The organism is Siminovitchia sediminis (genome assembly GCF_042680885.1).
GTDB lineage: Bacteria > Bacillota > Bacilli > Bacillales > Bacillaceae_C > Siminovitchia > Siminovitchia sediminis.
In genome coordinates this window covers 1-49,485 of record NZ_JBHUEO010000048.1, presented here as the reverse complement: position 1 = coordinate 49,485, position 49,485 = coordinate 1, and the positions used below count along the sequence as shown (strand labels likewise).

The 49,485-nt window shown below is 43.0% G+C and carries 45 protein-coding genes and 1 tRNA gene; 37 read left to right on the top strand and 9 right to left on the bottom strand.

From position 1 onward, the window contains the following. Positions 1-910: 910 nt before the first annotated feature. On the top strand, positions 911-1,009 hold the full coding sequence (locus ACFSCZ_RS14415; RefSeq protein ID WP_380774782.1) for a putative holin-like toxin: 99 nt from the start codon (positions 911-913) through the stop codon (positions 1,007-1,009). Positions 1,010-1,528: 519 nt separating this feature from the next. Here ACFSCZ_RS14415 and ACFSCZ_RS14410 read toward each other — a convergent pair. Further along, positions 1,529-2,092, bottom strand: a complete 564-nt coding sequence (locus tag ACFSCZ_RS14410; protein WP_380774781.1) for a Uma2 family endonuclease — start codon at positions 2,090-2,092, stop codon at positions 1,529-1,531. A gap of 471 nt (positions 2,093-2,563) precedes the next feature. Between ACFSCZ_RS14410 and ACFSCZ_RS14405 the strand changes: the two genes are divergently transcribed. Genes ACFSCZ_RS14405 through ACFSCZ_RS14390 form a run of 4 tightly spaced genes read left to right on the top strand, consistent with a single transcriptional unit; the run spans position 2,564 to position 5,033 of the window. After that, a complete protein-coding gene (locus ACFSCZ_RS14405; RefSeq protein WP_380774780.1) occupies positions 2,564-3,178 on the top strand; it encodes a TetR/AcrR family transcriptional regulator in 615 nt (204 codons plus the stop codon). Positions 3,179-3,207: 29 nt separating this feature from the next. After that, positions 3,208-4,071, top strand: a complete 864-nt coding sequence (locus ACFSCZ_RS14400) for a CPBP family intramembrane glutamic endopeptidase (protein WP_380774779.1) — start codon at positions 3,208-3,210, stop codon at positions 4,069-4,071. Beyond that, positions 4,071-4,400 (top strand): alpha/beta fold hydrolase, encoded by a 330-nt coding sequence (locus ACFSCZ_RS14395; RefSeq protein WP_380774778.1) that lies wholly within the window; start codon positions 4,071-4,073, stop codon positions 4,398-4,400. Before ACFSCZ_RS14400 ends, ACFSCZ_RS14395 begins: the two co-directional genes overlap by 1 nt. A 36-nt stretch (positions 4,401-4,436) precedes the next feature. Then, positions 4,437-5,033 carry an alpha/beta fold hydrolase gene (locus ACFSCZ_RS14390; RefSeq protein ID WP_380774786.1) on the top strand — a complete coding sequence of 199 codons (597 nt, stop codon included), beginning with the start codon at positions 4,437-4,439 and terminating at the stop codon, positions 5,031-5,033. 473 nt (positions 5,034-5,506) lie between these two features. On the opposite strand, the gene ACFSCZ_RS14385 is transcribed toward ACFSCZ_RS14390, so the two are convergent. From ACFSCZ_RS14385 to ACFSCZ_RS14375, 3 genes are all read right to left on the bottom strand, one after another. Then, positions 5,507-6,130 (bottom strand): hypothetical protein, encoded by a 624-nt coding sequence (locus ACFSCZ_RS14385; RefSeq protein WP_380774777.1) that lies wholly within the window; start codon positions 6,128-6,130, stop codon positions 5,507-5,509. Positions 6,131-6,219: 89 nt separating this feature from the next. Further along, positions 6,220-6,621 (bottom strand): hypothetical protein, encoded by a 402-nt coding sequence (locus ACFSCZ_RS14380; protein WP_380774776.1) that lies wholly within the window; start codon positions 6,619-6,621, stop codon positions 6,220-6,222. Between the two features lie 264 nt (positions 6,622-6,885). Next, complete coding sequence (locus tag ACFSCZ_RS14375) at positions 6,886-7,578, bottom strand: hypothetical protein (RefSeq protein WP_380774774.1); 693 nt, start codon at positions 7,576-7,578, stop codon at positions 6,886-6,888. Between the two features lie 907 nt (positions 7,579-8,485). On the opposite strand from ACFSCZ_RS14375, the gene ACFSCZ_RS14370 reads away from it, so the two are divergent. The 17 genes from ACFSCZ_RS14370 (at position 8,486) to ACFSCZ_RS14290 (ending at position 29,789) form a co-directional block, all read left to right on the top strand. Next, complete coding sequence (locus ACFSCZ_RS14370) at positions 8,486-9,337, top strand: transketolase (protein ID WP_380774773.1); 852 nt, start codon at positions 8,486-8,488, stop codon at positions 9,335-9,337. Beyond that, the gene (locus tag ACFSCZ_RS14365) at positions 9,321-10,331 is read left to right on the top strand and encodes a transketolase family protein (protein WP_380774772.1); all 1,011 of its coding nucleotides are present in this window, start codon (positions 9,321-9,323) and stop codon (positions 10,329-10,331) included. Before ACFSCZ_RS14370 ends, ACFSCZ_RS14365 begins: the two co-directional genes overlap by 17 nt. A gap of 225 nt (positions 10,332-10,556) precedes the next feature. Then, on the top strand, positions 10,557-11,513 hold the full coding sequence (locus ACFSCZ_RS14360) for a cyclase family protein (protein WP_380774771.1): 957 nt from the start codon (positions 10,557-10,559) through the stop codon (positions 11,511-11,513). Positions 11,514-11,599: 86 nt separating this feature from the next. Next, positions 11,600-13,081 (top strand): NCS1 family transporter, encoded by a 1,482-nt coding sequence (locus tag ACFSCZ_RS14355; RefSeq protein ID WP_380774770.1) that lies wholly within the window; start codon positions 11,600-11,602, stop codon positions 13,079-13,081. Between the two features lie 199 nt (positions 13,082-13,280). After that, positions 13,281-14,030: an SDR family NAD(P)-dependent oxidoreductase gene (locus tag ACFSCZ_RS14350; RefSeq protein ID WP_380774769.1), complete on the top strand. Its 750-nt coding sequence runs from the start codon at positions 13,281-13,283 to the stop codon at positions 14,028-14,030. A gap of 37 nt (positions 14,031-14,067) precedes the next feature. Further along, complete coding sequence (locus ACFSCZ_RS14345; RefSeq protein ID WP_380774768.1) at positions 14,068-14,772, top strand: FadR/GntR family transcriptional regulator; 705 nt, start codon at positions 14,068-14,070, stop codon at positions 14,770-14,772. A 44-nt stretch (positions 14,773-14,816) separates the two neighbouring features. Then, on the top strand, positions 14,817-15,590 hold the full coding sequence (locus ACFSCZ_RS14340; RefSeq protein ID WP_380774767.1) for an SDR family NAD(P)-dependent oxidoreductase: 774 nt from the start codon (positions 14,817-14,819) through the stop codon (positions 15,588-15,590). Positions 15,591-15,631: 41 nt separating this feature from the next. After that, positions 15,632-17,032, top strand: coding sequence for an amidase (locus ACFSCZ_RS14335; RefSeq protein WP_380774766.1), 1,401 nt, complete (start codon positions 15,632-15,634; stop codon positions 17,030-17,032). Positions 17,033-17,435: 403 nt separating this feature from the next. Beyond that, the gene (locus tag ACFSCZ_RS14330) at positions 17,436-18,770 is read left to right on the top strand and encodes an aminotransferase family protein (RefSeq protein WP_380774784.1); all 1,335 of its coding nucleotides are present in this window, start codon (positions 17,436-17,438) and stop codon (positions 18,768-18,770) included. Positions 18,771-18,848: 78 nt separating this feature from the next. After that, a complete protein-coding gene (gucD, locus tag ACFSCZ_RS14325; RefSeq protein ID WP_380774765.1) occupies positions 18,849-20,318 on the top strand; it encodes an alpha-ketoglutaric semialdehyde dehydrogenase GucD in 1,470 nt (489 codons plus the stop codon). Between the two features lie 161 nt (positions 20,319-20,479). Continuing rightward, positions 20,480-21,961, top strand: a complete 1,482-nt coding sequence (locus ACFSCZ_RS14320; protein ID WP_380774763.1) for an NCS1 family transporter — start codon at positions 20,480-20,482, stop codon at positions 21,959-21,961. 78 nt (positions 21,962-22,039) lie between these two features. Next, positions 22,040-23,833 (top strand): hydantoinase B/oxoprolinase family protein, encoded by a 1,794-nt coding sequence (locus tag ACFSCZ_RS14315; RefSeq protein WP_380774762.1) that lies wholly within the window; start codon positions 22,040-22,042, stop codon positions 23,831-23,833. Further along, the gene (locus tag ACFSCZ_RS14310) at positions 23,830-25,953 is read left to right on the top strand and encodes a hydantoinase/oxoprolinase family protein (RefSeq protein ID WP_380774760.1); all 2,124 of its coding nucleotides are present in this window, start codon (positions 23,830-23,832) and stop codon (positions 25,951-25,953) included. The genes ACFSCZ_RS14315 and ACFSCZ_RS14310 overlap by 4 nt, the downstream gene beginning before the upstream one ends. A 606-nt stretch (positions 25,954-26,559) precedes the next feature. After that, positions 26,560-27,630, top strand: coding sequence for an ISLre2 family transposase (locus ACFSCZ_RS14305; RefSeq protein WP_380774758.1), 1,071 nt, complete (start codon positions 26,560-26,562; stop codon positions 27,628-27,630). Then, positions 27,627-27,890, top strand: coding sequence for a hypothetical protein (locus tag ACFSCZ_RS14300; RefSeq protein ID WP_380774757.1), 264 nt, complete (start codon positions 27,627-27,629; stop codon positions 27,888-27,890). Before ACFSCZ_RS14305 ends, ACFSCZ_RS14300 begins: the two co-directional genes overlap by 4 nt. Before the next feature lie 657 nt (positions 27,891-28,547). After that, on the top strand, positions 28,548-29,072 hold the full coding sequence (locus ACFSCZ_RS14295) for a DUF6141 family protein (RefSeq protein ID WP_380774755.1): 525 nt from the start codon (positions 28,548-28,550) through the stop codon (positions 29,070-29,072). 249 nt (positions 29,073-29,321) lie between these two features. Further along, positions 29,322-29,789, top strand: coding sequence for a hypothetical protein (locus ACFSCZ_RS14290; RefSeq protein WP_380774753.1), 468 nt, complete (start codon positions 29,322-29,324; stop codon positions 29,787-29,789). Between the two features lie 974 nt (positions 29,790-30,763). On the opposite strand, the gene ACFSCZ_RS14285 is transcribed toward ACFSCZ_RS14290, so the two are convergent. Then, positions 30,764-30,958: a hypothetical protein gene (locus tag ACFSCZ_RS14285; protein ID WP_380774751.1), complete on the bottom strand. Its 195-nt coding sequence runs from the start codon at positions 30,956-30,958 to the stop codon at positions 30,764-30,766. 89 nt (positions 30,959-31,047) lie between these two features. On the opposite strand from ACFSCZ_RS14285, the gene ACFSCZ_RS14280 reads away from it, so the two are divergent. Continuing rightward, positions 31,048-31,118 (top strand) — tRNA-Gln (locus ACFSCZ_RS14280). 198 nt (positions 31,119-31,316) lie between these two features. Next, complete coding sequence (locus tag ACFSCZ_RS14275; protein WP_380774748.1) at positions 31,317-32,789, top strand: MFS transporter; 1,473 nt, start codon at positions 31,317-31,319, stop codon at positions 32,787-32,789. Positions 32,790-32,945: 156 nt separating this feature from the next. On the opposite strand, the gene ACFSCZ_RS14270 is transcribed toward ACFSCZ_RS14275, so the two are convergent. The 3 genes from ACFSCZ_RS14270 to ACFSCZ_RS14260 form a co-directional block, all read right to left on the bottom strand. Then, entirely contained in the window at positions 32,946-34,220 is a 1,275-nt protein-coding gene (locus ACFSCZ_RS14270; RefSeq protein ID WP_380774744.1) for a TRAP transporter large permease, read from the bottom strand. 30 nt (positions 34,221-34,250) lie between these two features. Beyond that, positions 34,251-34,730: a TRAP transporter small permease gene (locus ACFSCZ_RS14265; RefSeq protein WP_380774740.1), complete on the bottom strand. Its 480-nt coding sequence runs from the start codon at positions 34,728-34,730 to the stop codon at positions 34,251-34,253. Positions 34,731-34,798: 68 nt separating this feature from the next. Further along, complete coding sequence (locus tag ACFSCZ_RS14260; RefSeq protein WP_380774737.1) at positions 34,799-35,845, bottom strand: TRAP transporter substrate-binding protein; 1,047 nt, start codon at positions 35,843-35,845, stop codon at positions 34,799-34,801. A gap of 493 nt (positions 35,846-36,338) precedes the next feature. Here ACFSCZ_RS14260 and ACFSCZ_RS14255 point away from each other — a divergent pair, with 493 nt between their 5' ends. From ACFSCZ_RS14255 to ACFSCZ_RS14225, 7 genes are all read left to right on the top strand, one after another. Further along, on the top strand, positions 36,339-37,067 hold the full coding sequence (locus tag ACFSCZ_RS14255; protein ID WP_380774735.1) for a FadR/GntR family transcriptional regulator: 729 nt from the start codon (positions 36,339-36,341) through the stop codon (positions 37,065-37,067). A 162-nt stretch (positions 37,068-37,229) separates the two neighbouring features. Then, positions 37,230-37,568 (top strand): hypothetical protein, encoded by a 339-nt coding sequence (locus ACFSCZ_RS14250; RefSeq protein WP_380774734.1) that lies wholly within the window; start codon positions 37,230-37,232, stop codon positions 37,566-37,568. Continuing rightward, the gene (locus ACFSCZ_RS14245) at positions 37,549-38,553 is read left to right on the top strand and encodes a hypothetical protein (RefSeq protein WP_380774733.1); all 1,005 of its coding nucleotides are present in this window, start codon (positions 37,549-37,551) and stop codon (positions 38,551-38,553) included. Before ACFSCZ_RS14250 ends, ACFSCZ_RS14245 begins: the two co-directional genes overlap by 20 nt. A gap of 24 nt (positions 38,554-38,577) precedes the next feature. After that, entirely contained in the window at positions 38,578-38,817 is a 240-nt protein-coding gene (locus ACFSCZ_RS14240) for a hypothetical protein (protein WP_380774731.1), read from the top strand. Between the two features lie 41 nt (positions 38,818-38,858). Next, complete coding sequence (locus ACFSCZ_RS14235) at positions 38,859-40,892, top strand: hydantoinase/oxoprolinase family protein (protein ID WP_380774729.1); 2,034 nt, start codon at positions 38,859-38,861, stop codon at positions 40,890-40,892. A gap of 12 nt (positions 40,893-40,904) precedes the next feature. After that, a complete protein-coding gene (locus ACFSCZ_RS14230) occupies positions 40,905-42,584 on the top strand; it encodes a hydantoinase B/oxoprolinase family protein (RefSeq protein ID WP_380774727.1) in 1,680 nt (559 codons plus the stop codon). A 20-nt stretch (positions 42,585-42,604) separates the two neighbouring features. Further along, positions 42,605-42,793 (top strand): hypothetical protein, encoded by a 189-nt coding sequence (locus tag ACFSCZ_RS14225; protein ID WP_380774725.1) that lies wholly within the window; start codon positions 42,605-42,607, stop codon positions 42,791-42,793. A gap of 91 nt (positions 42,794-42,884) precedes the next feature. Here ACFSCZ_RS14225 and ACFSCZ_RS14220 read toward each other — a convergent pair whose 3' ends face one another. After that, entirely contained in the window at positions 42,885-43,787 is a 903-nt protein-coding gene (locus ACFSCZ_RS14220) for a LysR family transcriptional regulator (RefSeq protein WP_380774723.1), read from the bottom strand. A gap of 277 nt (positions 43,788-44,064) precedes the next feature. On the opposite strand from ACFSCZ_RS14220, the gene ACFSCZ_RS14215 reads away from it, so the two are divergent. From ACFSCZ_RS14215 to ACFSCZ_RS14190, 6 genes are all read left to right on the top strand, one after another. Beyond that, on the top strand, positions 44,065-44,397 hold the full coding sequence (locus tag ACFSCZ_RS14215; protein ID WP_380774722.1) for a hypothetical protein: 333 nt from the start codon (positions 44,065-44,067) through the stop codon (positions 44,395-44,397). Between the two features lie 46 nt (positions 44,398-44,443). Next, positions 44,444-44,947 carry a flavin reductase family protein gene (locus ACFSCZ_RS14210; protein WP_380774720.1) on the top strand — a complete coding sequence of 168 codons (504 nt, stop codon included), beginning with the start codon at positions 44,444-44,446 and terminating at the stop codon, positions 44,945-44,947. Positions 44,948-44,994: 47 nt separating this feature from the next. Further along, entirely contained in the window at positions 44,995-45,477 is a 483-nt protein-coding gene (locus tag ACFSCZ_RS14205) for an NAD(P)H-dependent oxidoreductase (RefSeq protein ID WP_380774719.1), read from the top strand. Between the two features lie 314 nt (positions 45,478-45,791). Next, positions 45,792-46,889, top strand: coding sequence for an LLM class flavin-dependent oxidoreductase (locus ACFSCZ_RS14200; RefSeq protein ID WP_380774717.1), 1,098 nt, complete (start codon positions 45,792-45,794; stop codon positions 46,887-46,889). A gap of 116 nt (positions 46,890-47,005) precedes the next feature. Continuing rightward, complete coding sequence (locus tag ACFSCZ_RS14195; RefSeq protein ID WP_380774716.1) at positions 47,006-48,607, top strand: amidohydrolase; 1,602 nt, start codon at positions 47,006-47,008, stop codon at positions 48,605-48,607. Positions 48,608-48,883: 276 nt separating this feature from the next. After that, positions 48,884-49,396: a TRAP transporter small permease gene (locus ACFSCZ_RS14190; RefSeq protein WP_380774715.1), complete on the top strand. Its 513-nt coding sequence runs from the start codon at positions 48,884-48,886 to the stop codon at positions 49,394-49,396. Positions 49,397-49,485 lie beyond the last annotated feature (89 nt).

Sequence of the window (49,485 nt, the reverse complement as noted above, 5' to 3'; positions counted from 1 at the left end):
TGTTCCCTTCGCCCTTGTTATTCACAACCTAAACCATTGGCGTGTTTGTCAAGGGCGATTGCGTGAGTTAACCACCCAACCACTGATAGAAATCTAGTGAGTTTTCATAGAACTTTTGACATTACCAATAAAATTCCACCTCCACATTTTAACAGAATTTGTAACAGGGTACGATAGGGGGTCAAAAAAAATTTATGATGTATTTAATAGTTTTTTGAGACCGGCTTTTCCATATCCTCCATGTTGATGTGGGATACACTTCGCGTTACTTGTTCAGGGATGCCAATAAGTATTCGGTATCTCTTTTTGAACTTATATAACCTCCTCTTTAAATGAACTGGCTAAAGTGCAAAGTGATCTCTTATGATCGTGTGGGCAATGGTTGGAGTATATATACATTATCTACAAAGAGAAAAGAAAATAGTTGAGGGCTCTCGTCATTATAATTATATTCATCATGATCAGCCGAAGGTTGTGATTGGCAGTATGATGGAGATCATAAAAAACAGCATAAGATTTCCCGGAATTTCTCCTTCTATTGAATGAACCCAATAATTCTATTTTGGTATGACCGTACGTATATGAGCGGGCCAGCCGGATCCTGGAAGAATCAAGTGTTGCACGGGGAGGAGGTACGTCAGAGATTGTCGTTGGAGTTGTTAGAGAAACAGCCGAGTCGAGTGTTTAAGGTGATTCGTTGGGGAATTTTTAGGTGAAGGAATAAGGAAATAAACATATAGCATTCCCTTAAGGTTTTTAGCCATCTAACGGAAATGGTGATGCGAAGGAGCTACCGCTAATTGATTTTCGAATATCCTAATTTTCTGATATCCATGTTAAAATAAAAGGGTATACAACTGCATAAGCAGGGTGGGCAGCGGCTACTTCCTCGTGAGGGGAGGTGACGCTGATGGTAACTGTATACGAAGCAATAGTCTTGATGATCATGTTCTCAAGCCTAATCGTATCAGTGTTAGCCATAGTTATTTCACTAAACAAAAAGAAATAACTCTCCCTTGCTTTTGCCCGAGCGAGAAGAGTTATTTCTTGTGAATTGGGCCGCTGCACTTCATGCAGGGCAGTTTGTATACTCGGGATGCCAGTGAGCGCTGGTATCCCTTTTTTATTATATGCTTATAACCTCATTATATTCATACCCGCTTTTCATGTAAAGTAACAATAGCAATTATTCATTAGATTTGGAATTTGAGGGCTGGAACATTATATTTATTCAGCCTCATCTCTCTTTATGAGCGACAAATACGAATGTTTGTACACAGTAGCATCCGAAAGAAAATAAAGAAGATGTTTTAATGTAAAAAGTCCGGGTAATACAACAACCAAGAGTCAAAAGCTATTCTCCCTATCTAAAGGGCGGCCGCTTGTAAGAAAAAGGTGGCCGTCTTTTTTTATGTAAATGTTTGCACAAGTCTTTACCGGGTAAAATAAACCAAGGCTATTTGGACTCCACCATAGCCTGTGCAAAGAGTGGCCCGCGTATTGGTACTACGTGAGCCACTCGTTTTGTCTAATCGAACATTTTTTCGACATCTACTTCAAATCCCTCTATAATGTTTGACCTCACCATTCCTTGTTTTTCATTAGCGGCCAAACGATATTGATTGCTGTCATCCAAGGTATAAACCATAATATGATGTAAAATCGGATTGACAATCCAATATTCTTTTACACCGTTTGCCTGATAAAGGTTGGTCTTAAATATTAAGTCGTGCGCTTGATGAGAAGGGCTGAGTATTTCGATGATGAGATCGGGGACTCCCACGTATTTTTGCTTGGTGAACCCTTTCTTGTCGCAGATCACAGATAAATCCGGTATGACAACTATTTTGACATCATCAGATTCATTCCCGCTTAGCTCTATGTCATAAGGTGCTGCAATGACTACACAATCAGTTCCTTCCAATAGACTAAACAGTTTTGCTGATAATTTCATGGAGATCCGCTGGTGTTGCGTGCTGGGGGATGGCGTTATATAGACCACACCATTGACATACTCCAATCTGTCCTCGGATTGATTTCTAAGTTCTTCAAACTCCTCAAATGTAAGGTGCCGATCTTGTGGATTTTTCACTCAAACCACCGCCCTTTAATTCGTAATTTCATTATATGGCAATTCAGACCGCTTTAAAAGAGGAGGTGTGCCAACATCAAGCGTCCGTTTTTATAATCATCGGTATAAGGAGAGAGAAGCCCCCATCGTATAGATGATGGAGTCTTTCACGTCATATATTGGGAAAAACGCAGGATACGACTATCCGGCCTACTGTATCTCATGTTTGTAAGGGTCATAAGTCACTTCCCGATCCAAAGCATCCGGCTTATATCCTCCATATTGATGCAGGATATACTTCGCAATAATTCGTTCAGTCCAACAGGATACCAATCAAATGTGGTATCCCTTTTTAATTTGATACATCCTCCTCTTTAAAGTTCAATTTGACATTAAAAAAATTTTTAAAAAAGTATTGTAAAACGAGACTCATCTCGTTATTATAAAAATAAGCGAGATAATTCTCGTTTTATTAAATAAAGGAGTATGATCATGGCACCAAAAGTATCCGATGAATACAAAGAGCGAAAGAAAAAAGAAATCATCCTGCATGCTAAGAAAGTTTTCCGGCGTAAAGGGTTTGAGCCCACGACCATGAAAGACATTAAGGAAGAAGCAGGAATCAGTTTCGGTGGATTGTATATGTACTTTTCCAATACGGAAGAAATTTTTCTTCAATTATTGGAGTTGGAGTACGAAGCCAATGACGAACAAATAAATATATGTCATTCAGATTCGTTTTGGGATCAACTCGTTCACTTTTTTGATCATCAAAAACAAGAGCTTCAACACATTCGCGAATCACTGATCCCCGTCTCCTATGAATATTTTGTTACTGCCTGGAGAGAAAAACACCGCATTCCATTCTTAGAAAACCGATATAAAGCTGCAGCGGCAAAATTTGCTGGACTTTTGCAGGCAGGGATTGAAAACGGAGAATTTGATCCGGCGATCCCTGTTCATGAGATAAGCAAAATGATCGTCTCCACATTAGAAGGGTTAAATGTCAGTTCCTTATTTCTCGAGGAAGAGGCTGTTGATGTTGAAGGACAGCTGGATGCATTACAAAGATTATTGGAGTCCGCTTTAAAAGTGAAGGCTGAATAGACCAAAATTTAACTTTAAGGAGAACAGGAATGACATTAAAAAATCACCTTTCCACAACTGCTGGTGTCTTTTATGTACTGCTGATCTGTTTGTTTTTTCGTATATTAGATATATTTGTTTTAAAGATGGATGAAAAGATTGGTGAAATCATTTTTTCGAAGTCCGCCGGTTTTTTACTCATTGTCTTATTCCTGGCTTACACAGGAAGAGGATTACGCGATATCCACCTGAACAAAATAAATCTCAAAGCGGGTCTGAAGTTGGCCGTTTTGCAGGCTCTGTTGGCTTTGGTCTTGTGTTACGGTGTAAAATTCTATTTTCTCTTATCCAATCACGCGGAACCTGCCTTCGCTTTTAATCATGAATATACGTTGATCACCATTGTTCTTTTCGTATTTACAGGGAACTTGATCAATACGTTAATGGAAGAAGGATTATTCAGGGGATTAATGTTACAAACATTGAATAGAAAAATGCCTTTTTTCGCGGCAAACTTCATTCAAGCTTTCATATTTGGACTCTGGCATATCCCCTGGACCATAAAAGATTACGTAACAGGCAGAATTGAATTCGGGGCCATGGTTTCAAACAGCCTCCTCTATATCATCTTGTCAGGAGTCATGGGGTTCATCATGGGATACATGTACTATCGTACAAAAAACCTTTGGACACCGATTGTTTGGCATTTTATTTGGAACTGTACAATGAATCTTTTCGTCATAAAAACGATGAATATTTCTGAATCCCTAAATCAACATGCAGATGTATTTTTTTGGCTAACTTTCTTGGCGTATAGTGTGATATCCATGTTGATCACTTATTACTTTACAAAAAAGCCGGGAAGTCCAATGCAGGTATCAAAGCCTAAAGTACTGAACGGGGGTGGTTTGTGATGGAGTTAGAGTTTAAGTCAAAACGAAAAAAGAGCCTTCAAGCGCTATCAGCAGCGGCCATTCTTTTTTTACTGGTTTTTGCAGGCATATTTATATATCACGCTATTTTATCCAGCTCCAGTTCTACATATGGGCCTGTTGGAAAATTGGTGGATGTCGGAGATTACCAACTCCATATGTATGCGACGGGAAAACAAACAGATCTCCCCACGATTCTATTAGAATCCGGATCCGGCACGCCTTCCTCTGTCTCGGATTGGAGATATGTCCAGCCTGAACTGGCTAAAGTGACAAGGGTGATTTCCTATGATCGGGCGGGCTATGGTTAGAGTGAGGAAGCCAATAATCACCGTACCAGCGAGCAAATCGTAAAGGACCTCCATACCCTATTGGAAGCTTCTGGTGAAAAAGGACCGTTTATCCTTGTTGGCCATTCTTTTGGAGGATTCAACATGCAATTATTTGCCCACCAGTACCCTGATCAAGTGGCAGGAGTGGTCTTGCTAGACTCCTCTCTTATCGGTAAAAGTCCTGAAGTAACAGAATCCACTCTATGGATCCAGGAGTTGTTAAGGAAATGGGGTGTGATGAGGGTGATGGAGGATCTCGGCATGCTGCCTGTTCCAGATGCAGTGATGTCAGATGATCGATCAAAGGAGTTTTTATATCGTCATTTTTATAATCAGGACCAGCAAAGCGAAATCAAATTCATGGCTTCCACCGATGAAAAGCAGCTGGAGATTGTTCAGCAAGAAGGCTTAGGGGATATTCCAATGATGATTCTCTCCTCTCGGGCTGAAGAAAAAGAACACAAGGACTGGCAGGAAGCACAAAATGATTTACTTACCTTATCCACAAACAGCCAAAGAAAAATCGTTGAAGACTCTGGCCATTACATCCATCATGATCAGCCGAAGGTTGTGATTGACAGTATTATGGAGATCATAAAAAAAGCCGAATAGGATTTCTGGAGCTTCGTCTTTCTATAGAAGGAACCCTTGAGCCTGTTCTGGTATATCGTACGTTTATGGGCAGGCCGGCCGGATGCTGGAGAAATCCAAGTGCTGTATGGGAAAAAAATATTATCCATGGAGGCAGCCGAGTAGAATGTTTAAGATGATTCGTGGGTTTAGTTAAATGATAGTAAAGGGTGGTTTTTTCAGCACAAAAAAAGGAAATAATTCTCCCTGATTTTGGTCGAGCAGGGGAATTATTTCTTGCTCAGGCCCTGTACTTCATGCAGTCCAGTTGTATACTCGGAATGCCAGTGGGCTATGGTATCCTTTTTTTCATTGCATACTCATAATCTTTTATATTCATCCCTGCTTTTCATTTAAAGGTACCTGTTGATTGGATGGGGAAGCTGAGTACTTCCAGGTTCCCTTTGAATAAACAACATTGGGTGGAAGGCCATTCGAAAGCCAGCCCTTCCATTTCATTTTTCCTCATCATCCTCCCACACGATCGCTGTCCAGGTGGCATCCCGAATAACTACTGTGAGTAATTCCGGAGGTTGATCCAATGAATCTACTTGAAGGCGATAGGTCGTTTTAGGATCACATGACCGCGGTAGATCACAGCATTTAATGCAAAAAGGAAGATTTATAAATAGTGGGTCTGTACCATTTGCATCTCTTGGGGGTGTAATATCAAAAGCAAAACTGATATGGCGCTGACAAACTTCCCTGCCAAATTCATCAATGATACGAAATTGCAGATTTACCGCTGGTGTTACAGGTTCCGGAGTATCTACCGGTAATATAAGTGAGTGTAAAACCCCACATATATCATGAAGAACAGGTGAACAGCCTTCGTTGCAAACTTCCAATTCAGCAAGTGTGAGTCGCAATTGGAACTGGGTTTCAGACTCTATAACAACTTTCTCGTTACTTGTGGTACAAAATAATCGTGACTTTTTATAATTACATTTATCCCTATCTTTTTTCCTTACATCGCACCTGCACGTATCTCTGTTTCTTGATCCGCAGGTACACTTATTTGCATTTGAATCGTACGTGTCTTCATGTTCGTAAAAAATAAAATTCTTTGGTTCCCCCATTGAATTTCACCCTTTCATATCATGGTTATATCCAACATAATTGAAAAGTAGTTAGCGGATATCCTTCATCCGTCATTCATGTCAATATCTTAACCATTCTCCCACGTGATCGCTGTCCAAGTAACATCCCGAATAACCCGGAAAGGGGAAGTAGACGCCTCCAATCCATCTACCAAAAGACGGTAGATCAATGTACGATCACATTGATGATTTCGATCACAGCATTTAATGCAAAATGGAAGATTTATAACGGATGGTATGTCTGTTACAGCTATATCGGGTGGTGTAATAGTAAAAGCATAACTGACTTGCTGTTGACAAACTTCTCTTCCAAATTCATCAACAATCCGGAAATCTACATTAAATGTTTGTGTACGAGGCTGAGGGGCGGGCACCGGTTCTATTAGCGTGTGTATGACCCCGCATATCTTATGAAGAACAGGTGAACAATCATCGTGGCATACTTCTAATGCAGCAACTTGCCTTCGCAATTGCAGCTGAGTATCTCCTTCCAAAACAAATCATCATTATCAGAGGTACAAAATAATTGCGATTTCTTGAAATCACATTTATCTCTGTCTTTTCTCCTTAAATCGCAGCTGCATGAATCGGCATTGTTGATATGACATCTGCAATGGCCATCGTACGGGTCGCGATGCTCGTAAAATATATATCTATTTTGTTTACTCATTTCACTCTCACCCTTCCACAAAGTAAATGAATCCAAGATAGGCCCTGTTTTGCTGGTTTTTGACTTATTTTCTTGACCCTTTCCGGCCATCCTCCCACACTATGGCTGACCAAGCCACATCCCTAATGACCGGTATTCTTAAATTCGCTCCAGGAGCTAGATCTAATGAATCGACCTGAAGTCGATAGGTCACTTTAGAGTCACATGCTCGAGGTCGATCGCAACAAGAAATACAAAATGGAAGATTCAAAATGTAAGGTTTGTCTGTTACTGCATCATTTGGTGGTGTAACATCAAAGTTAAAACTGACTTGATGCTGGCAAACTTCCCTTCCGAATTCATCAATAATCCGGAACTGTAAATTTGTTGCTGCTGTTATAGGCTGAGGGTTGTTAGCAGCTGCTACAAGTGAGTGCAATACCCCACATATATCATGTTCGACAGTTGAGCAATTTTCTTGGCATATATCCAGGGTGGCTACAGTGACTTTAAATTGAAAATCAGTTAAATCTTCTAAAACCACATCATGGTTATTTGAAGTGCAAAATAATCGGGACTTCTTAAAGTCACATTTCCCTTTATCTCTTTTCTTTTTATTGCATGAACATCTGTCTCTTTCCCATTTATCACATTTACATTTATCTCCAGCCATTAAATCGCAGTCACACAGATCTGCCCTTTCCAGAAAGCATGAACAATCCCCGATGTCTGCATCGTACGGGTCGTCATAAAATATAAATTGTTTTTCTTTTCCCATTTCACTCTCCCCTTCCGTGTCTTTGTCATACTATAATTAATTCAAGGCAAATATAATTTGATTGGACAATTGACCTTTGTGTAAATGCCTTTCCTAAAATGAGCTGATTGCCCTTGGTGTGACAGATCACATTTTACGTGTGTTGCTGGAACATTCAAGGGTTGCTTTGCCGCTGCCTTCGCACCCTAATGAACCATATTGGAAAATCAAGCCCGTGAAACATATCTTTTACCAAATAATGAAGATGCTAAGGATAGAGCAACCGTATAAAGGAGTTTGCTTTAAATTAACTTTTTTAAATCAAGAAAAAGCCACAGAGAAACCCCTGCCAAAATCTGTGATTTGGCAGGGGGCTGTCAGCAAGATCCCGATATTATATTTTTCAATTGTCCACATTGATCAACATTTTGGGGATGTTAAGAGGAACCTCTAAATCAATTTTGTTAGGTTATAATTTTCTAGCTTTAATGTAAAAAATGAAGAGGATACAGTTGCGTAGCGGGTGGGAAGCCGCTACTTCCTCTCTATTCATACTCCTTTTCACGTAAAGGTACAGCTGTAATTAACAATTAGATTGGAATATGAACTATGCTTAGGAGTTCTTTAGATCGAAAAAGAGGCAAAATGATGGCGGGATTATCCTTGTCCTGCCATTTTGTTTTTATTATTCATTTTTTTGCGATTATTGGGCTGTAAATATTTATAAATTAACTCTATTATCGTGCTTTTTACATTGCTAAGTATTTAACAGCTTAAGTATTTGCTGCCGTCCTCCTAATCTATATATATTTAGTCTATTTTTAATTTAATAAATATTATTGAAATATTATTCCAAATCAATTAGTATAAAGGCTAAGTTCACAAGGAGTTCATATGTGAGCTAATTTATTTGTATGTGGAGGTTGTGATGAAAACTGAAATCATTGAAAAGGACACGTTGGATTTCCTGTATGACAGAGCAAAGTTTATTAGACTTGAGACAGTACGTTTAGTGGATATTGCAAAAAGCGGCCATTACACAAGTGTTTTTTCTTGTGCGGAAGTTTTTTCTGCATTATATTATCGGATACTGAACATAGATCCAAATAATCCGGATTGGACAGACCGGGACAGGTTTGTTCTTAGTAAAGGCCATGCTGCAATAGGACTTTATCCAGTGCTCGCAGAATTAGGATATTTTCCAAAAGAGTGGCTGGATTCCTATACACGTGTGGGAAGTCCACTCGGTGACCATCCTGACATGAGAAAGGTGCCTGGAATTGATTTCAGTTCAGGTTCCCTTGGACACGGGCTTTCAGTTTCAGTCGGAATGGCTTTGGGCGGAAGGATAGATGACCGTGACTTTAAGGTGTACTGTATGCTCGGTGATGGGGAACTGAACGAAGGACAGATCTGGGAGGCCGCCATGTCTGCAGGAAATTTCAAATTATCCAACCTGATTGCTATTGTGGACCGTAATCAGATGTCATTGGATGGCTTTACTGAAGACATTATGCCTGTTAATCCTATTGATGAAAAGTTCAAGGCATTCGGCTGGAATACGTATGAAGTGGACGGGCATGATATCAAATCTCTATTGGAGACGTTCCAACACGTAGAAGAACATAAAAATGAAAAGCCAACCGTAATAATTGCCCATACACTTAAAGGAAAAGGTGTGAAAGGTATGGAGTTAAATAATGACTGGCATTTGGGATACTTATCCGAAGCAGATCGGAAACGGGTAGAGGAGGAGATATTACATGCAAGTAATAAATAAAGAGGCACACGAAGCATTTGACAACAACCTTCACCCTGGCTCGTGGAATATCAGTATTAATGCGCGATTAGGAGAGGAAGCCGTAAGCGGTGAAGTATTGGCTGACATTGCTCAGGATAGAGACGACGTCATTGTGTTAACAGCAGACCTAATGTTTTCCAACCGAATGTCAGATTTTGCTAAAGTTCATCCGAATAAGTTTTTCAACTTTGGAATCTCTGAACAGAATATGGTGGCTGCTGCAGCCGGATTGGCAACTACCGGCAAAAAGCCATACGTTGCTTCCTTTGCTTCATTTTTGGCATTGTTATGCTGTGAACAAATCCGGACTTCAGTTGCTTACCCGAAATTGCCTGTACGGATTCTGGCCCACCATGCCGGGATGACCATGGGATTCTATGGAACCTCCCACCATGCTTTGGAGGATTTATCCATTTTGAGGTCTATGGCTGATATGACAATTATCTGTCCAAGTGATAGAACGCAAATTCGGGCTGCACTGGAATCAACAGTCGATTACGATGGTCCGATCTACTTTAGATTAGGGCGTGGAAGAGAACCGCTTGTATATGAAGATGGTATTCCGGAATTTAAAGTAGGAAAAGCCATAAAAGTAAGAGAAGGAAACGATATGACAATCATAACGAATGGATTGACATTGGCTGCATCAGTTGACGCCGCTGACCAATTGAAAGAAGAAGGGATCAGTGTGCAAGTGTTGGATATGCACACGATTAAGCCTTTTGATGAGGATGCTGTGAAACAGGCGGTGAAAGAAACAGGGAGGATTATGACCGTTGAGGAACACTCTGTGATCGGCGGGATTGGCAGTTGTGTTGCAGAAATACTTGCGGATAACGGACTGACATGTAAATTCGGCCGCCATGGCGTGTATGATGAATATGCTCTCATTGGCCCGCCAAAAGATTTATATAAACACTATCAGTTAGATGCAAAAGGAGTAGCTAATAAAGTTAAGGAATTCTTCAAATAATATAAAAATAAATAAATACTATATTGTCAGAATAGATATTAACTAGTAGAATGGTAGATATTATTTGAAAATTAAATTTCAAGGGGGTTAAAAAGATGCTCCTATGCATTTGGATATGTGGTCAGACCACCATGCCATCATAGGGTATAGAGTCCAGTTGGTTGAAAGCGTTTGCTGTTTTGTGGAAGCTTTTATGAAAATATATAAATTATTGGGGGAATGAAAATGTGTGAATTTGTTTTAACACCAGAAATTGCTTCAAGGCGCCGTCAGTTGAAAGTGGGAGAAAGCCCTTGGGGACCGGAGGATGAAATTGGCAGATTAAACTTAATAACGGATGAATCCCGGGCAAAAGTGATGAATTCAATTGATCACACGAGGTCATTTGATTTGACTGTTGATTATTTCATCGGGATGCCTTCCTGGACTGCTGCTGGAGACCCACCCTACCAGATTTGGATGACGCATACCCCTACAGGGAACGAGAATGATGACCTAATGGCCGCAACGCAGGAAGGAAAAGAGCTGATCAGTTACTCCGGTGATGCTATTTCCATGTATACGCATTGTGGTACACATATTGATACGTTCAATCACTTCGGATACAGAGGGGAAATTTGGAACGGGTTTAATGAGAAAGAACATCTCGGAAGCAGACATTGGAATAAATGTGGTCCAGAGAAGTTCCCGCATATCGTTGCGCGGGCGGTAATGTTGGACGTGGCAGCTGCCAAGGGAGTGGATATGCTTCCTGATTCCTATGCAATTGGAGCAGCGGATTTGCAGGAAACTATGGCCAGACAAGGAGTTCTTATTGAGCAGGGAGACATTGTAATGATCAGAACGGGTCGGATGACTGTATGGCCGGATAGGGATAAATATACAAACAATTCTCCTGGACTAAATGTGGAAGGGGCAGAATTTCTTGCAAGTATGGGAGCAATGATCATCGGGGCAGATAATATTGCACTGGAACATGCGCCATCAGCGGAAGAGCACAACTATTTCCCTGTACATACGTATCTGTTCTCGGAAGTGGGGATTCCTATTCTGGAATTGTTGTGGCTGGAAGACCTGGCTCGGGAAGAAATATATGAAATGGGCTTTATCGGCCGGGCGATGCCTCTCAAAGGTGCAACCGGAGCGCCGATCCAGCCAATTGTATTTCCAATGAAGAAATAAAAGATCTGCCTTTTTAAAAGATAATAATTCACGAGTTTTTTAAAAAGCCGCAATTTTAAATAATGGAGATCCGAGGTGAGAACAGGATGAACACAAATAACCAATTATTGTCAAAAAACAACCTTCCAATCCCTTTTGCCAAGCGGAACGTCGGTCCCTTGGGCTACTTCTTTGTCTGGGTGGGTCTGGCTGTCATCATTGCAACATTCGCACTTGGCGGCGACGGGGTTCAAACAATGAACCTCGGCTGGGTACTTCTGGCCTGTTTTCTGGCCAACCTGGCTCTGGGATTCTTTATCTCTGCCACGGGCGACATCGGGATTGAGCACGGGCTGACGTTCCCGGTGTACATGCGTGCCCCATTTGGAGTATTCGGGACCCATCTCCCGACGCTGATCCGCGCGGTGCTGGGATCCTTTTGGTTTGGTATACAAACGTACTTTGGAGCGCTGGCAATCAACTACATCTTTATGTACTTCACAGGCTTTGACAGCTGGCTGTTCTGGTACGTGGTCTTTGCGGCGGTGCAGGTAATCAATACAGCCTTTGGGTTTAAAGCGGTGGAAAGGTTTGCGAACATTGCAGCGCCTTCCATTATTATCATTTCTATTTACTTGTACATCCGCCTGGAAGGAATCGCAACAGCAGATGGGATCAATGTCTGGAATACCGTCCTTGGTTCAGAAGGAACAACTGGATTTGTCTGGAATACCTTTATTGTACTGTTCTTCATTAACATGGCGTTCTGGTCCACTGCCGCCTCGGACTCCCAAAATCTGACCAGGCACGTGAGAACAACACGGTTTGAAAAGAGATGGTGGAAGCGAAATCAAAATGCGCTAATGGGGCACATGGTGGCCTTGCCACTGACTCAGTCAGCGATGATCATCATCGGCGGTGTATCGATGATTGCAGTGAATAACTGGAACCCGGTAGAAGCCATCCAAAGCATTTCGACTGGGATGGTGCTCTTGGTTATGCTGGTGCTCGTAGTGTTTGCCCAGTGGTCCACGAACGCTGCATCCAACCTGCTGACACCAGCGATTGTCTTCTCGGACATCTTCCCAAAGGTCAGCTATGCCGGAGGGGTGGTTATCACCGGGATCCTCGGCTCTGTCATCCAGCCATGGGCATTGATGGAGGCCCTTACGGAATTCCTGAATGTCATGAGCTCCGTGTATTCAGCGATTGTTGGCGTGGTAGTAGCGGATTACTATATTCTGCGCAAACGCCGGATAAATGTCACGGACCTATATAAAAAGGACGGGCAGTTCTCTTATGCGAAAGGCTGGAACCTTGCTGGACTCTTTGCCCTGGTGGCTGGCGTGGGGATGGCCGCCATCTTCAGCTCCTATGCCTTCTTGGTTGGGTTTGCGGCAAGTCTAGTTGTCTACTACTTTCTGGCCAAATATTGGTGGTTCAAAAAGTATAAACAGGCAGAAATTGAGGAGCAGCATCCGGACAAATATCTGGGTACAACAGACGGCAGGGACTGGGTGCTGGATGAGCAGTCCAATGAAGTGGTTTCCGTCAAAACTGCCGGTGCATCGATGGATAAAGTAATATAGGAGAGTGTAGAAAGGTACACAGAGTTATGATTTCGTGCTGACTGATCTATCGACATATAAATAAATTTTACGGGTGTCGCTGTTCTTGAGTGAATAGTAATAAATCAAAGGTGCTTTTTGGTTGCCTGATAAGCGGCATATCCAACAAAGCACCTTTTAATGTAAACGATGGTTCTGAGAAACTGAGGAGTGATTCAAAGTGAAACTTAAAGGAAAAACAGCAGTTGTCTCCGGTGCGGGGCAAGGTATAGGAAGAGCAGTAGCTCTTGCATTTGCTAAAGAGGGTGCAAACATTTCTTTTAATTATTATGGAGAAGATGCAAAAGCTAGTGAGCTTGCCTCTGAGCTTGAAGCATCTGGAGCAAAGGTTTTCTTTTCCGAAGGTGACTTGACTAATGGAAATTATGTTAAACAATTTATTGAACAAACAATCGGTGCCCTGGATCGCATTGATATCCTGGTAAATGTGGCTGGTATAAGCCAACAGGGGCTTGTTCAGGATCTTGAGGAAAGTGACTGGGATAGGATGCTGGACATAAATCTGAAGAGTGTATTCTTGACCACGAAATATACGGTGCCGCATATGATTTCCCGAAAATCTGGTAGAATCATAAACTTTGCTTCGCAACTAGGACAAAAGGGAGGTATTGGGGTTAGTCATTATACGGCTTCAAAAGCTGGAGTTATAGCTTTTACAAAATCAATAGCGCTTGAACTTGGACAATACGGAATAACAGCAAACAGTGTTGCTCCTGGACCAATTGAAACAGCCATGCTTGCAGGATACGACGAGGAATGGAAGCAGAAGAAGTTGGCTGAATTGCCCCTGCAGCGTTTTGGGCAGATAGAGGAAGTTGTTCCGACTGTCATGCTTCTGGCATCTGACCCTGACGGAAATATTTATACGGGGCAGACACTCGGTCCAAATTCAGGAGATGTGATGCTATAAGCAGAATGCAGTTGAAACTGATAGCAGGAGGGAATGCATGATGAAGCTTCGTCCTATCAAAAAAACTCATGCCTATGAATTGGTGATTGAACAAATTATTGATTCCATAGAATCGGGACTTATTAGGCCCGGAGACCGGCTTCCGCCTGAAAGGGAATTATCAGAACAGCTTTCTACTTCAAGAAGCGTGATTCGTGAAGCCATGAGAATTTTGCAAACGACAAACGTGATTGAAGTGAAACCAGGGATCGGTACATTTTTGAAGAAAGATCATAAAGAAAAACTGCTTGAAAATATGAAAAGGATTTTAATAAGGAGTGACGCTGGTTTTATTCAATTATCCGAAGTCCGGCAGGGATTGGAAGGCCAAGCGGCATATTTAGCCGCCAAAAAAGCAAGTGAGCAGGATCTGGTTGAGATGCATACAGCACTGGTCAGGTTAGAAACTGCTGTTGGCAATGGGGAACTTGGAGCTGATGAAGATTTAGAATTTCATCTTACAATTGCCCGGTCAAGCCAAAATAAAATGCTGGTAGATTTACTCCACCTTATTTCGGATAAGTATCTTGAGACACTTGAAGAAACAAGGAGAAGGCTCATACAGTTCAACAAAGTAGAAAGATTTATAAAAGAACACCGAGATATCTATAATTCGATTGCTGACCGAAATTCAGAGCTTGCAAGAGAATTGTTAAATGAACATGTGGAAAATACAATCAAGTTTTACCGGCAGTATCCCTAATATCTTATTCATTATGTCAGAACCATTCGATGGGAGGACTTCACATGGACTACAAAAAGAAATTTGATTTATCGAATAAAACTTCTATTGTCACAGGAGGGGGCAGTGGGTTAGGTAAAGAAATTGCCAGGGCATTGGCGCAATTTGGTTCCAATGTGGTGATTGCGGATATTCGGGAAGATCAGGCATTGGAAGCTGCTGAGGAAATAAATCTAAATGGTGCAAAGGTATTGGCTGTTCCCGTAGATGTTTCCGATGAAGAACAAGTGATACAACTGGTGAACAAAACAATGGAGCAGTTTGGCAAGATTGATGTGTTAGTCAATAATGCAGGAATCATGCAGAAAAAGGGAAAGTTTGAGGAAATGTCTTTACATGAGTGGGAGTCCGTGATGAAGGTGAATTTGAACAGCGTGTTCCTCATGTCCAAATATGTAGGAAAAGAGATGATTAAGCGGGAGAAAGGTTCCATAATCAATACAGCTTCTATCTCAAGTTTTATAGCAAATAAAGAACCTCATTGTGCGTACAATACCTCAAAAGCCGGAATACATATGATGACAAAATCATTGGCATCAGAATGGGCAGAGCATAACATTCGGGTGAATTCCATAGCCCCTGGATATATGAAAACTAATATGACGAAAGAGCTTATGGAAGACAAAATTGCCGTAGAACAGATAGAGAATTTGATTCCTCTAAAAAAAATAGGAGATCCTTCTGAAATTGCTGGTCTGGCTGTATTATTGGCATCTGACGCATCTGGCTACACGACTGGATCGGTCATTCCTGCCGATGGCGGATACATGACCTGGTAATGTAGTGCTCGTAATTGGTTGTATACAAATGGGGGGATATAGTGAACAAAATATTGGAGAAGGATTTTCTGAATGGGGATATTTCCGCATTAGGAAACGCTTATCAAACAAAGGAAATAACACCTACTGAAGTGACGCGCATGATCCTAGAAAGGATCTCAATGGATGATACAAATTCGTACATTACAGTTACAGCCGATGAAGCCATGGCACAGGCAGAACAGGCGGAAATAGAAATGAAACAAGGAAACAATAAAGGACCTTTGCATGGTGTGCCTATGGCAATAAAGGATAATATAGATACTCAAGGAATCCCTACAACAAAGGGATCAGCCATATATAAGGACTATCTTCCCGACCGTGACGCTACTGTGGCGAGAAAATTAAAAGAGGCTGGTGCCGTTATACTTGGAAAATTAAATATGCATGAATTTGCCTATGGGACAACGGGAGACCGTTCATTTGCAGGTCCTGTTAAAAATCCTCACAATTTAAACAAGATTTCCGGCGGCTCTAGCAGCGGATCCGGAGCAGCAGTGGCGGCCTCCTTATGCTATGCTGCCCTTGGCACCGACACAGGCGGATCTATTCGGATTCCATCATCCTATAACGGGCTGGTTGGAATGAAGCCGACATTTGGAAGGGTAAGTAATTTTGGGGTATTCCCTCTGTGTTGGACCTTGGATCATGTAGGGCCTATGACAAGGTCTGTTCGTGACAACGCTTTATTAATGAACGTATTGGCTGGCTTTGATGACCAAGATCCATATTCGGCCAAGGAGCCTCTGGATGATTATACATCGCTTATAGAGGCGGGAGTGGAAGGAAATATAATTGGCATTCCTTCGGGAGACTTCTTCAGTGGAGGAGACCCGCAGGTGGAAAGAAATTATCAGCAAGCCATAGATATATATAAAGAAGAAAAAGCTGTTATAAAAACAGTAGACCTGCCAGATATGGAAGAAGTCTTAGCAGCTTTCAGAACAATATTGTCAAGCGAGGCTTATACTCTCCATGAACATCGTCTGAACGGGAATGCTGGCTTATGGGATGAAGAGGTAAGAACACGCTTATTGAAGGCAAAGGAAATGTATGCAAAGGATTATATTCTGGCTCAACTAATAAAAAGAAAAGCGATTAGAGCCTTTGAAAAGCTCTTTAAAGAAGTGGAAGTTCTATTAATACCAACAGTTCCAATTCTGCCTGTTAATATAGGCCAAAGGGAAACTAAGTTAAAAGGTTCCTCTATTCATATTAGTTTTATGTTAAACAGGTATACTGGACCTTTTAACTTGACCGGGCTTCCCAGTATAACTGTCCCGAGCGGGAAATCCATAGAAGGCCTCCCTCTCGGTATCCAACTAGTCGGAAAACCTTTTGATGAAGCCAATATGTACCGATTTGCCGCTGTATTGGAACAGGAAATAAATTTACAGAGATAATTACAAGGCACATTTACCATTTGAATGGGGATGTGCATTTTTCTTTTTAAGAATGATTTGCTAGCTTTAGGCTCCATCTGCAAAAGAATTAATCCAGAATGTGCTCAAGGCAACGATATTAGCTGTCGCAATGCTGCATGAGGTTATCAGGTATGCCTTACATAATGCGATAAATGTCCGTTGCTTTTCTGTGGTGTCTAAAATGCTGCCGCCTCTCTTACCTAGTCGCGGGAATGGGAAAATGCCTTAGAATAATGCAAAAAAGCATTATCTGTTATCAGTAAATACAGACGAGACAGCAAATTATGTGTATTTAAACTTTGGCATGATTATTGCAATACTTAATAGTGAAATAATTTGGAGATTTCATTTGGCTAAAAAGGGAGGAATAGGGTTGACTGAAATAATTACAGAAGAAATAAAGGGATTACAGGTTGATGATCACAAATTAGCGGAATGGGATAAAAAACATTTCTTGCATCCCACTTCGTCAATCAAGCAACAGCAGGAAGAAGGACCCGCTCTGATTTTTACAGAGGGTGAAGGTATATATTTAAAGGATATCCATGGAAAGAAATTTATTGATGGCCTATCTTCATTGTGGAATGTAAATGTGGGCCACGGTAGAAAAGAATTAGGAGAAGTGGCAGCAGAACAAATGTCCAAGCTTGCTTTCAGCTCTGCTTTCGCTACATTTAGCCATGAACCAGCTATACAATTGGCAAAGAAAATAGCTGACATTACTCCAGAAGGATTAAACACGGTCTTTTTTACATCTGGAGGATCGGAGTCAAATGATACCGCATTCAAGCTTGTTCGCCATTATTGGAAATTAAAGGGGCAGCCTGATAAGAAAAAAGTTGTTTCCCGCAAGAAATCTTATCACGGAGTTGCCATGGGAGCTACCAGTGCAACGGGGCTGAAGCCATTTAGAGATTTCACTACTTCTCTTGCTCCGGATTTCTATTATGTGGAAAGTTCCCCGGAAGCTTTTCGAGCTTTTATTGAGACGGAGGGTGCAGATACCATCGCAGCATTTATTTCTGAGCCGGTCCAAGGAACAGGAGGCGTACATTTTCCTCCAAAAGATTATTTCAAAGAAATAAAAAGTATTTGTGAGGAGAATGACATTTTATTTATCGCCGATGAAGTAATTACTGGTTTTGGAAGAACTGGAACTTTCTTCGGTGTCGAGCAGTTCGGAATTATTCCTGATATTATGTCTGTGGCAAAAGGGATTACCAGTGGGTATGCGGCGCTTGGCGGCGTAATTATATCAGAGAAAATTCATCAAGATCTGATCGATTTGTCTGATGGGTTATTTATGCACGGGTATACGTACAGTGGTCATCCGACAGCCTGCGCTGTAGCCTTGAAGAATATTGAGATCATAGAACGGGAAGACCTGGTCGCAAACTCAAAAGCCATGGGAGAAGAAATGCTGGCTGGTTTTAAGTGGCTTCAACAAGAGCATGACATTGTTGGAGAAGTTAGAGCTTTAGGTTTGATGGGAGCAATTGAAATTTTCAGGGAAGGAAATGAAAGATTTGCGGAACCGTTGTCTCCTAAGATTGTAGCGGAGTCATTGGAACGTGGACTTATCCACCGTGGTGTAATATATGAAGGTGCGGATACCCTGATCTTTGCACCGCCTATAAATATTAATAAATATGAAATTAATAAAATGATTAACATACTTCATGATGTACTCTCAGTTGTGGAAAAAAACATTGATTAAATTTAACAGATTGCATCTTGGCAAGTAAGTGAAGCCTTCCCAAGATATCCATTCTCATAACGAAGGAGTGAAGAGCTAATGCAAACTTTAATGGAAGCAGTTACATATAAGAATTTTATTAATAACAAGTGGGTGGAATCTTCGACTGGGAACTTAATAAAGACGGTAAGTCCGGCTAATACGGAAGATATTGTAGGCTATGTGCAAAGTTCTTCTGAAGAAGATTTAAACAACGCTGTTGAAGCAGCAGATAAAGCGAAAAAAGCATGGCGAAGAATGGGCCAGGTAGCGCGAGGTAAACTTCTTTTTAAGGTCGCTGATCTATTAGAAGCAAAAGTTGATGACATTGGAAAAACGATGACCCGCGAAATGGGCAAAACATTGCCGGAGGCCAAAGGAGAGGTCATGCGTGGTGTGGATGTCCTTAGATTCTATGCAAATGAAGGCTTACGGAAAGAAGGAGATGTAATTCCGTCATCAGATACGGATGCTCTTTTGATTACAAGGCGAACTCCTCTCGGAGTAGTTGGGGTCATTACTCCATGGAACTTCCCGGTAGCAATTCCAGTATGGAAAATCGCTCCTGCATTGGTTTATGGAAATACAATCGTCTTAAAACCGGCTACGGAGACAGCTGTAACTACTGCAAAGGTTTTTCAATGTTTTGTAGAAGCAGGATTTCCTGAGGGAGTCATTAACTTTGTTACTGGATCAGGGTCTGTTATTGGACAGAAGTTAATTGATCATCCTCTTTTAAATGGAATTACCTTTACTGGTTCTGAAAACGTCGGAAAAATTGTAGCCAAGTCAGCAGCGGAACGTGGAGTCAAATTCCAGCTGGAATTAGGGGGGAAAAATCCGGTCATCATTGCAAAAGATGCCAACTTGGATCTTGCTCTAGAAGCTGTTATAAATGGAGCTTTCCGTTCTACGGGTCAAAAATGTACGGCCACAAGCCGAGTGATTGTAGAAGAGGGAATTTACGAAGATTTCAAAAAGAAGCTGATGGAGGCAACGAAGAAAATAACAGTTGGCAACGGATTGAATGAGGGCATTTGGATGGGGCCTTGTGCAAGTGAAAGCCAATTTAATACAGTCAATGAATACATTCAAATAGGAAAAGAAGAAGGAGCTACCCTCTTAATGGGCGGAGAGGTATTACAAGGCGGCGAATATGATAACGGCTTTTATATTACGCCGGGAATCTTTGAAAACGTTACTCTGGATATGAGGATTGCCCAAGAAGAAATTTTCGGACCAGTGATTGCGTTGATCAAAGCTTCTGGCTTGGAAGAAGCCATCGAAATGGCCAACAACACAAAATATGGATTAAGCGCATCCATTTTCACTTCCGACCTGAACACGATAATGGATTTTATGGAGGAAATAGAGACTGGCCTTGTAAGGATAAACGCTGAAAGTGCCGGGGTTGAATACCAATCTCCATTTGGAGGAATGAAGGCCTCCAGTTCAGGGGCCAGAGAACAAGGGGAAGCAGCAAAAGAATTCTTTACAGCCATCAAAACAGTATTCATTAAAAGAACCTAAAAACAGAGTATGTAAAAAAGTGAAAGAATGATCATAGCAGCTCTGAGATTGGAAAGTTGTATACCTATTTGAAAATTTCAATGGCTGGTATGACGCTCTTTCTTTCTATAAAACAAATTAGCAAAAGAATATTATTCTACTTTTATGGTGAGGTGAAGTACATGAACAATCAGAATCGACTATTGTCAAAAGACAACCTGCCGATCCCTTATGCCAGCCGAAATGTCGGCCCGCTGGGCTATTTCTTTGTTTGGGTAGGTATGGCGGTAATCATTGCCACGTTCGCCCTTGGGGGCGACGGGGTTCAGACGATGCATCTGGGCTGGGTGCTTCTGGCCTGTTTTCTGGCTAATCTGGCTTTGGGATTCTTTATCTCTGTCACAGGAGACATCGGGATTGAGCACGGGCTGACGTTCCCGGTGTACATGCGCGCCCCGTTCGGTGTATTCGGGACCCATCTCCCGACTCTGATCCGCGCGGTGCTGGGATCCTTCTGGTTTGGGATCCAAACGTACTTTGGAGCGCTGGCAATCAACTACATCTTTATGTATTTTACAGGCTTTGACAGCTGGCTGTTCTGGTACGTAGTTTTTGCGGCCGTGCAAGTTCTCAATACAGCCTTCGGCTTTAAGGCGGTGGAAAGGTTCGCGAACATTGCAGCTCCTTCCATTATTATCATTTCCATATACTTATATATCCGCCTGGAAGGGATTGCAAGTGCAGACGGGATCAATGTCTGGAATACCGTCCTTGGTTCAGAAGGTACAACTGGCTTTGTTTGGAATACCTTCATTGTCCTGTTCTTCGTCAATATGGCGTTTTGGTCTACCGCCGCCTCGGATTCCCAGAACCTGACGAGGCATGTGCGGACAGCGCAATTTGAGAAGAGATGGTGGAAGCGTAACCAAAATACGCTGATGGGGCATATGGTAGCCCTGCCGCTTACGCAGTCAGCCATGATCGTAATTGGCGGTGTATCGATGATTGCGTTGAACAACTGGAACCCGGTCGAAGCGATCCAAAGCATTTCCACAGGAATGGTGCTTTTGGTAATGCTCGTGCTGGTAGTATTTGCCCAGTGGTCCACAAATGCGGCATCCAACCTGCTAACACCGGCGGTTGTCTTCTCTGACATATTCCCGAAGGTCAGCTATGCGGGCGGCGTGGTCATCACGGGAATTATCGGTTCTGTCATCCAGCCGTGGGCATTGATGGAAGCCCTTACGGATTTTCTGAATGTGATGAGCTCGGTCTACTCAGCAATTGTCGGGGTAGTGGTGGCGGATTACTATATTCTTCGCAAGCGCCGCATGAATGTCACGGACCTATATAAAAAGGACGGGCAGTTCTCTTATGCGAAAGGCTGGAACCTTGCGGGACTCTTCGCACTGGTAGCCGGGGTGGGGATGGCCACCATCTTCAGCTCCTATGCCTTCCTGGTTGGGTTTGCGGCAAGTCTCGTTGTCTACTACATTCTGGCTAAATACTGGTGGTTCAAGAAGTACAGGCAGGCTGAAATTGAAGAGCAGTACCCTGACAAATATCTGGGTACAACAGACGGCAGGGACTGGGTATTGGATGAGCAGTCCAATGAAGTGGTTTCCGTCAAGACTGCGGAGGCATCCCTGGATAAAGTGATGTAGGCAACAGAACTGTAACATTGGCAAGTGTTAAAAAGATTGACTCTAGCTGTTATGCATGCATAAAAAGGAGGAACTGGAATGACAGAAAAACGACTTTCACCCGACTTGCTTGCAATTATTTCAAGCAAGGTAAACAACATTTCCAAACAAATGACCTATACGCTACAGCGCAGCGCCCGTTCAAGCATCATGAGCAGTGCGCGCGACTTCTCCACTGCTATCTGTGACGGTTCGGGGGACGTAATTGCGTTGCCTAACGGCTTTCCTGTCCATGTGGCAAACATGAGTCTGACAGCCAAGTCAGTCTTTGATTTTCACGGGGACCGTTTAAAGCCGGGGGATGCGTACCTGAACAACTCGCCTTATCATGGCAACACCCACATGGCAGACCATACCATTATTGTCCCGGTATTCTATGAGGATGAGCTAATGTTTCTGTGCACTGTCAGAGGTCACCAAGCGGACATCGGCAATAGTGTGCCCACGACCTACCATGCCCCGGCAAAGGATATCTACGAAGAGGGTGCTCTATGTTTTCCATGCGTCAAAATCCAGGATGAGTATCAGGATGTCGAAGACATCGTGAGAATGGCAAAAATGAGGATCCGTGTGCCAGATGTCTGGTACGGCGACTATCTTGGAATGATCGGGGCGGCCCGGATCGGGGAACGTGAGCTTGCAAAGTTGATTGACAAATACGGAAAGGAAACCATCAAAGCATTCTGCCGTGAATGGCATGAGTACGGAGAAAAAAGAATGATTGAAGAAATAAAAAAGCTGCCGGCTGGCACCTGGACGAACTATTCCACCCATGATCCACTGCCTGGCATTGTTCCTGATGGCATACGTGTCAATGTCACTGTAACCATAGATCCTGAAGAGGGGCAGGTCATCGTGGATTATACAGACAATGATGATCCGGTGGCATGCGGGCTGAATCTGTGCGAAGCCACGGTCTTATCTTCCGGGCGTACTGGGGTGCTGAACTATCTGGGGGCAGATGTTCCATTGTGTGAAGGTGCTCTGAAACGGATTGTTGTAAAGATGAGGGAAACCGGAGTAGTCGGAAAGGCCAGCTTGCCATATTCCTCGTCGGTGGCGACGACCAATGTGGCGGACCGTGCGATCTTGGCGGTGCAGACAATCTTTAACGGTCTTAAGGAAGGTCTGGGCATGGCGGAAGGATCATTGAACCAGCCGCCGTCCATGTCGGTCATCTCCGGGTATGACTCCCGGTATGACCGCCCATATGTCACACAATTGTTCACAGGGGTCACTGGCGGGATGGGAGTTCATGGGCACGACGGTTATCTGATGTATGCAATCGCTAATGCCGGCTTGATGGAATGGAACTCCATTGAAATGCTGGAGCAGAAATACCCGATCCGCTATCTGGAGCAGGAAATCATCCAGGATTCAGGCGGTGCTGGAAAATGGGATGGCGCCCCGGCGACAAGGGTGGTCATGACGCCTACGGAGGACGAGGTTACGTTCATTTATGTGTGTGATGGCAAGGACAATCCGCCTCGCGGCGCCTTGAAGGGGCATAGCGGTTCACCGGCAAACGCAGCTTTGTTTAAGCTGGAAGAGGGACCTGCGGCGGAAAAGGAGCTGCCGACTTTTAATCAGCTTGATTTGAAGCCGGGTGAGGCACTGGTATCGGAGATCAGTTCGGGGGCGGGATATGGCGACCCGCTGGAAAGAGACCCTGAGATGGTCCGCCACCGCGTGAGGGAAGGCTGGATATCCGCTAAAAAGGCACGCGATATTTATGGAGTTGTCATCCGTACGGATTCTGAACATTATAGTGTCGATTATCCATCCACTGAAGCGCTTCGAGAAAAACTAAAAGAAAGTGGTGTTGTGCAATGACATACAGGATTTCTACAGATATCGGGGGTACATTTACAGACGTTGCAGTTGTTGACGGAACAGGAGAAACCAACATCTTTAAATCACCAACAACACCGAAAAAGCTGGTGTCAGGAGTCATCGAAGGCCTGAAACTTGCCGCAGAATATTACGGCGAACCCCTGCATGAGTTTATGGGGAAATGCGAGTTTTTCGGGCACGGATCAACGGTGTCGACCAACGCTCTGATCGAAGGGAAAACAGCCAAGGTAGGCCTGCTCTGTACCCAAGGTCACCGGGATGTCCTGTTGTTCCGTGAAGGCGGGAAGGAGAATCCGTTTGAATGGTACTTGGATTATCCTGAGCCATATGTTCCACGGTACTTGACTTTGCCGGTCACGGAAAGGATGAGTGCAGAAGGTGAGATCATCACCCCTCTGAATGAAGATGAGGTGCGGAAAGCAGTCCGGCAATTCAAAGAATATGGTGTGGAAGTAATCGCCGTTTCATTGCTTTGGTCGTTCGTCAACCCAGCACATGAGCTACGGGTGAAGGAAATCATTGAAGAGGAATGGCCTGAACTGGAAAGTTGCACGCTGAGCCATGTGGTGAACCCGAGAATCCGGGAGTACCGCAGGACGGTGAGTACGGTTATCGATGCCTCTTTAAAACCTCTGAACACCCGCTATGTGGGAATGTTTCAGGAGAGCTTGGGGGAAATTGGATATAAGAAGGAACCATACCTCTTTACTACATCCGGTGGCTTGATCCTTCCCGAAGATATGGTAGAGCAGCCGATCTACAGCATCGACTCCGGGCCTGCATTGGCACCGATTTCCGGGAAGTTCTATGCCATGCAGGAACTGGGCAAGGATAATGTCATTACTTGTGACATGGGAGGAACGAGTTTTGATATTGGTCGGATTACCGACGGTGAAATCATTGTGACAAACAATGCAAAAATTGGTCATGAGAAGTTGAGTATACCTAAGGTGGACGTTAAGACAATTGGCGCCGGCGGCGGAAGCATTACTTGGGTAGATGGGGGCGGCCTGATCCGCATCGGTCCGGAAGGTGCCGGGTCCGAACCTGGTCCCGCCTGCTATATGCGTGGAGGCGAGCGCGCGACAGTGACAGACGCAGCCCTGGTACTAGGATATCTGGATGAAAACTACTTCCTGGGCGGACGCATGAAGCTCAACCGGGAATTGGCAGAAAAAGCTATTAAAAATGACATTGCCGATCCGCTTGGAGTGGGTGTGATGGAAGCAGCTCATACGGTTTGGAACACGGCGACAGCCAAGATGGCAGAAGCAATCCGCGATGTAACGGTATGGGAAGGGATCGACCCGAAAGAGTATGTGTTTGTGGCAGGCGGAGGAGCCGTCGGTATTCACATTTTGCCAATTGTTTCTCAGTTGGGGGCTCGAGAGATTATTATCCCAAAAACAGCCGCAACATTGAGCGCATTCGGCGGAGCGGTGGCAGATGTAGTTCGAGAGTTCCAAAGGAGCTACTTGACTGCGACAAATGATTTTGACTATGACGGCGTAAACGCTGTGCTGGCAGAATTGAAAAAAGAAGCAGATGAGTTTTTAGATAAGGTAGGTATCCCTGAAGAACAGCGGGAGTTTGAATATTTGGCGGAAGCCAGGTATCCATTTCAGGAACAGGAGCTCTCGTTCTCTTTACAGAGTTCGTCCTTTGACAACAGGGATAGCGTAAATGCCCTAGTAGAAGATTTCCACGAAATGCATGACCAGGTATTGGGTTCGAAGGAGCCGGGGCAGTATGTGGAGTGCGTAGTCTGGAAATTGAGGGTTAAGGGAGTTACATCCTCCATCAGCCTTAAAGCTCAGGAGCTTGCCGGGCCAGAGCCGGCTGCAGGAAGCTTAAAAGGTACCCGCCAAGCTTATTTCAAGGAACAGGGCGGCCTGGTAGAGACAAAGGTGTATGATGGTGAGCGCTTGAAGGCAGGAAACAAAGTCGATGGTCCTGCTATTATTGAAGAACCGACTACCAACCTTGTCGTATTCCCGGGCGAAGCGGCCATGGTGTCCAAATACGGAAACTATATTGTTGACCTGAGACAAGCTGAGGATGCAATCGATGTGAAAGAGGAAGAATTTATCAGCAATTAAATATGATGTTGATGAAGCCAACGAAACATAGCAGGTACAATTGAAATAATTTCTAGTGCCTGCTATGTTCTTTTATAAACAACAGTGTGGCTAAGTACTATGTCTCAGTTGTAGGTGTTCTTCTATAAAACTCTTAGCTTACACCAGTTGTTTTGGATACGGAGCCGTCCTGTTTTGTTACCATTTTAATTATAAAAGTTTTACACCAAATTCTCGCTTGGAATGTTTTTTGTTTGGAACTCGATTCTGCCTCAAAAAAACTCGTAAATAGGGGTATGAGTAAAATGTTTGTGGGCGAACAAAATGGGAACACTCCTATTTTGTTCAAGTAAATGGATAGGCTTATTGCGGCAGGAGGTTACTCTTTCAAAATGATATCCACGGCTTTATATGGGGTGGTGGGCATGATAGCCTTGATCGGCTGAGCCAGCCTGTGCAGCTGGTTCCCTGGCAGGGACTCTTGCCCGCAGGGACCCCCATGTCAAGCCACCAAAGGGTTTTCTCCTCAACCAGGTGAGAAGTTAACAAGCAGATTCCATGAAAAAAGGGCCACTCCTTAGTAGAATCAAAGTCGACCAAAACCAGATTCGAAAAGGAGAGACCACTATGGAAGATCATATCACAGCTATTCCTTCATTAAAAGAGATTGAACAACTGGTCTGGAGGAATCTGCAGGAGACCTACTCAGATGTCATGAAAGGGATCTTGGAAGAGATGGACCAGCAGATTGCAGAGCAGCGGGACAAAAGACGTTTTAGAATGCTAGACAAACGAGGCACGACCATCGACAGCCTGTTTGGGCCCATTGAGATTTCGCGCAACTATTACCGGGACCGTACGGCAAACCGATGTATCTTTCTGTTGGATCAATATTTATCGTTTGACGGAGAAAAGGAAGTCACCCCCCTGCTGGCGGAAACCGCGATGGAGCTCGCTGTCACAGGCACTTCCTACCGTCAGGCAGCCAATACCCTGGAGACCCTTGTGGGTTATCCGGTCCTAAGCCATGAGGGGATCAGACAGCAGATGCTTGGTGTGGAGCTGATTCCTAAAAAGACGGAACTGGCCCAGCGTGTCCTGTTTGTCGAAGTGGACGGGTTGTACATGAAACGCCAGGAAAAGAACAAAAAAGGCAAAGAGGAAAAGATTGCGGCTGTCCACCAAGGCTGGGAAGTGAACGGAAAAAGGACAAGCTTGAAGGAAAAGCGCCACTTCCATCACCAAGGGACAAGCCATTTCTGGGAGGATTTTGAGACCTTCCTGGTAGAGACATTCGATTACGACCCTCTGACACACCTACTCGTCATCAATGGGGACGGAGCGAAATGGATCACGTCCTGCCGGGAGTACTTTCCATCCAACGCCTTCTTCACCATTGACCGCTTCCATGTAGCGCGTGACATCCAGAGGATCTTTCGGAACCATCCACGTTACAGAGCCATCAGGAAAGCCCTCGCTACCTATGACGGAGAAAAGCTGCTCCTTGAATTAAACAGCGCAGTCGGCACTCTCGAAAAAGAAAGTAGAGAAGAAAGGCTGGAAGAGCTGATTAAACAGCTGGAACAATATCCGGAAGCTTTGGGCGATTACAGGAAGTGGCTGGAGGAAATCGACACGCAGGGTTTCCGGGCGATGGGAAGTGCCGAAGCGACCATGAGAGGTTCGCCAAGCGGATGAAAAATGGCCGGAGCTGGGTGGAAGAAGGGATAAAGGCAATGATGACCGGCCTCATCGGGCACTTGGATAAACTGTCCCTCCGCACACTAATTGGGCGGGCAGAAACATGGACAGAAGCCAAAAAGGAAAAGCCGCCAAAGTATTATCGAGAGAAGCTGACAAGCGCGGTTGGTGAAGCCGCAAGAGGCAATGTCCCTTATCTCAGCCAGAAAGCTAACATCCCCGTATACCAGGCGTTAAAAGGATTGTCAGGTTTTTAAAAATACAAAAATAGTCGACTTTGAAGGAACTAAAGGTTTGAAAATGCTTACAAAGCAAAAGGACAAAAATACTTGCCCACAAATGGTTGACTCAAACTAAATAGGGAGCCTTTTTGCACTTTTAATTAGTTTTGTTTACTCTCCATTTATACTACCTAAAAATATTGCGGTTTTCCTTTGATAGGTCAATCCCCATTCTGCAACTTTGTATAAGCTAGGATGAATGTAATATACACTGCAGATCAACTGCCTCGCCATCTCTACTTTTTTTGCTTGAGTTGAGATTTTTTTCTCCAACAACTATTTCTTTGATAAATAGAATTTTTCTAGTAAGTCATTAAAGTTATATAATAGGATATTCAACAGTTACACTAGACTTTCAACTATTTAATTATTTTACTGAAATAATCATGGTGGTCGGGGAATTTTTTACTTTCATTGATAGTTTTGTGGCAAAATTAAGGAGAGAGCTCTCAAAGTAAAGAAGATCCATACGTGAATGGTAATGCAATTTTCACCAAAATTTTTTGCAGGACAAAATTTATGGCTCTGTCTCCGTCAGCATTGAGATGAATCCACATGAGTGCAATCCGACGACAAGGAATCAAATTGAACGACAGGTCCACTAGGGGAAGTTGGTTCTGAAGGGAGGGAATGATGCTGAATAAAAATCAAGAACCCGTGATCTATCGTGAGGTGCAGCGCCCGCGCCAAGTGTGGTTGTGGGTGTTCATATGGGGCTTTACGGTATTCATGTGGTATAGCTTCATCCAGCAGATTATATTCGGCGTGCCTATAGGGAATCAGCCGGCACCTGATGCTGTGATGGTCATCCTTTGGCTTGTGTTCGGGATCGTATTCCCGGTGGGTATGCTGGGATTTGTCAAGCTGATCACAGAGGTGCGCAGGGATGGCCTATATATCCGCTTTGTACCGTTTCATGTTCATTATCGATCTTTCATGTTGAAGGATCTTATTAGCTATAAGAGTATTACGTACAGTCCGCTTAAACGGTTTGGCGGCTGGGGACTGCGTTTTAATTTGGAAGGGGAAACGGCTTATAATATGGATGGAAACCAGGGGATAGAGCTGAAGCTGAGAAAAAATCAAACCGTTGTGATCGGCTCCCGGCATCCGGAAGAATTGGTAAAAGCTTTGGATAAGGTAAAAGCGGTAAAATAACTATTAGCGCAAGGCTCTGTTAAATATATGACTCCGTATTTGTTTTATGGACAACATCAGATCCCTGTTACCATAGTTAAACCCGATAAATTACTGGAAATTGAGAAATGAAGATGGGACTTTACCTAAAATTGATATATGATGGAAGGGAAATAGACTTGTAGAAACGTGTATGGGCTGACAATTAAATAGTCAGTTTTTGTATCATATAGTGATGGGTACTATACTTAAAGAAAGGAGGGTGAAATCATGGGTAAAGACATTACCTTGGAGGCGATCTATCAAGCGGTCATAGAGTTATCTGAACAAATGACGCAAACAGAACATAGACTGACTGGCCGTATAGACAAGCTTGAAGACCGTTTTGAGGAACTCGAAGGTCGTATGGACAAACTCGAAGGCCGAATGGGAAAACTCGAAGGCCGAATGGGAAAACTCGAAGGCCGAATGGGAAAACTCGAAGGCCGAATGGGAAAACTCGAAGGCCGAATGGACAAACTCGAAGGCCGAATGGACAAACTCGAAGGCCAAATGGGAAAACTTGAAGGCCGCATGGAAAAAGTAGAACACCGTTTGGATAACCTGGAAAATCGTATGGACAAGCTGGAACAAAATTTAAGCGACCAGATTCGGCAGCTTGATACAAAGTTCAGTATTGTATTGGATGAACTATATGAAACCAAAGCAGATGTAAGAAATATACAAAGAGCACGATAGCGGGATGAGTGATATGCTCCTTTTTAAGTAGACAGGTAAAAAAATAAAACCTGAATACTTAAAGGTGGCATTTTTTTGTCTAAACGAAGTTATACAGTTGAATATAAAATGGATGTATTACGGCTTATCAAAGCCGGGAAATTTCTTTGAATCATGAAAGTCGTTGGAATCAAGTCTGTCATCCGAAGGAAAAGGAAGAGCTATAAAAAGGCTTCTCCTCAACATGTGGCTGAGAACATCCTTAACCGTAAATTTACCTCAGGTGGCCCTAATCAAAAAAATTGCTTGGCGATACGAAACCCAGGGCTAAAGCCGCTTAGCTACATTTTTCTTTTTTTCCACTGTCTACTTGATAGGGCAGTTCACTTTTTGTTATGAACCTGGGTTTGGGACAAGTTAGTATTGCTAAAAATCTAATAAGCTAATTCAAAACACGGCTCATGATCTTCGCTGCCATAGTCGACAGCGGCGGGGCTGATTTTGGCATAGAATGATGTTTAATATTCTAAGTTTGTTGGATAACTCTTCCTATTGTGATTTGAATCTCTCGTCTATTGCTCACCAGTTTTGCACTCCTTCAAACATTCTATATATTAAATCCGTCATAGCCTTAGAAGGTTAGTCTAATTGACTTATATCCATTTTAGCAAATTTTTTTAAAAAATAGAGCCTAAGATTATCATAATAGCTGCTTTGTCAACAGTCGTTCACGGGAAAGGTAAAAAAATGACTGGTTGTTCTTACTCTTACCAAATAAAATCTTAACATTGTGTAAAACTTAGTGGAAGGAATAGGAAAGGAAAAAAAGCGGTATTTTTAATGGTTTTAAATAAAAACCATTTTGATTAAAAGTGAATAGTTGGATAAAAAAGGTGCATATTTTATTACTAAAGGCAGAAGTTATTATTAATAGTTAGACAACCATACCAGCCATCAAGCTGCAACAAGCCCGACAGCCCGTACAAACAGCTCTCTCATGCAAATTCACAACAGCCTGCTGCAGGCACAACAGCAGATGTATCAAGCACAGCAGCTGTTGTATCAAGCCCAACACCAGCTGAAGTGGGTTCAAAATTAAGCGGGTGATTAACCAGCTGCATTGTAACTACAAGCATTTTCAGCAAGCCCAACAGCAAATCAACAGGCTGTGAAACAGGTGCAGCAAGCACAAGCAGCCCAAGTAAAACAACCCTCGGCTCTACAATAGTAATAAAAAAACCCGTATCAGTTAAGGGTATCCCCTGAAAAGGGATTTCGGTGGACTATAGCCAAGCGGTAAGGCATCGGACTTTGACTCCGTGATCGTTGGTTCGAATCCAGCTAGTCCAGTTTTTAAACTTTGTCCAGGTTCCACACAGTAAAATTTGTTCCCGTTATCAGCCGGCTACAGAAAAGCCGGTTTTTTTGTCAATCCTATAGACTTCATTTTCCTAAACTTCCAGTTAACAACCGGTAGGATGCTTAAAGAAGATTTCACGGGGAATTACTAAGAAAAGATGTATTGTGGCAAGGAGGTTTTTTTTCTATATGGATCGTAAAAAAGGCAAACGAAGAAAATACAAATTTAGTAAGGACGATGTGACGGTTGTCGACACGGATGTTGCGAAGAAGACTGTAGTGGCTACCGCATTGGGTAATGCCATGGAGTGGTTTGATTTTGGGATTTATTCTTATTTGGTTGTCATTATTGGGAGTGTGTTTTACTCGGGTATCAGTGAATCGGCCCAGCTGGTATTTAGTTTCGGCACATTTGCGGTTGCCTTTCTTGTCCGGCCAATTGGCGGGATGTTCTTCGGAATGCTCGGTGACCGATTGGGACGAAAAAGGATATTGGCTGTCACCTTAATTATGATGGCCGTGGCAACATTCAGTATCGGACTGATTCCCAGTTATGAGTCGATTGGAATCACAGCGCCGATTCTGCTGCTGTGTGCAAGGCTGGTTCAAGGGTTTTCTACGGGAGGAGAATATGCAGGGGCCATGACTTTTATTGCCGAATCTACGCCGGATAAAAAACGCGGATTTATGGCGAGCGGATTGGAAGTAGGGACACTTGCCGGTTATATTGCCGGGGCAGGACTGGTCACTGCTCTCACCTATGCCTTGGGAACTGAAACCATGTATGATTGGGGCTGGAGAGTGCCCTTTCTGATTGCCGGTCCCATTGGCATCATTGGGCTGTATCTTCGAAACCATCTTGAGGAATCACCTGCTTTTGCAGCGATGGAAGAGAAGAGTGATGAGATGGGAAGAAAGCCGCATGTCTCCATGAAAGAACTGTTTCTGTTTCATCGAAAATCCCTGTTATTATGTTTAGTTTTAGTATTCTTTTATAATGTGATTGATTATACCGTCTTGACGTATATGCCTTCCCATTTAACGGCGGTTTTAGGATATGGAGAAACCAAAGGGCTCCTGTTAATTTTGATTGTCATGTTTATTATGATTCCGATTGTCCTGGCGATGGGGTATTTTGCTGATAGAGTGGGAAATAAACAAATTATTCAAGGAAGTCTGATCGGAGTTATTTTCTTGTCCATTCCTTCCTTTTTACTCATTGGAAGTGGTAATAATTGGCTCGTCTTCTTTGGACTGATGATTTTAGGCGCGCTCCTGGCATCTATCAAAGGGACCATGACTTCCCTGTTGCCTGCTCTGTTTTTTACAGAAGTCCGGTACGGAGGCTTGGCCATTGCGTACAATATTTCCGCGTCGATATTTGGAGGTACAGCTCCTTTACTGATCTCCTGGCTGATCAGCATGACCGCCAACCACCTCATACCCGCCTATTACCTTATTTTTGCTTCTGTGATTGGTATTGTGGTGGTGACGTTATTTCTGAAAAATACCTCCGGTAAACCTCTGCGGGGATCCCCGCCGGCTGTTGCTGAAAAGCATGAAATCAAAGAAGTCATAGAGGAAACTGACCGCGAGCTTTGGTGGAGCGAAGAAAAACATAAGATTGAAGAGAAAATTGAAGAGGCGGATAAGGAATCATAGGATTATCCAGTGCTCCGTTCATTGAACTGAGGAGGTTCCCCTTTGGAAGTATCGGTGTTTTGCCGGGACGATGGGATGTTGAGTAAATACCCCTGAACAGGTCAAGAAAAAATGTGGATACCTTAATTTTTCAGATATCCACATAAATGAATGGATCTATTTTAAAATAGCAGGAAGGAATAGAGAAATTTCTTCAATATACGTAATGATCATCAATGTAATCAAGCTGATGAATAAAAACGGGATCACGCCCGGGATGATTTTAGAAACAGGCACTTTGGAAACCCCGGAGGCAACAAATAGATTCAGCCCAAACGGAGGCGTATACATGCCGATCGCTCCATTTAAAATCATGATGATCCCCAAGTGGACCGGGTCTACGCCATACATGGTCGCAATGGGCAAAAATAGCGGTGCCAGGATAATGGTAAAAGAAGCGGAGTCGATAAACATGCCTGCCAATAGCATGATGATGTTCATCATCAGTAAAATGGCAATTTTTGAATCACTGATGGAGACCATCATCTCAGCCAACCCTTGGGGAACCTGAAATTTGGTCAGGACCCACGCGAAGATCGAAGCGGCTGAGAGCAAAATCATAATTTGAGCGGTTCCTATACCTGTCTCGATGGATGTGCGAATCAGGCCTTTTAAGTCCAGATCTTTATAAATGAACAAAGCGATGAAAATGGCATAGACGGAAGCGACGGCTGCCGATTCAGTGGGTGTAAAGACTCCTCCATAAATACCGGCCACGATGATAAACGGAATACCCAGTGCCCAGATGGAGGATCGGAAGGCACTCCACAATTCTTTTTTGTTGGCCCGTTGTTTGATAGGGATGTGATGTTTTCTTGCAATGTAGTAACTGTAGATCATAAAGGCGGCACCGTATACAATGCCGGGCAAAAATCCGGCCATAAACAGGTCTCCGACCGACACTCCTGTTACGGATCCATAGACAATCAGCCCGATGCTGGGAGGAATGATCACAGCTACAGCCGATGAAGAAGCAATCAAGCCATTGGAAAAACCGCTGGAATATCCGCCTTTTTGCAGAGCTGGCAGCATTAAAGCCCCGATGGCTATGACCGTGGCGGGGCTGGAGCCGGAAATCGCTCCAAAGAAAATACTGGCGATGACCACAGTCATTGCCAGGCCGCCGCGCAAATGCCCCACCATCGCGTTGGCCAAGTGTAGAATCCGTGAAGACAGCCCGCCGCCTTGCATGACATTAGCAGCCAAGATAAAAAAAGGGATAGCCATTAAAGAAAATTTGTCAATGCCGGCATGCATCCGCTGCGCAACCACTTCCATAGGAAGGGTGGTGAAGGTAAAAAGGGCAATAATTGATGAAAGGGCGAGCGCAATAAATACAGGGATTCCGCTTAAAAGCAAGACAAAGAGCGCGATAAAAAGGATCGCTACCATCATAAGTCCCCCTATTTTTCAAATAACTCCTTAGGCTTCCTTCCTTTTGGAGAAGCCCTCCAACAACTGCTGGATGAATCTTATGGACATTAAGGCTCCGCCAACCGGCATGGCCGCATAGACATAGACCATCGGTATTCCAAGATTGGGACTGATTTGTCCGGACTCGTAGACTTGCATGGTGATGTTGAATGAAAAAAACAAGAATAATAAGGAAAAGATCAGGGCGACTGCATGGATGATGATAGTATGAAAGGTGTATCCTTTTTTCTCCAAATACGTGGTGAGGGAGTCAATTCCCAGGTGGGCCCCTTTGTAAATGCAAACACTCGAACCAACAAATGTAATCCACACGACGCCATATCTGGTAAATTCCTCTGCCCACTCTATCGAAGAGTTAAAAACATATCTTAAGACAACATTCAAAAACAAAATTAGCGTGATGATCAGTATGCCGATTCCGATAAAATATTCTTCGATCTTGTTCAGCACATGTAAATGGGGTTTCATTGGGTCACCTCCAAAATAGAAGGGCATAACAAAGAACTTTCATTATGCCCGACCGGTTATCGTTCATTTTATTCCTTCTCGAGGAGGTCGATGTCCTCATAGGCTTTTTTCAATAGATCTTCATTGACATTGCTGCTATACTCCTCATGAACAGACCTCGTTACATCCCGTAATTCATTTCTTTCTTCCTCTGTCAGCTCAATAACTTTGGTGCCGGAGGCTTTGATTTCCTCTAAATACTCGGTTTCCTCTTTTTGAATTTCAGCCCGCTGCCATGACGCTAATTCTTTGCCTGTTTCTACAAGAATTTCCTGCAGATCCTCCGGTAAGGATTGGAGCCACTGTTCGCTGAACATCAGTACATGGGCGAGATATCCATGTTCACTTAACGTCAGCACATCCTGCACTTCATAGAATTTCATATTTTTTATGGTCACCAGGGGATTTTCCTGGCCATCTACAACACCCTGCTGCAGAGAGTTATATAACTCGCCAAAGTCAATGGTCGTCGGATTGGCGCCCAGCTTTCTAAATTGTTCCATAATAATCTCGCTCTCCATGGCCCTAAACTTCAGTCCCTTAAAATCCTCCGGAGTTCTCAGTTCCGTATTGGACGTAAAGTGCTTAAAGCCATCTTCGTAAAAAGCAACCCCTTTGATTTGCTGTGCCGACAGCAAACCAAGCAGTTCATTTCCTAGCTCACCGTCCATCAGCTGGTAACCGATTTCCCTGTCGGGAAACAAAAAGGGCAAATCAAAAATTTGCAGTTCCGGGATAAACCCGCTAATTCTGGCTGTGGGCAATAAGGCGATTTCCTGTGTACCTATTTGCAGACCTTCAAATTGCTCTCGGGCACTGCCTAATTGGTCCGAAGGGTAAACTGTTACCTGGAGCCTGCCGTCCGATTTTTCTTCGACGGTCTCTTTAAATTTCAAAGCGGCCTGATGGTGTGGCGTTTCGGGCATAAACCCGTGTCCATAACTGATTTCATACACCTCACCTCCCGCGGCCCCGTCTCCTTCTGTGGATTGTCTGGCCCCGCACCCGGCGATCAACAAGGCTGAAAGTGTCGTGAACATTAAAACTTGGAAAAGATATTTTTTTGGTTTCAACATTTCAGGAACCCCCTTTTTTAAAAACCCCTTATAAGCACGTGAGGAAAGGATCTGCGCTTGTCCGTTTTAACGATTCACCCCTTAACTATTTTTTGGAAAGGTCGTATGCATGGGAAAGGTTGTTTAGTATTTTTATATATTCAAAGGGGCGGTGGAATATGATGGAATGCATGTGGTTTCTTAGCTATTTATTAGAAATTGTTTGAAGGTGAAAGGGGATATAAAACAATCCAAAGATACCTGCAACTCTACTAAGGATTCGTTCCATTTCCTATTAACAATTCAGTTAGCAGAAATGTACTATTCTGAATAGAGAAATATATAAAAATTGTTGATATTGTAGTAATTATGTAGTATATTAGAAAACAAAGTTAATGGTTTAACCAGTTCCACTGGTTAAACTGGTTCCACCACTTCCACCACAAGAATTTTTTTTAGCCAGTTTTGCAAGCGCTATCAAATATTAACAACCAAATCGTAAACAGGTGATCATATGGCAAGCAATAGTTTGTTTCACATCATTGTTGATGACATTGAAGAAAAGATAAATAACGAGATTTTAAAAGAAGGTGATAAATTACCGTCAGAGAGGGAGCTGACCAATACCTATCAAATTAGTCGTCATGGTGTTAGGCAAGCGCTCACTGTTCTGAAAGAAAAAGGACTTATCCAGATTACTCCTGGAAAAGGGGCCTTTGTTACCTCTTACAATGAGGATATTTTAACAGAGTCTCTTAAAAGGGTGGCACACAAGTATGATGCCTCTATGGAAGAAATATGGGAAGTTCGGAAGGAATTGGAGTTATCAGTTATTTCTAAAGCTGTAGGAAGAGCGACAAACAAGAACATAGAAAAGCTTACTTCTATTTGTAAAAAGATGGATAACGCAATAGATGTAAGTGCATTCTTGAGTTTGGATTTAAAGTTCCACAAAACGTTGGCTGATTCCACTCAAAACCACATACTCGCTGCATTGGTACATGCTTTTTTTGAAATGACAGAGGATTCTCCTTTTGTACTAACAAAGTACACCAGCAGTTATCTGGACATTATTAATAAAGCCCTTAAGCAGCATTGGGTCATGATTGAGGCTTTAGAAACACAAAATCACGAGCTGGCGGTAAACATCATGAATGAACATATGGAACTTTTTAAAGAGGAAGTAGATTTTGTGAAAAATAACAACCTTAACTTTAAGGAGGTGAGTAAGATTAAAAGTTAACTTTTAATTTATTGAAAGGAGGAATGTATGGTGGAGAAAAAACTTCCGAAGTTTCACCCTGGTATTCCTGCAATTATCAGTATTATTTTTGCTTTAATCACAGGCATGGTTTGTGCCAAATGGCTCGATATGATTATGAATCTTTAATTTGGAGGGGAAACAATGAAACCACCACTTAAATTTGCTTTGTATGCGGTCCTTTATAATTCTGGGGACGGAATATGGGAGTATGAGATTTATCAAAAGTTAAAGAATCATTATCACCCGAGAGCATTAAGTAAATTGAGATCAATCCTCCTTGAATTACATAATAAAAGCTGGACAGATGAAGTCGATGCAGAGGTATACGGAGAAACGATTTTTCGAAAATATAAGCTTCAGGAACGGCATCGGGAATTTGTAGAATATCAGCTTTCTCCTCTCAACATCATAGAAGAATTAGGGTTGGATCAATCGATGGTTGAGAAAGGAAAGGTGAGAAATGAATCAATCGCTGAATGATATGAAGCTTCTCCAAGAATCAAGGAAAGTTCGTATAGGAATGGTGTATGCCGCATTGGGGGCACCTATGCTTGGTCTGGCTTTTGGTTTTGCCGGAATGGCAGGTTCCCTGCATCCTTTTAATATGGCCTATCCGACTGGCCCTTTAACTTTCCAATTCTTTGAATATATGTTTGGAGTTCTAACGATATTTATCTATTCATTTATCGTGGGGACAGCTAAAGATAATTTCAGGATTTTTAGATCGAAAATATCCTGGTATGGCGTGTTCATGGCGATGACGGGTATGATTGGAGATTTCCTGTTCTTCTCTTCCTCGGCTATTGTTGGCGGAGCGATTGCAGGTCCGTTAGCGGGATTATTTGGTTTTTGGGGGGCGGTTGTCACCTCCATTGTTTATAGAGAGAAGATCATGCAAAAATGGACAATTATTGGCATCGCTTTCATTGTCATAGGGATTTGGGTTGCTTCCGGAGGCATGTCGCTGGCAGCTCCTCCAGGTGTTTCATCTACAGCTATTTTGATTGGGGCCGGAATGGGATTGCTTGCTGCCATTGTCTATGGGATTGAAAGTTTTGCCATTGCTGCAGGCTCCGACATGATGCCAGAAGAGAGTTCGCTTTTCTGGCGGGCAGGTTGGGCATTGGTTGGTGCCATAATCATCAATTTTACTATTATGCCGCAGTTTACAGATATTGCGGGGGTCATGTTGCAAGATCCAAAATGGTGGGCATATGCCGCTGTAACAGGAGGCGCATGGGGAACCTATATGATTGTCTCACTGTATATCGGAATTAATACAGCTGGAACTGTCGGTGGAGGGTTGTTGGCAAGCACCGGATTTGTTTGGACTACTTTTCTCTCGATGACAATTTACGGAGGCAATTGGAGTACCTCTTTAATGTTAGGATGCCTTATCTTATTTGCGGGGATAGGCGTCATGTTGTTAAGGCCGGCGAAATTGATTGCGAAACTCCGGAGTTAATTTTCCTGGAAAGGTGTGAAATGAATGGACCAACTGAAAGATGAGTATATTCAGCTTACAAAAAATGAGCATAAATACTTGGCTCTAGGCGTAGTCTTGGCTTCCATGGTTTTTGTCATTCCGTTTCTGATCATCATTGCCAATGGGTGGTGGGAGCCTTTGGGTACTGTTTCGGATGGCTGGCGCTGGGTAGTTACATCTGTAATTTTGCTGTCACTTATTTATATATCATTGATTTTCGATAAAGTTTATCGAAAGCATTAATGACTTAAATATACATCAGTTTCAATAAGGGAGGAACATCAATGAGCAAATATATTAGCGGAATCGACGTTGGAGGCACCTTTACCGACTTCGTTTCATTTGACCAGGAAACAAAAGAAGTCAAAGTGTGGAAGAACTTAACGACTCCTGGTGAGCCGATCAATGGTGTATTAACCGGATTGCAGGAGTTTGAAAATTTGGAGGAGATTGATCAAATCCGTCATGGGACGACGATCGCAACCAATGCGATTTTAGAAAGAAAAGGGGCAGAAATTGCGTACATCACAACGAAAGGTTTCAGGGACGTCCCATTTATTCAAAGGGCGAACAGAAAATCACATTATGACTTGAGCTGGATTAAGCCGAAACCGCTTGTCAAGCGCCGGAATTGCTTTGAAATTACTGAACGTTTGACGCATAAAGGAGAAACACTGGCTGAGATTGACGAAAATGAAGTCAAGCAAGTGGCCGAGGAGATCAGGGAAAGAGGAGATATCGAAGCTGTGGCAATTTGCACCCTCTACTCCTATGTAGATCCGAAACACGAGGAAAAATTAAGGAGTCTGTTGGAAAAATATTTGCCGGGGATGCCGATTTCGATTTCTTACGATGTTTTACCCAAGTGGAAAGAGTATGAAAGAGCAAGCACGGTCATTGCGGATGCCTATATTAAGCCAATCGTTTCTTCTTACTTAAGGCAATTGCAAGAGCGCTTTGAAGAGAAGGGCATTACAAGAAATGTCGGTATTATGAAATCCAACGGTGGGATTATGACGCTGGCAGCTACGGACAGGGCCCCCATCAATACGGCTGTATCCGGACCTACAGGCGGGGTTGTCGGAGCAAAGAAAATTGCAGAACAATGCGGCATCGACCATCTGGTCACTCTTGACATGGGCGGTACCAGCACGGATGTGGCTATCATTGAAAACGGAAAAGAAGAATTGACAACCAACTTTGAAATCGAATGGGGAGTTCCGATCCAGGTGCCGATGATTGATATCCGAACGATCGGTGCCGGCGGGGGCAGTATGGCCTGGATTGACAAAGGCGGCATGTTGAACGTTGGACCGGAAAGTGCAGGTGCTGATCCAGGACCTGTATGTTACGGACGAGGCGGCGAAAATCCAACCGTAACCGACGCCAATCTCATTTTGGGAAGACTGAGCCCTGATAATTTCCTCGGAGGCTCTATGGCAATTGATTACGATGCGGCTTACAAGGCTTTGGAGGAGCTCGGCAGAAAATTGAACATGTCTGCTGAAGAGACAGCCAATGCCATTATTAAAATTGCCAACAACAACATGGTCGGTGCACTGAGAATGGTGCTGGTTGAAGAAGGACATGACCCAAGAGATTTTACATTGATGAACTTTGGAGGAGCAGGACCTCTGCATGCAAGTGATTTAATGGAAATTGCAGAAATTCCAAGGGCAGTGATCCCGATGCACCCGGGACAATTCTCCGCAGTCGGATTCATGTATTCAGATGCCCGCGTGGACCTGCAGCGTACAGTTCAGATGACTTCGAAGAAATTTGATATCGCCCGGGCAAATGAAGTTTTTCAGCAGCTGAGGGACGCTGGTATCGAAGATCTGTCTTCGCAAGGATATACGGATCACTACAACATCGTGACATCTATCGAAATGCGCTACCATGGCCAAAATTATGAGCTTGATGTTCCATTCCATGAAGAAGAAATCAATGAAGAGAATGTGCAGGAAATTTGGAAGACCTTCCACAACATGCACGAAGAGAGGTTCGGCTTCAAAATACCTGGGGAAGCCATGGAAGTCGTTACTTTCAAAGTCACCATCATCAGTGAAACGGACAAGCCTGCTGTCAGGAAAATTGATAAAGCTCATGGAAGCCAGGCTGTGCCGAAAGATGAGCGTCCGGTTCGCTTTGACGAAGAAGTTCTCATGACGGCAATCTATGACCGCGAGACGCTTTTAGACGGCCATAAAATTGACGGGCCGGCAATCGTTGAGGAAAATGCTTCATCGACTATTGTAGGTCCAAAGCATAAGCTGACCGTCGATTCTTTCGGAAATATGCACATCGAAAAAAGATAGGAGTGGCTAAACATGGATGTTGTATCTATTAATATCATCAATTCATCAATGGTATCGATCTGTCGTGAAATGGGTATTACGCTGATGAAAACCTCTTATTCTACGATCTTTAATGAGGCGCTGGACTTCACATGCGGACTGGCCAATGCGAAAGGGGAATTGATCGCTGTTGCGGACTATTGCCCGGCGATGATCGGCGGTATGCCGACGTTAATCGAAAACTGTATTAAAGAGATTCCTGTGGAAGATATGAAGCCCGGAGATGTGATTCTCCACAACGACCCTTATCGTGGCGGGCTGCACTTGCCGGAGCATACAGTTTTTAAACCAATCTTTATTGATGGGGAAGTCGTTGCTTATGCCGTGGCAATTGGACATTTGGCTGAAATCGGCGGCATGACACCTGGCGGATTCGCCGGAGAAGCGACTGAAATTTTTCAGGAAGGGCTCAGACTTCCGCCAGTCAAGATCGTCAAAGAGGGTAAAGATAACGAAGAAGTTTGGAAGATTATGCTGGCCAACGTAAGAACGCCCAGATATAACTATGGTGACTTGCGGGCGCTGATCAGTGCTGCGGATCTTGGAGAGCAAAGATTGGAAGGCCTAATTAAAAAGTATGGAAAAGACTTCTTCATGAAAACCGTTGACGACCTGATGGATTATTCTGAGCGCCGCATGCGTGCAGAAATCAGAGAAATTCCCAATGGTTTATATCAATTTGAAGATTACGTGGAAAATGACGGGATCGAGGATAAAGTCTTTACGATCAAAGCGAATGTTTATGTAGAAAATGAAGAAGTGGTCATCGATTACGAAGGAACTTCACCTCAGGCAAGAGGTCCAATCAACGCAACGTATGGAGTGGCCAAGTCCGCTGCTTATAATGCGATGCTGAACTTAACGGATGCTTCCATTCCAAAAAACTCCGGATGTTTCCGGCCGATTCATGTCGTGGCGCCGCCGGGCACTGTGGTTAATGTTGATTACCCTGCACCAGAAGTAGGCGGAAATACAGAAACGCATCCGAGAATTGCCTTCGCTGTACTGGGGGCATTTTCAAAAGCTGTTCCGGAAAAAGTCATTGCCTGTGAAGGCGGAACTCACCTCAACTTTGTTTTTGGCGGGTATCATGAAGACTATGAAGAGTATTATGTATGTTACGACCTGGAAGCAGTTGGCTGGGGAGCACGCCCATATGCCGACGGAAATGATATGGTTGACTCAATCAACGGAAACTGCCGTACAACGCCGGTAGAGGTTTTTGAAACCAGATTCCCCTGGTTAATCGAATCCTTCCACTTGAATCAGGATTCCGGTGGCGCAGGAGAATTCCGCGGCGGCTTAGGTGCGGAAAAAGTACTCAAATGTAATGCTGATCTCATCACCATCAGCCAAATGACAGACCGCCATCATATTGCCCCTTACGGATTGTTTGAAGGGAAAGAAGGCGGACTTGGTGCGACGCTGATTAAAAAAGCCGGCGAAGACGAGTGGAAAGATGTGGTGGAAGGCTACGGGAAAGTGTCGTCCAGTAAGTTCTCCAATATTCCGATCCGGCGCGGGGACAAAGTCAAAATCGTCACACCCGGCGGCGGCGGATACGGATCTCCGAAAGAAAGGGACCGCGACATGATCCAGGAAGACGTGCTGGACGGATTTATTTCCAAGGAAGCAGCGGAAACTATCTATTAAAATAGGAAGGGACTGTTCTCATGAAATTTTCAAGTAACGGTTATTATGTAGAAAAATATGAGAAATGTTCGGTCTGTGGAAAGCTCGTCTATGAGGAGCGTATCGAACAGTTGAACATCAAGAATGAGCCGGCGCTGTATTGTTCGGACTGGTGCATCGAGTGGGAGAAGAAGAGGGAAAGGATTAAGCAGGAGGCATTGGTGAAATAAGAAGGCCAAAGAAAAGCAAGAGCTGAGGGGCTCTTGCTTTTTTGTATGGGGAGAGTCAATGGAATAACACAAGGATATAGCTTTGAAGAAACTACTGCGACAATTCCTCTTTTATAAAATCCCAGACCTTTTTAATATTGGGAGAATTAAATGGACTATTTTGTCTTATTAATCCGACAGAAACATTGGCCGGATCGTAATTGATAAAATCTATAACCGCAATGTCATCATTTAAAAGTGATCGATGATTGTTAATGACAAAATCTGGTGCAAGAGTAATTCCTAACCCTTTTTCAACAGAGTAAAAAATTCCTTCTACATTGTTTGAGGTCAATAGCACGTCCATTGGACCATAGGAACGAAAGATTTGATTGGCAAACCACTTCACATAATTTCCATTGTACAAGATCAGCGGCTCATTTAAGATGTCTTCAGGTGAAACAGCCTTGCTCATAGCTAAAATTGAATTTCTGTTCGTCATAATTTTCATTCGCCCGTCTAATAACGACTCAAAGGTCAGGTCATTTTCACTTTGCAATAAATCTCCGTAAGAAAGGATTAAGCCAATATCCGCATGATTATTTTTCACATCGTAAATGCTTTCTTCTGTCATTTTCTTTTCGTCGACTTCAATATGTAAATACGGATATTTAGTTTTGAAAGACAATAGAGCTTTTATTAAGGGGATATTATTATAGCTGGGTAAGATCGAGACCCTCACTTTTCCTTTTAATACGTGACGGGATAAAGCTTCTTCTTCAAGCTCTTGTATCTTTAAAAGGATTTCATAAGCTTTTTTTATAATCTCTTTCCCTTCTTCTGTCGGGACCGCACCGTACCTCGACCGTTTAAATATTTTGACTTTTAATTCCTCTTCTAAGCTAGTAATGGATTGACTAATCCCGGATTGAGAGACGTGCAGATTCTCCGAAGCGGTGGAAATAAAACCTGTCTTTGCAACTTCAACAATATATTCTAACTGCTGTATGTTCATCCCTCATCACTTTCCTTCAGTTTTATTTAACATTACATCAAAAATGTTAAATTTACTTCATTATAAATTAACCATATAATTATTTCAAACATTCAAAACGAACGGTAAATTCCGTCAATAATTAAAAGGTTATCTTTTGCCGCTTTTAATTTTGTGATCATGAAGTCATGTGGTAACCGTCAACTGTGAATGGGTGCAAAATTGTTACCGTTTATACTTTTATAAACTCCAAGTTGTTAAGCCCCTGATTAGTACAGTTAATAGGGAGGGATTATAAGTGAATCAGGACGATTTTGTGACTCATTATACGGATTTTTCCTTTCAAAAATTTTGTGATCAGACCTTTGGGGTTAATCGGGGCGTTTACAATACTATTGATCGCTGCTTTTATGAGAGAGGTATTAAGGACATTACAACAAGAAGAAAGGAAATATTATCCTTCCTCCAATTTGTGACTGGTGAAGCAGACGACAAGCCATCTTCTAGAGTGAGATTTGGTAAAGGGGGACTAGTGATGAAATTAAATGAATATTGGGAGAGGCGGTCACTGGAATCTATTCAATCAAACAAAAAAAGCATAAAACCGGATGTCTTATTGGTAAGTGAGTAAAAACAAGTTCAGGAGCTCTAAAAAAACTTTAAGGGAGGACTTAACAATGATTGTAAAAAGTCAACAGGCTGACTTATATAAAGAAATTATGGGCGGTTACCCAACAGGTGTAACGATCATTACAACAAAGGATAAAAATAATCATCCGGTGGGTCTCACGGCAAATTCTTTTGCATCTGTTTCTATAGATCCACTATTAATTTTATGGTGCATTGATAAAGGATCCGGAAGCTATGAAACATTTAATAGCGTTGATGCCTTTGCAGTGAATATTCTTTCGGGCGAACAAAAAGACGCCTGTTTTACATTTGCCAGCAGAAAAGAAAAGGATCGTTTTTCTAAAGTGGAGTGGGAACTCTCTTCCAATGATCTTCCAATCTTAAAAAATATATACGCGGTCTTAGAGTGTAAGAAGGTGCAGCAAGTAGATGCCGGGGATCATCTCATCCTGATTGGAGAAGTGGTTGATTTGCAGAAGAACGATATAGACCCGATGTTATATTATCGCAGAAATGTGGGCTTCATACCCGATAATTGGGGTGACTCCTGATTCAGACGGATGTATAAAGCAAGACTTCTTTTAAGGAGGTGAATGATTTGAAGAAAATCGTATCCATTGTGGGTAACCCTAAACTGCAATCGAAAACTTCTCTTGTAGCAAAAGAAATTTCACGGCAGTTTAAGGAAAAGAATGATTTAGTTGACATGGGCCTGCTTGAACTGGCCCCGATTGGAGCCTGCCTTTTTGAATGGGGAAATCAGGAGGTTCAAATATATGTCGAAAAAATAATACAGTCGGATGTTATCATTGTTGCAAGCCCTACCTATAAAGCTGCATACACAGGTCTGCTAAAGGCATTTCTCGATCAAATTCCTCAAGAAGGGCTAAAAGGAAAGACGGTCCTTCCCGTCATGATGGGAGCTGCTCCTCATCATAAAATGGCGGTTGATGTATTCCTTACTCCCCTTTTATTAGAACTGGGGGCGAATTGCCCACTAAGGGGGCTATATGTGATGGAATCGGATATGGAAAATGTACCCGCCATAATCAGTGCATGGCTAGATCATGCTGCTATTTAGGATTGGAGATACATCGAGGAGCCAAGAATTCTATTTTATAAATATTAAATATTGACTCGTATACTTCTTTACGCTTGAAGGGTACTTAGTAACCTCTTTTTTAAAAAAGTTGAATTTTTTTGAAGCTGAAGCTCTTTTATTCTATTTGCTTGGAAAGTATCTTCAAAACTTGATTATGGTAGAATCTTATTCTTTTCGTAGAAGTTTTACATCATTTTATTTTTATCAAAGAAAAATCAACAATCAATATCTATATACAGTCAAATGTAGCTTTATATGTTAAAATATTAAATATTTTCAGAGGAGTGTTACAAGTGGAAGGGGTAAAAAAACTGGAACTTGGTGTATTTATACCATCGACGAACAACGGCTGGATCATGTCAAAAAACTCTCCTAAATTCATGCCGACGTTTGAACTGAACAAAAGTATTGCTTTACTTGCTGAAGAGATTGGCTTCGATCATGTGTTTTCTGCGGTTAAATGGAGAGGGTTTGGAGGGGAAACGGAGCATTCCGATTATGCAGTGGAGCCCATGACTCTCATGGCAGGGATCGCTGCTATTACAAAACGGGTCAAAATTATTGCATCCATTCAACCGTTAACATTTAATCCGGTAGTAGCCGCTAAAATGATGGTTACTCTCGATGAAATAAGCAAGGGGCGCTTTGGCCTAAACCTTGTTAGCGGCCAATACTTTGATGAGTACAAGCAGATGGGAGTGATGCCGGAGGGTTATCCTTCTTATCGCTATGAATTCGCCCAAGAGTGGCTGGACATTGTCAAGAAGCTCTGGACAGAAGACCATGTAACTTACAAAGGAAAGTTCCATACTATTGAAGATGTCTCAAGCAAACCTAAGCCGATTCAAAAACCGTTTCCTTCTATTGTATGTGCGGGTATGTCGGAAACCGGGTTAAATTTTACAGCGAAAAACGGGTCTCACTCTTTCGTAAGTGGCAGAAATTTCGCTGAAATGAAGGCCATGGGTTTAAAAGCAAAAGAAACGGCAAAAAAATACGGGCGTACGATTAAAACAAATACCGTTTTCATCATTATCCAGGCGGATACGGATAAAGAAGCAAAAGAGTTGGAGCAGTACTACCGTGATGGAGCCGACGTTGAACTACTGAGTAATATTATGAATATTTATTCCAAGGATGCCTCTGGCAGTGCCTCTCAAATGCTTGCTGAAAATGCAAAGAAACATGTTTTCTATGGATTCCCGCCCATTTCTGGCAGTCCGGAGACGATTGCATCGATTTTGGAAGAGGTTCACAGGGAGGGAGAGTTTGACGGTATTTTATTTACGTTCCCGGAGTATCTGGAAGGTATGCGGAATTTCAATGAAAAGGTTCGCCCGCTTTTGCTTGAAAAAGGAGTAAAGTTAACTGAAGAGCATCTGCTCGTTTAAAGTCGATACATCAAAAAAGTTCTTGAGGTTATTTTTAAAGAGAAAGGATGTTTACAATTACTACGTCAAACGGTATGCCAGCTGATACCATACTCTGTAATGGAAAAATTTATACAATGGATAAGAATCGTACGATAGCTGAGGCTGTTGCAATGAAAGACGGAAAAATAATTGCGGTGGGTTCCGATCAGGAAATCAAGAATCATGCAGGTGCACATACGCAATTGATAGATCTCCTGGGGAAATTGGTCATTCCGGGACTCAATGATTCACATATTCATTTGTCTACAGAAGCCAGTCAAGTGTATGATGTCAGCCTGGGTGATGCGCGTTCCATCGCTGATGTTGTTCAATCCATCGCCAAACGGGTCAATGAGACTTCCCGGGGGGAATGGGTTTTCGGTAAATGTGATTGGCATGAGGGGGCGTTGAAAGAGGGAAGGCTCCCTAACAGGTTCGATTTAGATCCCGTTTCACCTGATCATCCCGTCTTGATTCGAAGAGGAGGGCATGTAGCTACTGTCAACTCGGCTGCATTAGAACGAGCGGGAATCACCAATGAAACACCAGATCCTCTCGGTGGTGTGATTGTGAAAGATGCATCCGGTCACCCTATAGGTATTTTGTTTGGACAGCCAGCCGTTCAGTTGGTTGCAAAAAAAATACCCGGCAAATCTTTAGTTGAAAAGGCCGGTGATTTGCGGGCGATTATGCACAAGCTGAACCAGTACGGTATTACTTCGGTGACGGACCCAAGAGTAAATGATGAGGAAATTGAGGTTTATAGAGAAGTTTGGAAAAACGAAGAGATGACGGTCAGAGCAACCGTGCTGCGATTGGTGGAAGATATAGAAGACGTAAAGGCTGCCACTTCTAACTACTCTCAAGGTGAAGGTGACGATTTTTTTACTATAGGTGGTTTAAAATACTTTAGCGATGGCGGGATAGAAAATGCTTATATGAAAGATCCTTATGAAATTGTCCCTAGAGAACAGGAAGATCCTGAGTTTCGCGGTGAGTTGCGAGTTCCTTCCGGAGGGATGAAGGAACTGGAGGACATGTTTACGCTTATTGCTGAGAATGGATGGAGTGTCGGTGTACACGCAGTAGGAGATGCAGCTAATGAAGTAATGGTCAATCTATACGCCAAAGTAAACGAGAAAATACCGATTAAAGACCTGCGCTGGGTAATTATGCACTTGTTTCTGCCTAAAGATGAGCATTTACAAATGATGAAACAGATAGGGATCATGGGAACCATTCAAGATCAGCCGTTGCTTTTAGGACATAATCAAAGGAGATTCCATGGAGAAAAGAGAGCGCATGATAGTATTCCCCTGCGCAAACTTGTTGACAGCGGGATTGCTTTCGGAGGAGGAACTGATGCTCCGATTCTCCCGGCTAACCCATTTCTAAGTCTGTGGTGGATGGTTACCAGAAATACATTAACAGCAGGAGTGTTGGGCAAAGAGCATGCCATTACCAGAGAAGAAGCGCTCTATTTATACACGATGGGGAGTGCCGTCACACAGTTTAAGGAAGACAAGGTGGGTTCGATTGAACCAGGAAAGCTGGCTGACTTGGCCGTTCTCTCTCAAGATTACTTTGAGGTAGAGGAAGATGCCATTAAAGATCTAAAAACGGTACTTACCATCGTTGATGGAAAAATTGTTTACCGGGACCCTGCATTTCAGCTGGACCCTGTTGGACTGTCTTAATGTCAGACGAAAGATCAAATATTTATCGGATCCTGACATGCCGGAAAGAAGCTCAAAACCATAGAGCTTTTTGAAAGCGCAATCAAACAGTCGTATGTTGAACCATACGCATGGCCTGAGGGTAATTTCCTCCTGCCCATTCCATGTAACAAAATACCAATCAATTGGGGGAAGACTAAAAAACTTTATGGTATTAAACAGCCGTATATAAATCTGTATGTACGGCTTGTTTAGTCAACTGCCCGGTCATCGATTTAGAAAAGAGGGTGATAATGAATGATTTGGACGCGGCTGCTTGGATTCTTGAACCGTATTACAGAATATATAACAATGTCATTTTTGGTTTTAGCAACCATTCTAATTCTTCTTCAGATTATTTCCCGATCGCTGCTTGGATCCTCTTTTTCATGGACAGAAGAATTAACACGATTTCTTTTTATCTGGATTGTCTTTTTGGGTGCAGGTATTGCCTTTAAGCATGGATCACACATAAGTATCGAAGTATTTTTTAATAAGTTACCTCCAAAAGTAAAAATGATCGTGCAATCCTTGGTTGCTGTTCTCTGTGTGATATTTTTTGTTGTGTTATTCATCAAGGGAGTGGAAATTACTGCAAATTCGATGGGTCAAGTATCTCCTGGTCTAGGAATTCCAATGGGGTATGTTTATCTTGTGATTCCAATAAGCGGGGTTTTACAAATGTTAAATCTCATTGATGTCTCAATTCTGTTTGCTAAAACAGGAAAATTTCCAGGAGGTAATGTCAAAAGTTCTATGAAAACTCACTAGATTTCTATCAGTGGTTGGGTGGTTAACTCACGCAATCGCCCTTGACAAACACGCCAATGGTTTAGGTTGTGAATAACAAGGGCGAAGGG

What these genes read in the sequence shown, in the direction of transcription:
- ACFSCZ_RS14415 (WP_380774782.1), top strand. Translation starts at nt 911, where the DNA reads ATGGTAACTGTATACGAAGCAATAGTCTTGATGATCATGTTCTCAAGC.
- ACFSCZ_RS14405 (WP_380774780.1), top strand. Translation starts at nt 2,564, where the DNA reads ATGGCACCAAAAGTATCCGATGAATACAAAGAGCGAAAGAAAAAAGAA.
- ACFSCZ_RS14400 (WP_380774779.1), top strand. Translation starts at nt 3,208, where the DNA reads ATGACATTAAAAAATCACCTTTCCACAACTGCTGGTGTCTTTTATGTA.
- ACFSCZ_RS14395 (WP_380774778.1), top strand. Translation starts at nt 4,071, where the DNA reads ATGGAGTTAGAGTTTAAGTCAAAACGAAAAAAGAGCCTTCAAGCGCTA.
- ACFSCZ_RS14385 (WP_380774777.1), bottom strand. Translation starts at nt 6,130, where the DNA reads ATGGGGGAACCAAAGAATTTTATTTTTTACGAACATGAAGACACGTAC.
- ACFSCZ_RS14375 (WP_380774774.1), bottom strand. Translation starts at nt 7,578, where the DNA reads ATGGGAAAAGAAAAACAATTTATATTTTATGACGACCCGTACGATGCA.
- ACFSCZ_RS14370 (WP_380774773.1), top strand. Translation starts at nt 8,486, where the DNA reads ATGAAAACTGAAATCATTGAAAAGGACACGTTGGATTTCCTGTATGAC.
- ACFSCZ_RS14365 (WP_380774772.1), top strand. Translation starts at nt 9,321, where the DNA reads ATGCAAGTAATAAATAAAGAGGCACACGAAGCATTTGACAACAACCTT.
- ACFSCZ_RS14360 (WP_380774771.1), top strand. Translation starts at nt 10,557, where the DNA reads ATGTGTGAATTTGTTTTAACACCAGAAATTGCTTCAAGGCGCCGTCAG.
- ACFSCZ_RS14355 (WP_380774770.1), top strand. Translation starts at nt 11,600, where the DNA reads ATGAACACAAATAACCAATTATTGTCAAAAAACAACCTTCCAATCCCT.
- ACFSCZ_RS14345 (WP_380774768.1), top strand. Translation starts at nt 14,068, where the DNA reads ATGATGAAGCTTCGTCCTATCAAAAAAACTCATGCCTATGAATTGGTG.
- ACFSCZ_RS14340 (WP_380774767.1), top strand. Translation starts at nt 14,817, where the DNA reads ATGGACTACAAAAAGAAATTTGATTTATCGAATAAAACTTCTATTGTC.
- gucD (WP_380774765.1), top strand. Translation starts at nt 18,849, where the DNA reads ATGCAAACTTTAATGGAAGCAGTTACATATAAGAATTTTATTAATAAC.
- ACFSCZ_RS14320 (WP_380774763.1), top strand. Translation starts at nt 20,480, where the DNA reads ATGAACAATCAGAATCGACTATTGTCAAAAGACAACCTGCCGATCCCT.
- ACFSCZ_RS14315 (WP_380774762.1), top strand. Translation starts at nt 22,040, where the DNA reads ATGACAGAAAAACGACTTTCACCCGACTTGCTTGCAATTATTTCAAGC.
- ACFSCZ_RS14310 (WP_380774760.1), top strand. Translation starts at nt 23,830, where the DNA reads ATGACATACAGGATTTCTACAGATATCGGGGGTACATTTACAGACGTT.
- ACFSCZ_RS14305 (WP_380774758.1), top strand. Translation starts at nt 26,560, where the DNA reads ATGGAAGATCATATCACAGCTATTCCTTCATTAAAAGAGATTGAACAA.
- ACFSCZ_RS14300 (WP_380774757.1), top strand. Translation starts at nt 27,627, where the DNA reads ATGAAAAATGGCCGGAGCTGGGTGGAAGAAGGGATAAAGGCAATGATG.
- ACFSCZ_RS14295 (WP_380774755.1), top strand. Translation starts at nt 28,548, where the DNA reads ATGCTGAATAAAAATCAAGAACCCGTGATCTATCGTGAGGTGCAGCGC.
- ACFSCZ_RS14290 (WP_380774753.1), top strand. Translation starts at nt 29,322, where the DNA reads ATGGGTAAAGACATTACCTTGGAGGCGATCTATCAAGCGGTCATAGAG.
- ACFSCZ_RS14275 (WP_380774748.1), top strand. Translation starts at nt 31,317, where the DNA reads ATGGATCGTAAAAAAGGCAAACGAAGAAAATACAAATTTAGTAAGGAC.
- ACFSCZ_RS14270 (WP_380774744.1), bottom strand. Translation starts at nt 34,220, where the DNA reads ATGGTAGCGATCCTTTTTATCGCGCTCTTTGTCTTGCTTTTAAGCGGA.
- ACFSCZ_RS14265 (WP_380774740.1), bottom strand. Translation starts at nt 34,730, where the DNA reads ATGAAACCCCATTTACATGTGCTGAACAAGATCGAAGAATATTTTATC.
- ACFSCZ_RS14260 (WP_380774737.1), bottom strand. Translation starts at nt 35,845, where the DNA reads ATGTTGAAACCAAAAAAATATCTTTTCCAAGTTTTAATGTTCACGACA.
- ACFSCZ_RS14255 (WP_380774735.1), top strand. Translation starts at nt 36,339, where the DNA reads ATGGCAAGCAATAGTTTGTTTCACATCATTGTTGATGACATTGAAGAA.
- ACFSCZ_RS14250 (WP_380774734.1), top strand. Translation starts at nt 37,230, where the DNA reads ATGAAACCACCACTTAAATTTGCTTTGTATGCGGTCCTTTATAATTCT.
- ACFSCZ_RS14245 (WP_380774733.1), top strand. Translation starts at nt 37,549, where the DNA reads ATGAATCAATCGCTGAATGATATGAAGCTTCTCCAAGAATCAAGGAAA.
- ACFSCZ_RS14240 (WP_380774731.1), top strand. Translation starts at nt 38,578, where the DNA reads ATGGACCAACTGAAAGATGAGTATATTCAGCTTACAAAAAATGAGCAT.
- ACFSCZ_RS14235 (WP_380774729.1), top strand. Translation starts at nt 38,859, where the DNA reads ATGAGCAAATATATTAGCGGAATCGACGTTGGAGGCACCTTTACCGAC.
- ACFSCZ_RS14230 (WP_380774727.1), top strand. Translation starts at nt 40,905, where the DNA reads ATGGATGTTGTATCTATTAATATCATCAATTCATCAATGGTATCGATC.
- ACFSCZ_RS14225 (WP_380774725.1), top strand. Translation starts at nt 42,605, where the DNA reads ATGAAATTTTCAAGTAACGGTTATTATGTAGAAAAATATGAGAAATGT.
- ACFSCZ_RS14220 (WP_380774723.1), bottom strand. Translation starts at nt 43,787, where the DNA reads ATGAACATACAGCAGTTAGAATATATTGTTGAAGTTGCAAAGACAGGT.
- ACFSCZ_RS14210 (WP_380774720.1), top strand. Translation starts at nt 44,444, where the DNA reads ATGATTGTAAAAAGTCAACAGGCTGACTTATATAAAGAAATTATGGGC.
- ACFSCZ_RS14195 (WP_380774716.1), top strand. Translation starts at nt 47,006, where the DNA reads ATGGATAAGAATCGTACGATAGCTGAGGCTGTTGCAATGAAAGACGGA.
- ACFSCZ_RS14190 (WP_380774715.1), top strand. Translation starts at nt 48,884, where the DNA reads ATGATTTGGACGCGGCTGCTTGGATTCTTGAACCGTATTACAGAATAT.